55 protein-coding genes (2 of these 55 only partly in view) are annotated in these 56533 nt (G+C 58.0%); 30 read left to right on the top strand and 25 right to left on the bottom strand.

Going from position 1 to position 56533, the window contains the following annotated elements:
• Positions 1–1203 carry the 3' portion of a calcium-binding protein gene (locus tag ACTYEO_RS05790; protein ID WP_449322769.1) on the top strand. The gene continues 309 nt to the left of window position 1, outside the view, so 1203 of the gene's 1512 nt are visible here — the last part of the coding sequence; its start codon lies off the left edge, out of view; it ends in the stop codon at positions 1201–1203.
• 76 nt (positions 1204–1279) lie between these two features.
• Here the strand turns inward: ACTYEO_RS05790 and ACTYEO_RS05785 are convergent, their stop codons facing one another.
• The 4 genes from ACTYEO_RS05785 to ACTYEO_RS05770 form a co-directional block, all read right to left on the bottom strand.
• Complete coding sequence (locus ACTYEO_RS05785; RefSeq protein ID WP_449322768.1) at positions 1280–2140, bottom strand: D-amino-acid transaminase; 861 nt, start codon at positions 2138–2140, stop codon at positions 1280–1282.
• Between the two features lie 4 nt (positions 2141–2144).
• Positions 2145–3107: an N-acetyl-D-Glu racemase DgcA gene (gene dgcA / locus ACTYEO_RS05780; RefSeq protein WP_449322767.1), complete on the bottom strand. Its 963-nt coding sequence runs from the start codon at positions 3105–3107 to the stop codon at positions 2145–2147.
• Positions 3104–4105 carry an N-acetyltransferase DgcN gene (gene dgcN, locus ACTYEO_RS05775; protein WP_449322766.1) on the bottom strand — a complete coding sequence of 334 codons (1002 nt, stop codon included), beginning with the start codon at positions 4103–4105 and terminating at the stop codon, positions 3104–3106. The genes dgcA and dgcN overlap by 4 nt, the downstream gene beginning before the upstream one ends.
• 176 nt (positions 4106–4281) lie before the next feature.
• Positions 4282–4632 carry a hypothetical protein gene (locus ACTYEO_RS05770; protein ID WP_449322765.1) on the bottom strand — a complete coding sequence of 117 codons (351 nt, stop codon included), beginning with the start codon at positions 4630–4632 and terminating at the stop codon, positions 4282–4284.
• Positions 4633–4829: 197 nt separating this feature from the next.
• Between ACTYEO_RS05770 and ACTYEO_RS05765 the strand changes: the two genes are divergently transcribed.
• The 4 genes from ACTYEO_RS05765 (at position 4830) to ACTYEO_RS05750 (ending at position 8979) form a co-directional block, all read left to right on the top strand.
• Complete coding sequence (locus ACTYEO_RS05765) at positions 4830–5819, top strand: glutathione S-transferase family protein (protein WP_449322764.1); 990 nt, start codon at positions 4830–4832, stop codon at positions 5817–5819.
• Between the two features lie 40 nt (positions 5820–5859).
• Positions 5860–6819, top strand: a complete 960-nt coding sequence (locus tag ACTYEO_RS05760; protein ID WP_449322763.1) for a threonine-phosphate decarboxylase — start codon at positions 5860–5862, stop codon at positions 6817–6819.
• A complete protein-coding gene (gene cbiB / locus ACTYEO_RS05755) occupies positions 6816–7736 on the top strand; it encodes an adenosylcobinamide-phosphate synthase CbiB (protein WP_449322762.1) in 921 nt (306 codons plus the stop codon). The genes ACTYEO_RS05760 and cbiB overlap by 4 nt, the downstream gene beginning before the upstream one ends.
• Positions 7737–7806: 70 nt before the next feature.
• Positions 7807–8979, top strand: a complete 1173-nt coding sequence (locus tag ACTYEO_RS05750; RefSeq protein ID WP_449322761.1) for a lytic murein transglycosylase — start codon at positions 7807–7809, stop codon at positions 8977–8979.
• 5 nt (positions 8980–8984) lie between these two features.
• Here ACTYEO_RS05750 and smc read toward each other — a convergent pair whose 3' ends face one another.
• Positions 8985–12440, bottom strand: coding sequence for a chromosome segregation protein SMC (gene smc, locus ACTYEO_RS05745; RefSeq protein ID WP_449322760.1), 3456 nt, complete (start codon positions 12438–12440; stop codon positions 8985–8987).
• A gap of 324 nt (positions 12441–12764) precedes the next feature.
• Between smc and rsfS the strand changes: the two genes are divergently transcribed.
• The 3 genes from rsfS (at position 12765) to ACTYEO_RS05730 (ending at position 14810) form a co-directional block, all read left to right on the top strand.
• Positions 12765–13196, top strand: coding sequence for a ribosome silencing factor (gene rsfS, locus ACTYEO_RS05740; protein ID WP_449322759.1), 432 nt, complete (start codon positions 12765–12767; stop codon positions 13194–13196).
• Positions 13197–13206: 10 nt separating this feature from the next.
• Positions 13207–13677: a 23S rRNA (pseudouridine(1915)-N(3))-methyltransferase RlmH gene (rlmH, locus tag ACTYEO_RS05735; protein ID WP_449322758.1), complete on the top strand. Its 471-nt coding sequence runs from the start codon at positions 13207–13209 to the stop codon at positions 13675–13677.
• A gap of 77 nt (positions 13678–13754) precedes the next feature.
• Complete coding sequence (locus tag ACTYEO_RS05730; RefSeq protein ID WP_449322757.1) at positions 13755–14810, top strand: glycosyltransferase; 1056 nt, start codon at positions 13755–13757, stop codon at positions 14808–14810.
• On the opposite strand, the gene ACTYEO_RS05725 is transcribed toward ACTYEO_RS05730, so the two are convergent.
• Positions 14786–15595 (bottom strand): ABC transporter permease, encoded by an 810-nt coding sequence (locus ACTYEO_RS05725; protein WP_449322756.1) that lies wholly within the window; start codon positions 15593–15595, stop codon positions 14786–14788. The genes ACTYEO_RS05730 and ACTYEO_RS05725 overlap by 25 nt on opposite strands.
• 43 nt (positions 15596–15638) lie before the next feature.
• Between ACTYEO_RS05725 and ACTYEO_RS05720 the strand changes: the two genes are divergently transcribed.
• From ACTYEO_RS05720 to ACTYEO_RS05685, 8 genes are all read left to right on the top strand, one after another.
• Positions 15639–16844: a sugar transporter gene (locus ACTYEO_RS05720; RefSeq protein ID WP_449322755.1), complete on the top strand. Its 1206-nt coding sequence runs from the start codon at positions 15639–15641 to the stop codon at positions 16842–16844.
• Positions 16841–17494, top strand: a complete 654-nt coding sequence (locus tag ACTYEO_RS05715) for an ABC transporter ATP-binding protein (RefSeq protein WP_449322754.1) — start codon at positions 16841–16843, stop codon at positions 17492–17494. The genes ACTYEO_RS05720 and ACTYEO_RS05715 overlap by 4 nt, the downstream gene beginning before the upstream one ends.
• Positions 17495–17551: 57 nt before the next feature.
• Complete coding sequence (gene glf / locus ACTYEO_RS05710; protein WP_449322753.1) at positions 17552–18766, top strand: UDP-galactopyranose mutase; 1215 nt, start codon at positions 17552–17554, stop codon at positions 18764–18766.
• 5 nt (positions 18767–18771) lie between these two features.
• A complete protein-coding gene (gene gpmI / locus ACTYEO_RS05705; protein WP_449323002.1) occupies positions 18772–20316 on the top strand; it encodes a 2,3-bisphosphoglycerate-independent phosphoglycerate mutase in 1545 nt (514 codons plus the stop codon).
• A complete protein-coding gene (locus ACTYEO_RS05700) occupies positions 20313–21449 on the top strand; it encodes a murein hydrolase activator EnvC family protein (RefSeq protein WP_449322752.1) in 1137 nt (378 codons plus the stop codon). The genes gpmI and ACTYEO_RS05700 overlap by 4 nt, the downstream gene beginning before the upstream one ends.
• A 20-nt stretch (positions 21450–21469) precedes the next feature.
• Positions 21470–22801 carry a S41 family peptidase gene (locus ACTYEO_RS05695; RefSeq protein WP_449322751.1) on the top strand — a complete coding sequence of 444 codons (1332 nt, stop codon included), beginning with the start codon at positions 21470–21472 and terminating at the stop codon, positions 22799–22801.
• Positions 22798–23289, top strand: a complete 492-nt coding sequence (locus tag ACTYEO_RS05690; protein ID WP_449322750.1) for an RNA pyrophosphohydrolase — start codon at positions 22798–22800, stop codon at positions 23287–23289. The genes ACTYEO_RS05695 and ACTYEO_RS05690 overlap by 4 nt, the downstream gene beginning before the upstream one ends.
• A gap of 99 nt (positions 23290–23388) precedes the next feature.
• A complete protein-coding gene (locus ACTYEO_RS05685; RefSeq protein ID WP_449322749.1) occupies positions 23389–26313 on the top strand; it encodes an error-prone DNA polymerase in 2925 nt (974 codons plus the stop codon).
• Positions 26314–26320: 7 nt separating this feature from the next.
• Here ACTYEO_RS05685 and pip read toward each other — a convergent pair whose 3' ends face one another.
• Complete coding sequence (gene pip / locus ACTYEO_RS05680; protein ID WP_449322748.1) at positions 26321–27310, bottom strand: prolyl aminopeptidase; 990 nt, start codon at positions 27308–27310, stop codon at positions 26321–26323.
• 72 nt (positions 27311–27382) lie between these two features.
• Between pip and ubiG the strand changes: the two genes are divergently transcribed.
• A complete protein-coding gene (gene ubiG / locus ACTYEO_RS05675) occupies positions 27383–28129 on the top strand; it encodes a bifunctional 2-polyprenyl-6-hydroxyphenol methylase/3-demethylubiquinol 3-O-methyltransferase UbiG (RefSeq protein ID WP_449323001.1) in 747 nt (248 codons plus the stop codon).
• Between the two features lie 6 nt (positions 28130–28135).
• On the opposite strand, the gene ACTYEO_RS05670 is transcribed toward ubiG, so the two are convergent.
• From ACTYEO_RS05670 to ACTYEO_RS05660, 3 genes are all read right to left on the bottom strand, one after another.
• Complete coding sequence (locus tag ACTYEO_RS05670; RefSeq protein ID WP_449322747.1) at positions 28136–28579, bottom strand: MarR family winged helix-turn-helix transcriptional regulator; 444 nt, start codon at positions 28577–28579, stop codon at positions 28136–28138.
• Between the two features lie 107 nt (positions 28580–28686).
• The gene (gene grxC / locus ACTYEO_RS05665; RefSeq protein ID WP_449322746.1) at positions 28687–28944 is read right to left on the bottom strand and encodes a glutaredoxin 3; all 258 of its coding nucleotides are present in this window, start codon (positions 28942–28944) and stop codon (positions 28687–28689) included.
• A gap of 35 nt (positions 28945–28979) precedes the next feature.
• Positions 28980–29702 (bottom strand): double zinc ribbon domain-containing protein, encoded by a 723-nt coding sequence (locus ACTYEO_RS05660; protein ID WP_449322745.1) that lies wholly within the window; start codon positions 29700–29702, stop codon positions 28980–28982.
• A 42-nt stretch (positions 29703–29744) separates the two neighbouring features.
• Between ACTYEO_RS05660 and ACTYEO_RS05655 the strand changes: the two genes are divergently transcribed.
• Both ACTYEO_RS05655 and hemH read left to right on the top strand, forming a co-directional pair.
• Positions 29745–30596, top strand: coding sequence for a methyltransferase domain-containing protein (locus ACTYEO_RS05655; protein ID WP_449322744.1), 852 nt, complete (start codon positions 29745–29747; stop codon positions 30594–30596).
• A 22-nt stretch (positions 30597–30618) separates the two neighbouring features.
• Entirely contained in the window at positions 30619–31674 is a 1056-nt protein-coding gene (hemH, locus tag ACTYEO_RS05650; RefSeq protein ID WP_449322743.1) for a ferrochelatase, read from the top strand.
• 104 nt (positions 31675–31778) lie between these two features.
• On the opposite strand, the gene ACTYEO_RS05645 is transcribed toward hemH, so the two are convergent.
• From ACTYEO_RS05645 to ACTYEO_RS05630, 4 genes are all read right to left on the bottom strand, one after another.
• Entirely contained in the window at positions 31779–31913 is a 135-nt protein-coding gene (locus ACTYEO_RS05645) for a hypothetical protein (RefSeq protein WP_449322742.1), read from the bottom strand.
• A gap of 135 nt (positions 31914–32048) precedes the next feature.
• Positions 32049–32447 carry a (deoxy)nucleoside triphosphate pyrophosphohydrolase gene (locus tag ACTYEO_RS05640; RefSeq protein ID WP_449322741.1) on the bottom strand — a complete coding sequence of 133 codons (399 nt, stop codon included), beginning with the start codon at positions 32445–32447 and terminating at the stop codon, positions 32049–32051.
• Positions 32444–33706 carry a bifunctional glutamate N-acetyltransferase/amino-acid acetyltransferase ArgJ gene (gene argJ, locus ACTYEO_RS05635; protein ID WP_449322740.1) on the bottom strand — a complete coding sequence of 421 codons (1263 nt, stop codon included), beginning with the start codon at positions 33704–33706 and terminating at the stop codon, positions 32444–32446. Before argJ ends, ACTYEO_RS05640 begins: the two co-directional genes overlap by 4 nt.
• 21 nt (positions 33707–33727) lie before the next feature.
• The gene (locus tag ACTYEO_RS05630; protein WP_449322739.1) at positions 33728–34561 is read right to left on the bottom strand and encodes a peptidylprolyl isomerase; all 834 of its coding nucleotides are present in this window, start codon (positions 34559–34561) and stop codon (positions 33728–33730) included.
• Between the two features lie 212 nt (positions 34562–34773).
• Between ACTYEO_RS05630 and secA the strand changes: the two genes are divergently transcribed.
• From secA to ACTYEO_RS05615, 3 genes are all read left to right on the top strand, one after another.
• Complete coding sequence (gene secA, locus ACTYEO_RS05625; protein ID WP_449322738.1) at positions 34774–37482, top strand: preprotein translocase subunit SecA; 2709 nt, start codon at positions 34774–34776, stop codon at positions 37480–37482.
• Positions 37483–37628: 146 nt separating this feature from the next.
• Positions 37629–38654 (top strand): hypothetical protein, encoded by a 1026-nt coding sequence (locus ACTYEO_RS05620; protein WP_449322737.1) that lies wholly within the window; start codon positions 37629–37631, stop codon positions 38652–38654.
• A gap of 27 nt (positions 38655–38681) precedes the next feature.
• Positions 38682–40238, top strand: coding sequence for a substrate-binding domain-containing protein (locus ACTYEO_RS05615; RefSeq protein WP_449322736.1), 1557 nt, complete (start codon positions 38682–38684; stop codon positions 40236–40238).
• Here the strand turns inward: ACTYEO_RS05615 and radC are convergent.
• Both radC and map read right to left on the bottom strand, forming a co-directional pair.
• Entirely contained in the window at positions 40230–41000 is a 771-nt protein-coding gene (gene radC, locus ACTYEO_RS05610; protein ID WP_449322735.1) for a RadC family protein, read from the bottom strand. The genes ACTYEO_RS05615 and radC overlap by 9 nt on opposite strands.
• 54 nt (positions 41001–41054) lie before the next feature.
• A complete protein-coding gene (gene map, locus ACTYEO_RS05605) occupies positions 41055–41867 on the bottom strand; it encodes a type I methionyl aminopeptidase (protein WP_449322734.1) in 813 nt (270 codons plus the stop codon).
• A gap of 272 nt (positions 41868–42139) precedes the next feature.
• Here map and ACTYEO_RS05600 point away from each other — a divergent pair, with 272 nt between their 5' ends.
• From ACTYEO_RS05600 to ACTYEO_RS05585, 4 genes are read left to right on the top strand one after another with little or no spacing between them, the layout of a single operon-like run.
• The gene (locus tag ACTYEO_RS05600; protein WP_449322733.1) at positions 42140–42871 is read left to right on the top strand and encodes a competence/damage-inducible protein A; all 732 of its coding nucleotides are present in this window, start codon (positions 42140–42142) and stop codon (positions 42869–42871) included.
• A gap of 2 nt (positions 42872–42873) precedes the next feature.
• On the top strand, positions 42874–43605 hold the full coding sequence (locus tag ACTYEO_RS05595) for a GNAT family N-acetyltransferase (RefSeq protein WP_449322732.1): 732 nt from the start codon (positions 42874–42876) through the stop codon (positions 43603–43605).
• A complete protein-coding gene (locus tag ACTYEO_RS05590) occupies positions 43602–44165 on the top strand; it encodes a peroxidase-related enzyme (RefSeq protein ID WP_449322731.1) in 564 nt (187 codons plus the stop codon). The genes ACTYEO_RS05595 and ACTYEO_RS05590 overlap by 4 nt, the downstream gene beginning before the upstream one ends.
• A complete protein-coding gene (locus tag ACTYEO_RS05585; RefSeq protein ID WP_449322730.1) occupies positions 44162–45097 on the top strand; it encodes an OmpA family protein in 936 nt (311 codons plus the stop codon). The genes ACTYEO_RS05590 and ACTYEO_RS05585 overlap by 4 nt, the downstream gene beginning before the upstream one ends.
• A 102-nt stretch (positions 45098–45199) precedes the next feature.
• Here ACTYEO_RS05585 and ACTYEO_RS05580 read toward each other — a convergent pair whose 3' ends face one another.
• The 8 genes from ACTYEO_RS05580 to paaZ form a co-directional block, all read right to left on the bottom strand.
• Positions 45200–46105 carry a LysR family transcriptional regulator gene (locus tag ACTYEO_RS05580; RefSeq protein WP_449322729.1) on the bottom strand — a complete coding sequence of 302 codons (906 nt, stop codon included), beginning with the start codon at positions 46103–46105 and terminating at the stop codon, positions 45200–45202.
• A 209-nt stretch (positions 46106–46314) separates the two neighbouring features.
• Positions 46315–47355: a 2Fe-2S iron-sulfur cluster-binding protein gene (locus ACTYEO_RS05575; protein ID WP_449322728.1), complete on the bottom strand. Its 1041-nt coding sequence runs from the start codon at positions 47353–47355 to the stop codon at positions 46315–46317.
• A 9-nt stretch (positions 47356–47364) separates the two neighbouring features.
• On the bottom strand, positions 47365–47850 hold the full coding sequence (gene paaD / locus ACTYEO_RS05570) for a 1,2-phenylacetyl-CoA epoxidase subunit PaaD (protein ID WP_449322727.1): 486 nt from the start codon (positions 47848–47850) through the stop codon (positions 47365–47367).
• A complete protein-coding gene (gene paaC / locus ACTYEO_RS05565) occupies positions 47844–48590 on the bottom strand; it encodes a 1,2-phenylacetyl-CoA epoxidase subunit PaaC (RefSeq protein WP_449322726.1) in 747 nt (248 codons plus the stop codon). Before paaC ends, paaD begins: the two co-directional genes overlap by 7 nt.
• The gene (gene paaB, locus ACTYEO_RS05560; protein WP_449322725.1) at positions 48590–48874 is read right to left on the bottom strand and encodes a 1,2-phenylacetyl-CoA epoxidase subunit PaaB; all 285 of its coding nucleotides are present in this window, start codon (positions 48872–48874) and stop codon (positions 48590–48592) included. Before paaB ends, paaC begins: the two co-directional genes overlap by 1 nt.
• Positions 48875–48936: 62 nt before the next feature.
• Complete coding sequence (gene paaA / locus ACTYEO_RS05555) at positions 48937–49926, bottom strand: 1,2-phenylacetyl-CoA epoxidase subunit PaaA (protein ID WP_449322724.1); 990 nt, start codon at positions 49924–49926, stop codon at positions 48937–48939.
• Positions 49927–50005: 79 nt separating this feature from the next.
• The gene (locus ACTYEO_RS05550) at positions 50006–50794 is read right to left on the bottom strand and encodes a PaaX family transcriptional regulator C-terminal domain-containing protein (RefSeq protein WP_449322723.1); all 789 of its coding nucleotides are present in this window, start codon (positions 50792–50794) and stop codon (positions 50006–50008) included.
• 9 nt (positions 50795–50803) lie between these two features.
• Positions 50804–52828 carry a phenylacetic acid degradation bifunctional protein PaaZ gene (gene paaZ / locus ACTYEO_RS05545; protein ID WP_449322722.1) on the bottom strand — a complete coding sequence of 675 codons (2025 nt, stop codon included), beginning with the start codon at positions 52826–52828 and terminating at the stop codon, positions 50804–50806.
• Between the two features lie 77 nt (positions 52829–52905).
• Here paaZ and paaI point away from each other — a divergent pair, with 77 nt between their 5' ends.
• From paaI to ACTYEO_RS05530, 3 genes are read left to right on the top strand one after another with little or no spacing between them, the layout of a single operon-like run.
• A complete protein-coding gene (gene paaI, locus ACTYEO_RS05540; RefSeq protein ID WP_449322721.1) occupies positions 52906–53340 on the top strand; it encodes a hydroxyphenylacetyl-CoA thioesterase PaaI in 435 nt (144 codons plus the stop codon).
• 1 nt (position 53341) lies between these two features.
• Entirely contained in the window at positions 53342–54634 is a 1293-nt protein-coding gene (paaK, locus tag ACTYEO_RS05535) for a phenylacetate--CoA ligase PaaK (RefSeq protein WP_449322720.1), read from the top strand.
• A 4-nt stretch (positions 54635–54638) separates the two neighbouring features.
• A complete protein-coding gene (locus ACTYEO_RS05530; RefSeq protein WP_449322719.1) occupies positions 54639–55226 on the top strand; it encodes a TetR/AcrR family transcriptional regulator in 588 nt (195 codons plus the stop codon).
• A 37-nt stretch (positions 55227–55263) separates the two neighbouring features.
• Here the strand turns inward: ACTYEO_RS05530 and dapD are convergent, their stop codons facing one another.
• Positions 55264–56091, bottom strand: a complete 828-nt coding sequence (dapD, locus tag ACTYEO_RS05525) for a 2,3,4,5-tetrahydropyridine-2,6-dicarboxylate N-succinyltransferase (protein WP_449323000.1) — start codon at positions 56089–56091, stop codon at positions 55264–55266.
• A gap of 72 nt (positions 56092–56163) precedes the next feature.
• Between dapD and ACTYEO_RS05520 the strand changes: the two genes are divergently transcribed.
• Positions 56164–56533 carry the 5' portion of an LOG family protein gene (locus ACTYEO_RS05520; RefSeq protein ID WP_449322718.1) on the top strand. Its footprint extends 473 nt past the window's final position, so the window shows 370 of its 843 coding nt (coding positions 1–370); the start codon lies at positions 56164–56166; its stop codon lies beyond the right edge, outside the window.

The raw sequence follows: 56533 nt of genomic DNA, 5'->3' as shown, positions 1-56533 counted from the left end.
GTCTCGGGTGGTGTTGGAAATGACCTGCTTCGCGGTGGCTGGGGCATTGACAGCCTGTTTGGCGATGGTGGCGATGATACGCTTTTCGGCGGTCAGTTCTCTGACCTTCTGGAGGGCGGTTTTGGCAATGACCAACTCAATGGTGAAGACGGCCTAGATACGCTGGTCGGTGGCGCGGGCAATGATGTTTTGCGCGGCGGCACTGGGGGTGACACCCTGATGGGCGGCGAAGGCAATGACAGCATCTTTGGCAATGAAGACCGCGACAGCCTGATGGGCGGTGATGGTGTCGATACGATGGATGGTGGTTCTGGCAATGACACCATGTTTGGTGGCAATGACAATGACATCATGTTCGGTGGCACCGATAATGACAGCATCGATGGCGGGCTCGGAAACGACTCGATCTCTGGTGGGGCTGGTGCTGATACCGTTTCTGCGGGTTTTGGTGCTGACACAATCTTGGGTGATGCGGGCAACGACTCGATCGATGCGGGCGATGGGGATGATACCATCGACGGCGGAGACGGTTCTGACACCATCAACGGTCAGGCGGGTAATGATACGATTGACGGTGATAACGGCCTTGACGTGATCCTTGGCGGCGCTGGAAACGATGTAATTTCCGGAGATGCTGGCAATGACACCATTGATGGCGAAGACGGCAATGACACCTTGCGCGGCGGCATCGGCAACGACTCTGTCTCTGGCGGCGTTGGCAATGACTCGATCCTTGGCAATGATGGCGCGGATACGCTGATCGGCGGTGACGGGCTTGATACGATCAGGGGTGGCGAAGGCCTCGACAGTATTGATGGCGGTGCGGGCAATGACTTCCTTGCAGGTGATGCAGGCAATGACACCCTGACGGGTGGTGATGGTGCCGACACGCTTGTTGGTGGCGACGGAGAAGACCTGCTGAACGGCGATCAGAGCGATACACTCACTGGTGGCGCAGGCAATGATGACTTTGTGGTCACCGTCGCAGCCGGTAGTGCGACAACGATCACCGATCTGGACCCAGCAGCCGAGACTATAAACCTTGTGATCAGCCCTGCCCCTGCAGCGGGTACGGTGACGCTGACCCAAGCGGGCAGCAATGTCGAGGTTCAGGTATCCGGCACGGTTGTAACCGTCCTACAGGGCACAACTGTTGCGGCGGCAACCCCTGCTGTTCAAGTGAACGGAGCAGCGATCCCGTAAATGAATTGGCCGGAGATGGGGAACCACCTCCGGTTAGATCAATTTTCGCTTTGGAAATTCGGGAAAGCCGTGATCTTCAGATCGCGGCTTTTCTGCTTTCATCAAGGTAGATTTCGCGCAAGCGGCTGGCCACAGGGCCGGGCGTGCCGCTGCCAATCTCATCGCCATCGATCTCGACCACGGGCATCACAAAGGTCGAGGCCGAGGTGATAAAGGCCTCATCGGCGGCTTTGACTTCTTCAATGGTAAAGGCGCGCTCCTCCACGACCATCTGCGCCTCACGCGCAAAGCGCAGGACAGCGGCGCGGGTGATGCCATGCAGGATCTCGTTGCCAAGATGGCGGGTGATGATTTTACCATTCTTGATGATATAGGCGTTGTTCGATGTGCCTTCCGTGACAAAGCCGTCCTCGACCATCCAAGCATCATCCTTGCCCTCGGCCTTGGCCATCATCTTGCCCATGGAGGGGTAGAGAAGCTGAACCGTTTTGATATCGCGGCGGCCCCAACGTTGATCCTCGATCGAGATCACCTTGATGCCCGCTTTGGCGGCAGGGCTATCGGCCAATCCGGGTTTGGACTGGGTGAATAGCACGAGTGTTGGTTTGGTATCGGCAGGGGGATAGGCGAAATCGCGGTCAGCGGCTGCGCCACGTGTGATCTGCAGATAGATCATCCCCTCATCAATCTCGTTCAGGGTGACCAATTCACGGTGGATCTCGAGCAGCTCATCCATCGTGCAGGGGGCGGCCATATCCAATTCGTTCAACGACCGCTCAAGCCGCGCTGCATGGCCCGCAAAATCAAGCAGCTTGCCGCCCAAAACACTTGTCACCTCATAGACGCCATCAGCGAAGAGAAAGCCGCGATCAAAGATCGAAACCGTGGCTTCGGTTTCAGGAAGATACTCGCCGTTGACATAAACGGTGCGGGTCATGGATTTATCCCCAAAGTTCGGGACGGGCCGGATGCACTCCGCTGCCGTCGAATTGCAATGCGTTTTCACGGTCTTCGGCCAGAAGAAGCGGCCCGTCAAGATCAGTGATTGCCACGCCTTGCGCAACCAGAAGCGCAGGTGCCATGGCAAGCGATGACCCGACCATGCAGCCGACCATCACCTGATAGCCCTGGTCAAGGGCTGCTTGCCGCAATGCCAAGGCCTCGGACAGGCCGCCTGTTTTATCGAGTTTGATGTTCACCATGTCATATTTGCCTTTGAGGTCAGGCAGGCTGGCGCGGTCATGGCAGCTTTCATCGGCGCAGACGGGTAGGGGGCGGTCAATCTCGGCCAGCATTCCATCCTGCCCCGCAGGCAAGGGTTGTTCGACCATCTCGACCCCAAGGCGCAAAAGATGCGGGGCCAGATCAGCATAGACCTCGGCCGTCCATCCTTCATTGGCATCAACGATGATGCGCGCTTGTGGTGCGCCTGCGCGCACGGCTTCAAGGCGGGGCATGTCATCTGCGGTGCCGAGCTTGATTTTCAGCAAGGGTCGAAAGGCGTGCTTTGCGGCTGAGGCCCGCATCTTCTCGGGCGTGTCCAGCGAAAGGGTGAAAGCCGTGATCTCGGGGCTTGGCGCGGGGAGGCCCGCAAGCCGCCAAACGGGCATGCCTGTCGATTTGGCCTGCCAATCCCAAAGGGCGCAATCAACGGCATTTCGGGCGGCACCAGCGGGCAAAGCATCTTGCAGATCCTGCCTAGAAATTGTGGCAGGCAGCGCTTCGATCTCGGCGGTGACGCTTTCAAGGGTTTCGCCATATCTGGCATAGGGCACACATTCCCCCCAGCCCGTCACGCCATCACGGATAACCCGCACCGTGAGCACCTTGGCCTCAATCCGCGAGCCACGTGAAATGGTGAAGGCTTCGGCAAGGCGGAACGTGTCAGGGGTGACAGAAATCATAGGGCATCCAAGGCATCACACAGGCGTCCTGCACCCTGACGGAAAGGATCGGCGGTGGGAAGACCCATGCGCTTTTCAATCGCTTCGAGATAGGAGAGCGCCTCATCCTCGCCCATGGCAGCAGTGTTGATGGAGATACCGGCCACCTCGCATTTTGGGTTAGCAACCCGCGCCAGCGGCAGGGCGGTATCGCGCAGCGCCTCGAGTGTGGGCAAGGCATAGCCAGGCAGGCCACGCATATGGGTGCGGGTGGGCTCATGGCTGAGGATCAGCGCATCGGGTTGGCCACCATGGACCAGCGCCATTGTCACGCCCGAGTAAGACACGTGGAACAGGCTGCCCTGACCTTCGATCATATCCCAATGATCTGCGTCATTATCGGGGGTCAGCCATTCAACGGCCCCTGCCATGAAATCTGCGATCACCGCATCCAGCGGCACGCCGCTGCCCGTGATCAAAATACCTGTCTGCCCAGTGGCGCGGAAGCTGGATTTCAGGCCGCGCTTCTTCATCTCGGCATCCATCGCGAGGGCGGTATACATTTTCCCAGCCGAGCAATCGGTGCCCACGGCCAGACAGCGCTTGCCGCTACGCTTGATGCCATTGGCGATCGGGTATTGAACACTGGGCACCCGCACATCATGCAGCTGGCGCCCGCAGGCTTTTGCAACGGCAGCAAGGTCTTCTTCATCGCGGAGCAGGTTGTGCAGGCCCGAGGCGATGTCGAACCCATCCTCCAGCGCGGCGATCAGCACCTTCTTCCAAGCCGCCGAGATAACACCCCCGCGGTTGGCCACGCCGATCACAAGTGTTTTGGCACCAGCGGCCTTGGCAGCGGCCAAATCCATATCGGCAAGGTTAACATCGGCCTTACAGCCTTCCATCCGAAATTGGCCAACGGCGTTATCAGGGCGCCAGTCACGGATGCCTTGCGCCACTTTCGCGGCCAATTGGTCAGGCGCGTCACCAAGAAACAGCAAATATGGCGTTTCAATCATCGGGGCTCTCCATGGGAAAAATGAGTCGCGCGCAGCTTAGCGCCATGTCTCAGGGAGAGTTTCGCGGAGTTGTGTTGTTTGTCGCTACTATGCCCAAGAATTTCCCAGACATCCGATCCACCACGCAAGAATTTTGCGCGATTCGCCAAAGGGCTGGGATAAGTCCGTCAGTGAGCCTATCCGCGCGGGAGATATGCCATGGCAAGGGGATCAGCCGTTTCGAAATCGACGGGCGCCGTGTTGGAGGCGGCCGTGTTGCGCTTGTACTCATAGCGTATCAGGTCCCCTTCTTCCGAGGAGGCGACGATCAAAGCACGGTAAAGATGCCGTGGCCCTTCATAGATATCGACATGGCCGCGCATATGGGGCGTTTGCTCTGTGTCTACGGCAAAGCCATTCTCGGAAAACTCGAGAATCGGGAAAACACTGTCATCAATATGCACACGCAGCTTCGACTTGCGGCGCCGATCAAGTTTCTGGGCGGCGCGCAGGCCATCCATCACTTCTTTTGGTAAAAAATCCGTCATGATGTCTCTGTACTCCCTAGGCCTTAAAATGGTGTTAGTTCCGGCGGCGTCAACCGAAGCTTTCGCCGCAGTGCAGTAAAAATCCGCTCCTGCGACGGCGGTTGTGCAGTGATGAACAGCTCCTCCCTGATCATGCGCATTTGCTGCAAGCGCCATGCCGACTACATCACTGGGCAAGCAGAAAAGGAGAGACCCCGATGGGTTTGTTGATCGACGGCAAATGGGAAGACCAGTGGTATGACACCAAATCGACTGGCGGCGCTTTCAAACGCAGTGAAGCCCAGTTTCGCAATTGGGTGACCAGTGATGGCAGCGCGGGCCCCAGTGGTGATGCGGGTTTCAAGGCCGAATCGGGGCGCTATCACCTCTATGTGTCGCATGCCTGCCCTTGGGCCAATCGCACGATGATTTTTCGCGCTTTGAAAGGGCTGGAAGAACATATCTCGGTTTCCGTCGTTCACCCCGACATGCTTGGCGAGGGCTGGACCTTTGCCAGTGATTTTGAAGGGGCCACGGGCGATACCTTGTTCGGAACCGATTTCGCGCGCGATATCTACATAAAGGCGCAGCCCGATGTGACGACGCGGGTGACCGTGCCGATCCTATGGGACAAAAAGCGCGCGACCATTGTCTCGAACGAAAGCTCCGAGATCATCCGCATGTTCAACTCGGCGTTCAATGAGGTGACGGGCGACCAGCAGGATTTCTACCCTGAAGCGTTGCGCAGCCAGATCGATGAGATCAACAAACGCGTCTATGACGAGATTAATAACGGCGTCTATAAATCGGGCTTTGCGACCACGCAAAAGGCCTATGACAGTGCCGTTCATACCCTGTTCGAGGCCTTGGATTGGGTTGAGGATATTCTTTCCAAAAGCCGTTACCTGACGGGTGATCAAGTGACCGAAGCCGATTGGCGTTTGCTGACCACCTTGGTGCGGTTTGACCCCGTCTATCACCTGCATTTCAAATGCAATCGCAAGCGTATTATCGATTACCCCAATATCTGGGCCTATACGCGCGAATTGTATCAATGGCCTGGCGTGGCAGGGACGATCGATTTCGATCATATCGTGCGGCATTACCATTACAGCCATGACACGATTAACCCCTATCGCATTCTGCCGATCAATCCTGAGATTGACTGGCAGGCTCCGCATGGCCGTGAGGCATTGCAGGCGGGCTGAAAATCCGATTGAACATCGGGCCTGAGGAGATGATGGCCCGATGTCCCATCCAGTGAATACGCGCGACCATGGCGGCGGCATTGATGCGGCATGTCTGCGCTATGGCGGGACGCGTGGTGATTGGGTTGATCTTTCAACAGGCATAAACCCCAATCCCTATCCCATAACAGACCTCGTGCCAGATGCATGGACGGCCTTGCCAGACCAAGCGGCGATGGATCGGTTGATGCGCGCTGCGCGGCAGTTCTGGAATGTGCCTGATGAGGCAATGATTGTCTCGGCTTCAGGTGCCTCGGCGCTGATTGCGCTGATGCCGTTTCTGACAGAGCAGTCCAGTGTCTATATCCCCCAGCCCACTTATAACGAGCATGAAGCGGCCTTTCGCGCGCAAAATCGGCCAAGGGTTGATGCCGCGCGGGATGCGCCTGTGCATGTTCATGTCCATCCCAATAACCCTGACGGGCGCATGATCACGCCTGAGATGGTCACCGCGCCTGCATTGAGCATTATTGATGAGAGCTTTTGCGATACCTGCCCGCAAAACAGCCTCATCGCGCTGGCCGCCCGACCTGATGTCGTGGTTCTCAAAAGCTTTGGTAAATTCTGGGGCCTTGCGGGGATGCGCTTAGGGTTTGCGATCGCGCGGCCTGAAATTGCAACTCGCCTTGCCGATATGCTGGGGCCTTGGGCTGTTTCAGGGCCTGCTTTGCAGATCGGGGCCGAGGCTTTGGAAGATCACGATTGGGCCAATCAAACACGCCTCCAGCTTGAAGCAGCCGCGCAGCGGCTAGACCTGCTGATGGCGGGGCATGCCAAGCGGTTGATTGGTGGCACCAGCCTGTTTCGCAGCTATGAGGTTGAGGATGCCGCCGGCCTGCAAGCGCGCCTTGCATCGGCCCATATCTGGACGCGCATCTTTCCTTATTCAACGACATGGATCCGCTTTGGTCTTCCCGCGTCGGAGGATCACTGGGCGCGTCTGGAAGAGGCGCTGTCATGATCGGCTGCACGGCTTTCCTTTTGGTGCTGGCGATGCTGCTGGATGCCGCCTTGGGCGAGCCGCGTTGCCTGTGGTCGAAACTCCCTCATCCAGCGGTTTTGATGGGCCGCGCGGTGCAGCATTTCGATGATGTCCTCAATATCCCAGAAAAGGCACGACTTGGCGGAATAGTGACTGTTTTCGGCCTCAGTTTGGGGGCTGTTCTGCTTGGGCTTTTAATCGCATCTCTGCCCTTTGGCTGGCTTTGGTCGATTTTGGGTGCGGCCATTTTGATCGCGCAGCGCAGCTTGGTCGATCACGTGCAAGCCGTTGCAGACGGGTTGCGCTATGGGTTGGGGGATGGGCGCCGCGCGGTCGCCATGATCGTCGGGCGCGACACCCGCGATATGGATAAAACCGATATCGCCCGCGCCGCCATTGAAAGCGCGGCCGAGAATTTTTCTGATGGTGTTATCGCTCCTGCCTTTTGGTTTCTGATCGCCGGTTTGCCGGGGATATTGCTTTATAAAGTGATCAACACTGCCGATAGCATGATTGGCCATCGCACCCCGCGCTATCACGCGTTTGGTTGGGCGGCAGCGCGGCTGGATGATCTGCTCAATTGGGTGCCAGCGCGGCTGACTGCTGGCATGATTGCGCTGGCCTTCTGGTCTTCACATGCGTGGAAAGTGGTTCGTAAAGATGCGCGCTTGCACCGTTCGCCCAATGCGGGCTGGCCCGAGGCGGCCATGGCGGGTGTGCTGGATATCGCGCTTTCGGGGCCGCGCAGTTATCACGGCGAGATGCAGGATTATCCTTTCGTGAATGCCACTGGGCAGCATGCGCTGGATGAAGGCGATATCGAAGCTGCCATCGGCGTTTTATGGCGGGTCTGGCTGCTGGCGCTTGCGTTGGTTTTGCTCGTCGCGGTGTTTTGAAGCATTCCCTGTTTGCCTCTGGCCTTGTGATTGCTACTGTCCTCAAAAATTTGCCGACAGGACATTACCCATGCGTATTTTGACCGCCGCCGCCTTTTCTCTTGCCATGACTGGAAGTGCTTTTGCGCAACAATGTGGGGGTGATTTCTCAGGCTTTGTTGATGGCTTGCGGCAGGAAGCCATAAGCCGCGGCCATAGCGCGGAGAGTGTGAACAGCTTTTTCCGCTCGGCCAGACAGGATGGGGCCGTGATCAGGGCAGATCGTGCGCAGGGCGTGTTTCAATTGCCCTTCACCGATTTTTCGCGCCGTGTGATCAGCCAGAACCGCATTGATAACGGCGCGCGCAATGGTCAGCGCTATGATGCGGTGTTCGATGCAGCCGAGAGCCAGTTTGGTGTCTCGCGCGGCGTTCTTCTCGCCTTTTGGGCGCTGGAGACGGATTACGGGCAAGTTCAGGGTGATTTCAACACGCTCAACGCGCTTGTCACCTTGGCGCATGATTGCCGCCGGCCTGAATTGTTCCGTCCTCAGGTTTTTGCGGCACTTGAGTTGTACGAGAATGGCGATTTTGACCCTGCAGATACCACGGGTGCTTGGGCGGGCGAGATCGGGCAGGTGCAGATGCTGCCCGAGGATATCCTGACCAGAGGCGTGGATGGCGATGGAGACGGGCATGTCACGCTCAAGACATCCGCGCCTGATGCTTTGCTGTCTGGGGCCAATATGCTGCGTGGCCTTGGCTGGCGCGCGAACGAGCCTTGGCTGGTCGAAATTCAGGTACCGTCCAATCTTGATTGGGCGATGACAGGGCTGGATCATACCCGCAGCGTGTCTGAATGGGAGCAATTGGGCGTGCAAGCGCGCAGCGGATCTTTGAGTGGCGGTAATCTGCATGCCTCGGTGATCCTGCCGCAGGGGCGCAATGGACCAGCCTTTCTGGCCTATCCGAATTTCTCGGTGCTGTTCGAGTGGAACCAGAGCTTTGTCTATGTGGCCACCGCTGCTTATTTCGCCACCCGCCTTGAGGGCGCGCCCGTGTTTAATGCAGGCAACCCCGAGGCCGGTTTAAGCGGTGCCGAGATCGAGCAGCTTCAGCAGCGCCTTGTGGCGCGTGGCTATGATGTTGGCGGGGTTGATGGCATATTGGGACGTATGACGCGGGCCGCTGTTCAGGCCGAGCAACAACGGCTTGGAATGCCTGCTGATGCATGGCCGACACGGGCATTGCTCAACGCGCTCTGACTGTATTAGGCAACCAGCTGTTCTGCTTTCTTGAGATCGACGCTGACCAGCTGGCTGACGCCTTGTTCCTGCATCGTAACACCAAAGAGGCGATCCATGCGGGCCATGGTCACGGCGTGGTGCGTGATAATCAGGAAGCGCGTATCGGTCCGGCGAGTCATCTCGTCCAGAAGGTCACAAAAGCGCGTGACATTGGCGTCATCCAAAGGTGCATCGACCTCGTCCAGCACGCAAATCGGGGCGGGGTTGGCAAGGAACACGCCAAAGATCAGGGCAAGCGCTGTCAGCGTCTGCTCACCGCCCGACAAGAGGGACAGGGTGGAAAGCTTCTTGCCAGGGGGTTGGCACAAAATCTCGAGGCCGGCTTCCAAAGGATCGTCACTTTCGACCAGAACCAAACGGGCCTCGCCCCCGCCAAAGAGATGGGTGAAGAGCGTCGAGAAATTCTTGTTCACTTCCTCAAAAGCGGCCAGCAGGCGTTCGCGCCCTTCGCGGTTGAGTGAGAAAATACCGCTCCGCAGCTTTTTGATCGCCTCTTCAAGATCGATCTTTTCCGCTTCCAGACTGTCATGTTCTTCCTGCACTTCGCGGGCATCTTCCTCGGCGCGCAGATTGACGGCACCAAGCGCATCACGTTGGCGGCGCAGGCGCAGAACGTCATTCTCGATATGCTCGGCAGGGGCCATCTTGTCGGGGTCAAGCTCGAGGTTTTCGAGAAGGGCGGCAGGTTCGACCCCCATCTCTTCCATGATCCGCTCGGCGGCATGGGCTACACCCTCAGCCGCGCCATCACGACGGGCTTCGGCAGCGGCGCGCGCCTCGCGGGCCTCAGAAGCTGTGCGCTCGGCATCCCGTTCGCTTGCAATGGCAGTACGCAACATGCCCTCGGCCACCGAGAGCGCATCACTTGCCGCCGCTTTACGCTTTTCCGCCTCGGAAATATGGCCCGACAATTCAGCGCGCTTGGCGGCGATTTCTTCGGGCTTGTTATGCGCCTCGGTTAGTTCCTTTTCGGATTGGCCTTTGCGGGTTTGCAATTCGGCCATCCGTGCGGCGGCGGTATCGAGACGTTTGCGCCATGTCTCGACATCATTGGCGATCTGATCAATGCGGCGTTCGCGGGCTTCGCCTTCGCGCTTCAGCTCATCATAGGCGGTGCGCTTGGCCAGCATGGTGATCCGTGCGGCTTCGACGGTGGTTTTGGTATCTGCAACGCGGCTGCGCATCACATCAAGGTTTTCCAATTCGCCTTGCGCCGTTTCCGCTTGGGCCAATTGCGCCAGAGCGGCCTCGGCCTCTTCTTCATGGCGCGTGACGGCTTGGGTTAATGTCTCCAGACGGCCTGCAAGGATGTTCCGCTCGGCCTCAGCGCGCGAGAGGTTGCGGCTGGCCTCGGCCATCTGAGTATCGGCATCGCGGCGCGCTTGGCGGGCTTGTTTGTCAGCCTCGGTCAGGGCGGCAAGCCGTGCTGCGATTTGGGTATGGGCTGTGCGGGTACGCTCGGTTGCGGTTAGGGCGCGTTCCAACTCGGCCGATAGATCGTTGAGCTTGTTGACCTGCTGAAGGCGACGCGCGGCTGTCGAGGACCCATCAGCCGCTGCCAAAGCATACCCATCCCAACGCCATAGATCGCCCTCGCGGCTGACCAGACGTTGGCCGGGTTTTAGCGCATCCTGCAGGCGCGCCCCGTCCTTGGCATCGACGATGCCCACTTGCGACAGGCGGCGGGCAAGTACATCAGGCGCGTCCGTGTAATCCGCAAGCGATGCGACCCCAGATGGCAGCGGGAACATATCACCATAGGGTGACAGCTTGGTCCATCCCGTGCTGCCTGCATCCTGCGCAACAGGGGCTTTAAGATCATCGGCCAAAGCCGCGCCAACGGCGGCCTCAAACCCTGGTGCAACGCGCACAAGATCCAGCAATTGCTCGCCTTGGCCGCGTTCGCGTTCCAGCAATTTGGTCAGGGCGCGCACCTCGGAATCGAGGGTGTTTGCCGTGCCTTCGGTTTCCGCCAAGGCCGCGCGGGCCTCCCCTTCGGAGACCTGCGCCTGCGCGCGGGCGGCTTCGGTTTCCACCAAAGTGGCTTCGGCGCGCGCGGTCAGATCGGTGGCGGCTTCCATCGCGGCTTGCGCCGTGTCGAGATCACGGGTCAGCATCGACAGGCGGTCTTGCGCCTCGGTTGCGGCGCTGCGGGCCTTATCAGCCTCGGCTGTGTTGCGCTCGGCGGCCTTGCGCGCATCCGAAACAACCCGTTCAGCCGATTGATGGCGGGCGGCAAGGCGGGCTGCATCCTCGGTCAACTGGCTCAGGGCGGCTTCCCGCTCGGACATGATCCGCGCTGCGTCAGAGGCCTCGAAGGATGATTTTGCCACCGCTTCATCATGGCCGTCGCCCGCCGCGATCAGCTCGTCGCGTTCCGCTTCCAGCCGTGAGATCGTCTCGCCTGCATCCGTGTTCAGGCTGGCCTCGCGGCTAATATCGCGGCCAAGCTGTTCGATCCGGTTTTGCAGGGATTCGATGTTTTGCCGCGCGCGGGCCTCTTCTGTTTCCAGCGCATCCCGTTCGACTGTGACACGCTGCAAAATGGCGGCGGCGATTGTCTCTTCCTCGCGCCGCGCAGGCAGCTTTTCCTCGGCCTCTTCGCGGGCTTTGGTTGTGTTGAGCGCCGCGCTCTCGGCGCTGGCGGCAGCCGTTACGGCGGCGCGCAGGGTTTCCTCGGCCCGCAGGCGGGCTTCTTCGGCTTCCTTCCAGCGCAGATAGAGCAACAGCCCCTCGGCTTGGCGCAGTTCTGCTCCGATTTCGCGGTAGCGTGACGCTTGGCGGGCCTGCCGCGCGAGCGATGCCAATTGCTGTGCCAGTTGCTCCAACACGTCATCCACACGCGCGAGGTTGGTTTCCGCGCCTTTCAGCTTCAACTCAGCCTCGTGGCGGCGTTGATAGAGCCCCGAAATACCCGCGGCTTCCTCAAGCACGCGGCGGCGCGCACGCGGCTTTGCATTGATCAGTTCCGAGATTTGCCCCTGCCGCACCAGCGCGGGCGAATGCGCCCCCGTCGATGCATCCGCAAACAACATCTGCACGTCGCGCGCGCGCACGTCTTTCCCGTTGGTTTTATAAGCGCTGCCGGCATCACGGGTGATCCGCCGAATGATTTCCAACTGGTCCGTGTCATTGAAGGAGGCGGGGGCAAGACGTTCGGAATTGTCCAGAATCAGCCCGACTTCGGCAAAATTCCGCGCTGAACGTGTGGCGGCGCCTGCAAAGATCACATCTTCCATGCCGCCGCCGCGCATCGCGGTCGGACGATTCTCACCCATCACCCAACGCAGGGCTTCAAGCAGGTTCGACTTTCCACAGCCATTCGGACCCACAACACCTGTCAAACCATCCGCAATGATAAGATCGGTGGGGTCTACGAAACTTTTGAAGCCGTTCAGTCTAAGTTTGGAAAAGCGCAAAAGCCTTCCCCCGGTTGATTCTGATAGAAATGACTGTCTTGCTTGAAAGCCGCTTGAGTCAATAACGAACCCCTGTATGTGGATAAGTATAGGCAGTTTTCCACAACATATAGACGTTATATAAGCATATAGTGGTCAGCCACGGCCCCTCTGCGCCTTTGAGTGGGTCAGGATGCAGATGCCGCATTGTCCTAAGGGGGCTATGTGCAATCGTTGCAGGTGGGCCACGCAATTTCGGCTCTCTTTCGAAAGATTGAGATCAAGCGCCCGAGATGCTATGTTTGATGCATGGCCCGCGCTGAGGCTCTTTGTCAGCGCTTAATCATGGAGGACCGAGTCCTGACTGGACCGACCATTGCCGTTGCTGAGACAACAGCTGAAACAGCCCAAATCGCGGGCAAAACGCAGACCCTGACGAGCGAAGGCTTGCTCGAGAAGGTGCTCGCATCCCTTGAAAATGACAAAGCGGAAGAGATCGTCGAGATCAACCTTCGGGGCAAATCCTCGATGGCGGATTACATGGTGATCGCCTCTGGCCGTTCGTCGCGTCAAGTCGGTGCCATCGCCGAGAAACTTGCCGATTCCCTCAAGCAGGATCATGGCATCCTGTGCAAGATGGAAGGCAAGCAGACAGGCGATTGGGTGCTGATCGATACGGGCGATGTTATCGTCCATGTTTTCCGCCCTGAAGTGCGTGAATTCTATCAGATCGAAAAGATGTGGATGCCTGAAGCAGCAGCGCAGACCAGCCAGTAAGGGCAGGCTTGTGCGCATCCATCTGTGTGTCGTGGGCCGGTTGCGATCAGGCCCCGAACGTATTCTTCTTGATGACTATCTGACCCGCTTTGAAAAATCAGGCCGTGCCTTGGGGCTCGGGCCTGTGCAGGTGCATGAGGTCGAGGATAAAAAAGGCGGCGGCATGTCGGCAGAGGCGGATTTGCTGCGCCGTGCGATCCCGTCAGGTGCTGCGATCTGGGCGATGGACGAGCGCGGGAAAGTGATGTCTTCGCCAGCCTTTGCCCAAGATATCGCCAAGCTCAGGGATCAGGGGCGCGGCGATCTGGCTTTTGTCATTGGCGGCGCTGACGGGATTGACCCATCCCTGAGGTCTCAGGCGGATCGTACGATCTCATTCGGGGCGATGGTCTGGCCGCATATGCTGGTGCGCGTGATGCTGTCCGAGCAGATTTACCGCGCGGCCTCCATTCTTGCAGGTGCGCCTTATCATCGGGTGTGACCGCCCGCTTCCTAAGCATTTTTTAATCTAAAACCGTCATGGATTTGGGGAAGCCCGAAGCCAGCGGAATGAGATTTATGAGCCTCCTGCATCCCTTAAGCCCTGATCCGGATAATGCAGCCCCGATTGTCGGGTTGGATCCGAGCTTGGCAAAGGCGGGGAAGGTGGTGGCAGTGGTCGTCACGCATAACCGTTTTGCACAGCTCAAACAGACGATCAGCGCGCTGCTGGCCGTTCCGCCGCCGTTCTTGCAAGGAATTCTAGTGGTGGATAACGGCTCGGATGATGGCAGTTGGGGATGGCTTGCCAGCGTACAAGACCCACGCATTCTTCCACTGCGTCATTCCAAAAACCTTGGCGGTGCGGGCGGGTTTCATGCGGGCCTGCGCGCGGCGGTCTCGCTGATGGATCCTGATTGGGTGGTCGTTATGGATGATGACGGGCGCCCTGATGACGGGGCGATTGCCGCGTTTCATCAAACTGATTTGAGCGGTTGGGATATGGTGGCGGCGGCCGTGCGCTATCCCGATGGAGCGATTTGCGAAATGAACCGCCCCTCGCGCAATCCGTTCTGGTCGGTTGGGGCCTTCTGGGCGACGGCGCGTCATGGCCGATCTGGGTTTCATATTGACCCTGCGCATTATGCCGATGGCATGGCGCCTGTGCAGGTGGATGTATCCTCATTTGTCGGGTTGTTTATTTCGCGCAAAACCGTTGACCTCATCGGCTATCCCGATCCGTCCCTTTTTGTTTATGGCGAGGATGGTCTTTATACGCTTGCGGCCTCGAAGGCGGGCCTCAGGATCGGGTTTTTTCCGCAAATTCGCTTCACGCATGATTGTACCACCTTTGTGGCGCGGGACCGTGCCTTTTCCGAGATTTGGAAGGCGTATTACTACCACCGCAATTTGCTTCATCTCTATCGCGCGGCGGCGGGGTTTTGGTTCTGGCCCGCGCTTGGGGCTGTTTTGCCGAAATGGCTTTGGCGGATCACTCGGCAAAAGCATCGGCGCGGTCGGTTTGCCCTGATTTTGGCCTTGGCCATATGGGACGGGTTATGGGGCGTAAAGCACCGGTCCCATGATCAGGTTTTGCGTCTGTCCGGCGCTCACCGTGAAAGGATATCGCGATGAGTTTTGCGCAAGACCAACAGCCCCAAAGCCAAGGGGAACAGCCCTGCAAACAGCGTATAGCTGATGGTGACATAGGGCGGCTGATACATCGGGTAGAACCCTTCCCGCATCAGGGCGGTGACATGGATCAGCGGGTTGAACCACAAAATATCCTGCGCCCAAGCGGGCAAATCCTCGGGCAAGACGAGAATGCCCGATGCCAGAAACAAGGGCCGAGTGATGATCGACCATATCTGCGCCCAAACAGGCAGCACACCCATCAGGAAACAGTTCAAAACGCCGATGCCCAATCCCAAAATTCCCGCCAATGCCAAAGCCCCGAGGATCGGGCCTGGAACCAAGGGAGAGGTTGTTTTGGTCACAGCCAGAATACCCACCAAAAGAATGTAAGTGACCAACAGACTGGTCAGAAAGTTCAGGATGAAGCGGGCCAGTATCGCATCAATCCAGCGCAAGGCTGGATAGGCGAGCAAGGGTTTGGAAAAGATCAGGGCGCGGCTGACTGTCAGTTGCACGTTTTGGAACAACAAAAAGGGCAGAAACCCCGTGGCGTAGAACAGGATGAAGGATGTGCCCAATGGCGGGTTATGGATGATCAGCGAGAACCCGATCGCCAGAATGGCAATTGTGCCCAAAGGCTCCAACACCGCCCAGATATATCCGCCAACGCTCTGCCCATAGCGCGAGGACATCTCGCGCAGCATCAGCGCTGCAATGCTCCGCAGGCTTGCAATCAGCGGGTTGGAGGGCGGCAGGCCCGAGCGGTTTGGCAAACTGTAACTCACGGCACTCTCCTGTCTCGATCCTTGGTCGGGGCGGTTCTAACGGATGAGGGGTGAAGGAATGGTGGATGCGGTGCTTCAAGCTGTTCCAAAACCGCCCGAGCGCATCATTCAGGTGCGCACCATGGCCAAACCCGCCAGAATGCGCCGGCGCCATCTTGGGTTGATCATGGGCTTTATGATGATGGTCCTTGCCCCGCTTTGCGCGATTGCATGGTATCTCGGCGCGCGAGCTGAGGCGCAATATGCCTCGCTTACGGGGTTTACTGTGCGGCAGGAGGAAAGCGGCGCGGCCTCCAGCATGCTGGGTGGCTTTGCGCAATTCGCGGCCATCTCCAGCGCAACAGGTGACACCGACATCTTGCATGAATTCATCCAAAGTCAGGAGTTGGTGGCCCGTATCGCCACCCATTTCGATCTGGTTGCGCATTACACTGGCCCTTGGGAGCGCGATCCGATTTTTGCCCTCGCACCTGATCCCAGTATCGAGGATTTGCTGGATTACTGGCAGCGGGTCGTGCGCGTCTCCTATGATCAGGGGACAGGTTTGGTGGAGTTGCAAGTGCTCGCCTTTGAACCTGAAATGGCGCAGCGGATTGCACAGGAAATCGTGGCGCAAAGCCATGTTTTGATCAATGAATTGAACGCAGCCGCGCGTGCCGATCTGATGCGCTTTGCCGAAGCCGATCTGGTGGATGCCAGCACCCGATTGCGCCTTGCCCGCGAGGCGCTGACCGAGTTTCGCATTCGCACCCAGATCGTTGATCCTGAACCGGATATTCAGGGCCGCATGGGGGTTTTGAACAATCTCCAACAACAGCTTGCGCAAGCCTTGATCGAATTCGATGTCTTGGCCGAAAATACCAACCAGAGTGATACTCGCGTGGTTCAGGCCAATCGCAGGATCGAGGTGATCCGCGCGCGTATCGCCGAGGAGCGTCAAACCTTCACCCTTCAAGGCGCGACCTTCTCAGGGCAGGATTACCCGACCTTGATGGCCGAATATGAAAGCCTGACGGTTGAGCGTGAATTTGCCGAGCGTGACTACGGGATTGCCTTGGCCGCATTGGAAGTGGCACGTGACAATGCCGCCCGCGAGACGCGCTATCTGGCGGTCTATATTCGCCCCACTTTGGCACAAAGCGCGGAATATCCGCGCGCGGGCATGATCCTTGGGCTCGCCTTCGTATTCCTGATCCTGTCTTGGTCCATCCTGACCTTGATCCTGTATAGCATTCGGGATCGTCGATGATCCGCTTGGAGGGGGTATCCAAGGCCTTCCGCTTGCGCGCGGAGTGGAAGGTGATCCTTGATGATGTGTCCCTGACCCTGCCAAGCGGACGTGCGCTTGCGCTGTTGGGGCGGAACGGTGCGGGCAAGACGACGCTTTTACAAATGATCTCGGGGACAACCCAGCCTGATCGGGGGCGGGTTGTGACCATGGGCGCGGTCTCGTGGCCTGTTGGGTTTGGCGGGTCGCTGCATGGAGATTTGACTGGCGCGCAAAACACGCGATTTATCGCGCGCATCTATGGCGTCGAGACAGCAGAGCTGTTGGAATTTGTCGAGGATTTCGCCGAGCTTGGTGGCCATTTTCACATGCCAATTCGCAGCTATTCGGCAGGCATGAAATCACGGCTTGGCTTTGCAATGTCGATGGGAATTCCTTTTGATACCTATCTGGTCGATGAGGTCACCGCCGTTGGCGATGCTGCATTCCGGCGCAAAAGCAAAGCCGTCTTTCGCGAAAGGATCAGAAGCGCCAGCGCGATCATGGTCAGCCATAACCTTGCCGAGCTGCGCGATTATTGTGATGCGGCATTGCTGCTGGAAGCTGGTGAGTTGCGCTATTTCCCCGACCTGAATGAGGCGATTGCCATCCATAAAGCCATGCTCGCCTAACCGAGCCTTAACCATCACCCGCTACTTCAAGAGGGTGAGGTTACAGGAGGTTGCGAGATGACAATCCTATGCGTTGGGGCTGGGTTTTCAGGCGCTGTCATCGCGCGCGAATTGGCCGAGGCGGGGTTGCGCGTGGATGTGGTCGAGGCGCGTGATCATGTCGCTGGAAATTGTCATAGCAGCCGTGACCCTGCGACAGATGTTCTGGTCCACCGCTATGGCCCACATATTTTCCACACCGATGACGCGCAGGTTTGGGCTTATGTGAACCGCTTTGCCAAATTTCACCTCTATCGCCATCAAGTCAAAACGCTGTCAGGCGGCGCGGTCTATTCCATGCCGATCAATCTGCACACGATTAACCAGTTCTTCGGGCGAAGCATGACGCCTGATGAGGCAAAGACCTTTATCGCAGGACGCACGGTTTTTATCCCTCAGCCTGAAAGTTTTGAGGAACAGGCGCTCAGCATGGTTGGCCCCGAGATTTATGAGGCCTTCCTGAAAGGATATACCGAAAAGCAATGGGGCCGCGCGCCCTCAGATTTGCCGGCCAGTATTCTCAAACGGCTGCCCCTGCGATTTTCCTATGATGACAATTACTTTTTCCACAGGTTTCAGGGCATGCCCGAGCAGGGCTACACCCCCTTGGTCACGGGCATTCTAGATCACCCCCTGATTGATCTGCATCTGAACAGCCCGTTCGATCCCGCCATGGCATCGCGCTATGACCATATATTCTGGTCGGGCCCGCTTGATGCATGGTTCGGGCATGATTTTGGGCATCTGGGGTACCGGACGCTCGATTTTTCGCATGGTCAGGCGCGGGGCAGCCACCAAGGTGCGCCGATCATGAATTACGCTGACACCAAAACACCTTATACCCGTGTGACTGAGCACAAGTATTTTGCGCCTTGGGAAAGCCATGAGGAAACGGTTTTCACCTTCGAGACCCCGCGCGAATTTAAGGCGGGTGATATCCCCTATTATCCGATCCGCCTGCTCTCGGATAAATCGATGCTCACCGATTATGTCGCGCGCGCTGCCCTGACCGAAGGGGTGACGTTTTGCGGGCGGCTAGGCACCTATCGCTATCTTGATATGGATGTCACGATCCGTGAGGCGCTGGAGACGGCGCAAGCCTTCCTCAAGCTGCGCCGCAATGACGGTATTATGCTAGCCTTTATTCACCCCCCTATCCCTCAACCCACGGCTTGCCTCTCTGCCTTGCGCTCCGTAGAACCGGAGCGAATGAGCAGAAAGGCCGTCGCATGAGCGAAATGCCCACAAAGAAACCCGTTGTGCTTTGTATTCTGGATGGTTGGGGCTTGAACCCGAATGAAGAAGGCAATGCAGTTGCCCTCGCTCAGACCCCGAATTTTGATCGCTTGATGGCTGAATGCCCCAATGCCACGCTGACCACTTTTGGCAATGATGTTGGACTGCCGACAGGACAGATGGGCAATTCCGAGGTGGGCCATACCAATATCGGTGCAGGCCGTGTCGTGGCGATGGATTTGGGGATGATCGACCTCGCCATCGAGGATGGGTCCTTTTTCGACAATGCTGCCTTGAAGGATTTCGCCGCGAAGGTGAAAGCCAGTGGCGGGGTCGCCCATATCGCAGGGCTTGCCTCACCTGGCGGGGTGCATTCGCATCAGAGCCATATCGCCGCTGCCGCCAAAGCCCTTTGCGATGCGGGCCTTGCGGTAAATATCCATGCCATCACAGACGGGCGCGATGTTGCGCCAAAATCCGCGCTCGACCAGATTGCCGCGCTTGAAGCTGCCCTGCCTGATGGCGCGCAAGTGGTGTCGGTGATCGGACGATATTACGCGCTTGATCGTGATACACGTTGGGAACGTGTTGAAACCGCCTATCGCAGAATTGTGGATGGCGAGGCACTGAACGGGTTTGATGGCCTGAATGGCGGTGTCTATGATCGCGCATCTGACGCAATCGAGGCTGCCTATGCGCGGGGCGAGACGGATGAGTTTATCCAGCCCTCGGCGATCAAGGGCTACCAAGGGCTGAAGACGGGGGATGGCCTGTTCTTCGCCAATTTCCGCGCTGACCGTGCGCGTGAAATTCTCTCGGCCATCGGTGATCCGGATTTTGATGGTTTCGATATCACGGGCCGCCCCGCATTGGCCGCCCTTTTGGGCATGGTCGATTATTCCAAAACCCATGACAGCTTCATGACCACGGTCTTTCCCAAGCAGGAAATCGTCAATTCTTTGGGCGCTTGGGTCGCCTCCAAAGGGTTGTGGCAGTTCCGTTTGGCCGAGACCGAGAAATACCCCCATGTCACTTTCTTCCTCAATGGCGGGCGCGAAACCCCCGAGATTGGCGAAGACCGTGCGATGCCAAAATCGCCGAAAGTGGCGACCTATGATCTCCAGCCTGAGATGAGCGCGCCTGAGGTGACCGAGAAATTGGTTGATGCGATCGGAGCAGGCTATGACATGATCGTCGTGAATTTCGCCAACCCCGATATGGTGGGCCATACAGGTGATGTCGCCGCCGCGATGAAAGCCTGTGAAGCCGTTGATGCAGGCCTTGGCGCGGCACTTGCCGCTTTGGACAAGGCAGGCGGTGCAATGATCGTGACAGCAGATCACGGCAATTGCGAGATTATGATCGACCCTGAAACAGGGGGCAGGCACACGGCTCATACGTTAAGCCCTGTTCCCGTCATCCTTTATGGTGGGCCAAAGGGTGCCACGCTGGCCAAGGGCCGTCTGGCGGATCTTGCGCCAACGGTTCTGACCCTGATGGGGCTGGATCAACCGCCCGAGATGACAGGGCGGTCACTGATCCGATGACGCGTATTGGCTGCGTCATCAGCCTTTTGGCTTGGAGTGTTCTGAGCGGCCCTGCGCGGGCCGATCTGGACCCTGCCGAGGCGGCTGAAACTGCGGCCCTTATGTTGGAAACAGCGGCCCTGTCCCTGTCTGAGGCAGATGGCGCGCGCGACCGTGTCGAGGCGTTGACAGAAACCGTTCGGGCCTATGAAGAAGGCCTCTTGGCCTTGCGCGAAGGCATTCGCCGCGCGGCCTTGCGGGAGCAAACCATTGAAACTGTCTTTGAGGCCGAGCGTTCGCGGCTGGCCAGTCTGCTGGGTGTCTTGCAATCTATTGAGCGTGCGCCCGTGCCGCTCTTGATGATCCACCCCTCTGGCCCAGTTGGCACTGCGCGCTCAGGGATGATCCTGTCGGATGTCACGCCCGCCGTTGCTTCCGAGGCCGAAGAGCTGCGCCGCCAACTTCAGGAGCTGCAATCCATGCGCGCCCTACAATCGCGCGCCCTCGACCAGATGGCGATTGCCTTGCAGGATGTTCAATCGGCCCGTTCCGAATTGTCTCAGGCCATCGCGGATCGGCGCCAATTGCCAACGCGGTTTTCGCTGAATGCAGACGCTTTGCGCCAGATCGTTGAAAGCGTCGATTCCCTTTCAAGCTTTGCCGAGATGCTGCGCGACAGTTCTGCCCCAAACCTTACCGATCCCGATTTACCTCGTTTTGAGACGGCGCGCGGCACACTTGCTTTGCCTGTCCTTGGCCGCCTTTTGCGCGGCTTTAATGAGGAAGATGCCGCTGGTATCGCACGGCCAGGCTTGGTTCTGGCGACAGGGCCGCGCGCTTTGGTCACAAATCCGTGGCCTGCAACAGTGCGCTATGCTGGCCCTCTGCTGGATTATGGCAATGTCGTAATCCTTGAGCCTGATGGAGATTTCCTGTTGATTATTGCGGGGTTAGACGAAGTATTTGTGCAGTCGGGCGATGTGGTTGGCATGTCCGCGCCACTGGCCTTGATGGGCGGTTCCGCACCAGACAGCGAAGAATTGATCGTTACGTCATCGCAAGGAGGTGGCGCAGAGCTCTCGGAAACGCTTTATATAGAACTCAGACAACTCGGTGAGCCGACCGACCCTTCGGAATGGTTTGCGGCCCAGTGATATAGAAAGAAGGTGTTGAGATGAAAAAGCTGGTCATGGCCGCGATTGGTGGCACGACTGCAGGGGTTCTGTTGAGCACGCAGCTTGCCGCCCCGCTCATCGCGCAAGAGAATGAGCGCAGTGTTTCGGTGTATGAGCAGCTCGATTTGTTCGGCGACATCTTTGATCGCATCCGCTCCGACTATGTCGAAGAGGTAGATGAAGGTGCCCTGATCGAGGCCGCGATCAACGGAATGCTCACCTCGCTTGATCCGCATTCCAGTTATTTGCCGCCAAGCGATTTCGATTCGATGCAGGTTCAGACCCGTGGTGAATTTGGCGGCCTCGGCATTGAGGTAACGCAAGAAGACGGATTTGTGCGCGTCATCACTCCAATGGATGACACCCCTGCCATGGAAGCGGGCGTTGAAGCGGGTGATTTCATCACGCATGTGGATGGCGAAGCGCTGCTGGGGCTGACCTTGGAAGACGCGGTTGATTTGATGCGCGGCCCTGTCGGCTCCGAGATCGTGATCACCGTTGTGCGCGAAGATGTGGCCGAGCCCTTCGATATCACCATCATCCGCGATCGCATCCGCCTGACTGCGGCCCGCGCGCGTTTGGAGGGCAACACAGCCGTTCTGCGTGTCTCGACATTCAATGATCAGACCTATCCCAATCTCAGCGATGGCTTGGCCGAGATGATCGCCGAGGTCGGTGGTCTTGAGAACCTCAATGGTGTGGTGCTGGATCTGCGCAATAATCCGGGCGGTCTGCTCAGCCAAGCGATCCGCGTCTCGGATGCCTTTCTTGATCAGGGTGAAATCGTCTCCACCCGCGGCCGCAACCCCGAAGATGGGGAGCGGTATAACTCCACCCCTGGTGATCTGATCGAAGGTCTGCCGCTGGTGGTTCTGGTCAATGGGGGCTCTGCCTCCGCCTCCGAAATTGTGGCAGGTGCCTTGCAGGATCATCGCCGCGCAGTGGTTGTGGGCACCAATACTTTCGGCAAAGGCTCTGTCCAGTCGGTGATGCCCGTGCAAGGGGATGGCGCGATGCGCCTGACGACATCGCTCTATTACACGCCCTCTGGCCGCTCCATTCAGGCCCTTGGTGTGGCGCCCGATATTCTGGTTGAACAGCGCGACCCGATTGAAGTGGATGAGGATGAAGAAGAGCGCGCCACAAGATCCGAGGCTGATCTGCGCGGGGCGCTTGGCAACACAACCCTGACCGAAGACCAGCAACGCCAGTTGGAAATCGAGCGGGAAGCAGCAGAAGCCACAGCCCGCATGCGCAATGAGGATTATCAACTGGCCTATGCCATTGATATTCTCACGGGCCTGAACGCTCTGGGACCAGAGGCGCAGTGAGCGCCAAACTGACGCCAGAGCAGGCGGCCAAACTTCCCTACCGTCCTTGCGTCGGCATTGTCTTGATCAATGCTGACGGCAAGGTCTTCGCGGGCCAACGTGCCGATATGGACAGCCCCGCATGGCAAATGCCGCAAGGGGGCGTCGATACAGACGAGGATGTGCTGGCCGCTGCCAAACGCGAATTGCTGGAAGAGACAGGGGTGCATGAGGGCGATGTGATCTTGTTGCGCCAAACGGCAGATTGGGTGCGCTATGATCTCCCCCTCGTGGTGATCCCAACCCGTTGGGGCGGAAAATACCGTGGCCAGAAACAGCATTGGTTTCTGATGCGGCTCGAGCGCCCTGATAGCTGCATCAACCTCACCTATCAGGATGTAGAATTCTCGGATTGGCGCTGGATGCAGGCCTCGGAGCTTCTTGATCATATCGTCGGGTTCAAGCGCCCGATCTATGAGGCCGTTTTCACCGAATTTGCCCTGATCTAAGCCTTTCATCTTTCCAAAAATACGAAAAACCCGACCTGTCCAAAGGCGCGGCAATGGTCAGACTCGAAAATAGAACAAAACGTGAATATCATAGGGTCTATGGGATTCGCAGAGCTTGCCATAACTTCCAATTTCACCTTCCTCACGGGTGGCTCCCACCCTGAGGAATACGCCGCGCGTGCGGCGCTTCTTGGCATTGATGCCATCGCGATTGCCGATGAAAATTCGGTCTCGGGCATTGTGCGGGCCTATTCCGAGTTGAAAGAGATCGCCCGCCAGATCCGCCTTCTCGCTACACAAGATCCGATAGGCCCACCCAAGCCCGCGCATCTTCCCGACGCGCCGCGCGCGCCCATTGATCACCTCCCCCGCCTATTGCCTGCAGCCCGCCTCGTTCTGCGCGACGGGCTTGAGCTGGTGGCGCTGCCGCGAAACAGGACAGGCTGGGGCAATCTGTGCAAAATGCTCTCTAACGGGCGGCTTAGAGCCGAAAAAGGATCCTGCGATCTTGGGCTTGAAGATGTGCTGGAGCTTGGTGACGGGCTTGAACTGCTTCTCTTCCCCCCGCCTGATCTGTCTTGTGATACGGGGGCGTGGCAACAGATGGCGCGGCGTCTGTCGCACCGCTTTGAGGGCGCGTTGCATCTGCTGATGGCGCCTGCCTATGACGGGCAGGATAGCACGCGGTTTGCAACGCTTGCCCGTTTGGCTGATGCGCTTGAGCTGCCCACCATCGCCTCGGCCTGTCCGATCATGCATCATGGATCACGGCGCAGGCTGACCGATATCCTGACCTGTATTCGGCAAGGTCTGCGGGTGGAGGATCTGGGCACCGAAGCGCAGGCCAATTCCGAACAGCGCTTGCGCTCGGAGCAGGAGATGCGCCGCATTTTCGCGGGCCATCAATCTGCGGTGGACCGCACGCTTGATCTGACCCGCCGCCTGAATTTCCGCATTGACGAGCTGCGCTATGAATACCCGTCCGAGATTGCCGAGGGTGAAACCGCCAGCCAACGTCTGGCGCGGCTGGCTTGGGCGGGGCTGGCTTGGCGTTATCCGCAAGGCATCCCTGATCGCGCCAAAAAGCTTATGGAGCATGAGCTGACCCTGATCGCCAAGCTTGGCTATGAACCCTATTTCCTGACCGTACATGACATTGTCGATTTCGCCCGCTCGCGCGGTATCTTGTGCCAAGGGCGTGGCTCGGCGGCCAATTCGATCACCTGTTATGCGCTCGGGGTGACATCCGTTTCGCCCGAAATCGGCACCATGGTCTTCGAGCGTTTCGTCTCAGAGGCGCGGGATGAGCCGCCCGATATCGATGTGGATTTCGAACATGAACGCCGCGAAGAGGTGATCCAATGGATCTACCAACGCTATGGTCGGCACCGCGCGGGGCTATGTGCCACGGTGATCCATTATCGCGGCAAAAGGGCAGTGCGGGAAGTGGGCCGCGCTATGGGGCTCAGCGAAGATACCCTATCGGCGCTGTCCAGCCAGATTTGGGGCCATTGGTCGGCCAAAGGTCTGGAGGAGACCCGCATGCGCGAGCTTGGCCTTGACCCAACCAGCCCGCGCCTGCGCCAGACCATTGCACTGATCCGCGAGATCATCGGCTTCCCCCGTCATCTCAGCCAGCATGTGGGTGGGTTCGTGATCACTGAGGGGCGGCTTGATGAATTGGTGCCGATCGAGAATGCCTCGATGGAGGGGCGTACGGTCATCTGTTGGGATAAGGATGATATCGACGTGCTTGGTATCCTGAAGGTCGATATTCTTGCGCTTGGCATGCTCAGTTGCATCCGCAAGGCCTTCGATCTTTTGCAAAAGCATCATCAGGTTGATTACAGCCTCGCGACCCTGCCGCCCGAAGACCCCAGCGTTTACGACATGCTGTGTAAATCCGACAGCCTTGGGGTGTTTCAGGTCGAAAGTCGCGCGCAGATGAATTTCCTGCCCCGCATGCGGCCGCGCAGCTTTTATGATCTGGTGATTCAGGTCGCGATCATCCGCCCCGGTCCCATTCAGGGCGATATGGTCCACCCCTTCATCCGCCGCCGCAATGGAGAGGAAGCCGTCAGTTTTCCCTCGGATGCTTTGGGCGAGGTCTTGGGCAAAACCTTGGGCGTGCCCCTGTTTCAAGAACAAGCCATGCAGATCGCCATTGTGGGGGCAAATTTCACCCCCGATGAGGCCGACCGCCTGCGCCGGTCCCTTGCGACCTTTAAAAAGCATGGCAAAGTCTCGGAATTCCGCACGCGGTTTCTCAAAGGCATGCGGGATAACGGCTATGATGCCGAATTTGCGGATCGGTGTTTTTCGCAGATCGAAGGCTTTGGCAGCTATGGATTTCCCGAAAGCCACGCGGCCAGTTTCGCGCTTTTGGTTTATGCCTCCTCGTGGCTCAAATGCCATCATCCCGGCATTTTTGCCTGCGCGCTTCTCAATAGCCAGCCGATGGGGTTTTACGCGCCCGCACAGATCGTACGCGATGCGCGTGAACATGGTGTCGAGGTGCGGCCCGTCTGCATCAACCAGTCGCATTGGGATAATGTGATGGAGCGGAGCGAGACGGGCACACTGGCCTTACGCCTCGGGTTTCGGCAGATCAAATCCATCCGCGAGGAAGACGCCCATTGGATCGTGGCCGCGCGGGGCAATGGCTATCACCATGTCGAAGATGTCTGGCGTCGTGCCTCGATCGATGCGCGGATGCTGACCATTCTGGCCGAGGCTGACACGTTCCAAGTGCTCGGCCTGTCGCGCCGCGAGGCGCTATGGGCAGCCAAAGCGCTTGGCCCGTCCGAGCCTTTGCCGCTTTTCTCGGGCGATCTGGATGGGGAGGGGATTATCGAGCCTGCCGTCCATCTTCCCAAGATGACCGAAGGAGAAGAGGTGGTGGAGGATTATGTCTCGATGCGGCTGAGCTTGCGGCGCCATCCTGTGGCGCTGATCAGGCATCTCCTGAGCCCCGGATTGGTGCCAATGCCGCGCCCTGCCATCTCGGGCTCAAGCCATCAATAGGCCGGTCTTAAAGCCCGAATTTGCTGCGCCTTTGACCAACCGCGCGCATCACACGGATCAACTCATGGCTGATACCTGGCTCGGACAAAGCATGGCCTGCGGCTTTGACCATTTGCAATTTACCACTCGGCCAGCGCTCGGCCAGCATATGGGCGGATTTTGGCGGGCAGATCATATCATACCGGCCCTGAACAATCGTGCCGGGGATATGCGCGATTTTGGGCATATCGCGCAGCAACTGGCCGTCTTGTTCCAGAAAACCGCGATTGACGAAATAATGGTTTTCAAGCCGTGCAAAGGCGCGCGCGTAATCGGCAGGGCTTTCGCCGCCATGGCCGTCACTTTCCATAGAGGCCAGTGCGTTTTCCCATGCAGCCCATGCGCGGGCATAGCGGGTTTCGATCATCAGATCGCCCGAAAACAGACGGCGGTTATAGGCGGCAATCATATCGCCGCGTTCTTCTTCGGGAATGAGGCCTGCAAAACGGGCCCATTGCTCGGGCCAGAACTGCCCCGCGCCGCCGCCATAGAACCAGTCAAGCTCGCGCTGCATCGAGAGGAAGACGCCGCGCAAGGCCAGATAGGCCACGGATGTCGGGTAGGTCTGGGCATAGATCAGCGCAAGCGTTGCGCCCCAACTGCCGCCAAAGACCGCCCATTTTTCAATGCCGAGGGTTTCGCGAATTTTTTCAATATCGGCGGCCAGATGCCACGAGGTATTGGCCGTGACCGAGGCATGCGGGCGCGAGCGGCCACAGCCGCGTTGATCAAATAGGATGATCCGCCATTGCTCGGGGTCAAAATAGCGCCGCATCGCGGGGCTACAGCCGCCGCCAGGTCCACCATGCAGCACCACAACAGGCGCACCATCGGGGTTGCCGCATTGCTCGACATAAAGATGGTGCCCATCACCCACATCCAGACTACGCTGGTCGTAAGGGTCGACCGGCGGGAACAGATGCGCGGCTGCGCGCTTTTGGCCCGAGAACTTGTCCATTACTGTCCTATATAGAACAAAATATCCGGTCTAACACCCGCGCAAGTTTGACAAGAAGAATTGGGGATGTCCATGAACACCGCCACAGGAACTGTTGATGCAGGCGAAATCGCCAAATTCGAGGCTATGGCCGCCGAATGGTGGGACCCAACAGGCAAGTTCAAGCCGCTCCATATGATGAACCCTGTGCGGTTGGATTATATCACCTCGCAGATTGCTGCCGAGTTCGGGCGCGACCTGAAGGCTGATAAACCGTTTGAGGGGCTGCGCATCCTCGATATCGGTTGCGGCGGCGGCTTGTTATCCGAGCCTATGGCGCGGCTTGGTGCGGATGTGGTTGGGGCGGATGCGGCCCCGCGCAATATTCCTGTGGCGCAAATTCATGCTGAGCAATCAGGCCTCGAGATTGATTACCGCCACACCACCGCCGAAGCGATGGCCGAGGCGGGCGAGCAGTTTGATATCGTTCTCAATATGGAAGTCGTGGAACATGTCGCGGACCCGCTGGCCTATCTGACGGCCTGCCACGCGCTTTTGAAGCCGAATGGTCTGATGTTGTGCTCCACGATCAACCGCAACCCGAAAAGCTTTGCCATGGCCATTGTGGGGGCTGAATATATCATGCGCTGGTTGCCCAAAGGAACGCATGAATGGTCAAAATTCATCACGCCGGACGAGCTGTTCGATTTGATCTCCAAGGCAGGGCTGACGCCTGTTGATCGTAAGGGATATGTCTTCAACCCGATCACTTGGGGCTGGTCCATCTCGGATCGGGATTTGAGCGTGAATTACGTCACAGCCTCGACCAAACCTGCCTGAGGCGATCTAGTCTTCGCTTTCAAGGCGCTGGCGCATCTCGCGGATGACGGGCAAGGCCTGACGCACGCGATCCGCGCCAATGGCGTTCACCGTCTCGGACAGGATCGGGGCAATCGCATCAAGCGCTGCTTCGCGCGCCTTGCGGCCCGAGGGGCTGATCGACACGAATTTGCGGCGCGCATCGTCCCAATCGGGGCGGATATGCACATGGCCTGCCCATTCCAGCTTGTTCAAAGTATTGGTCATCGCCCCGCGTGTGACGTGAAACAAGCGCGCCAATTGTGCGGGTGTTTTCTCGTCATTTGCGCGGGCGAGGTGGTTCAACACCGAGAAATGGCTGAGTTCCATGCCTTTGGGCAGCACTTTCGACAGGCGACCGCGTGCAAGCTGGTCTGCCATGAAAACTTCGCTGAATAGGGCAATTGCCAAAGGATCGTCATTCGCGCTCATGCGCGGACTAAAACCCTAGCTGGTGGGTTGGGGCAAGTGGAACTTCCGCAGATCAGGGCGTTTTGCGTTGAACCATAGGCTATTCGCTCAGGTCAACTCCGCGCGTTTTAGCCCTTGAGCAGCGGATCAAGCTTTCCGTTGCGATCCAGATCGGCCAAGTCGTCATATCCGCCGACATGGGTTTTCCCGATGAAAATTTGGGGCACGGTGTGCCGCCCATTGGCGCGGCCAAGCATTTCCTGACGCTTGGCTGGATCGCGCGCGACATCAATCTCGGTGAAACTGACGCCTTTCTCACTCAGAAGCCGTTTGGCCGCATGGCAAAAGCCGCAAAGTGGGGAGGTGTATAATTCGACGTTTTGCATCTGTCTGTCCGCTCATATCGTGGTTTGAATGCAATCTAGGCATCCTTGAGCACGCGCGCCAGAGCGATCACGGAAATGGGACCAGCGCCAGCCGATTGCGCGGCCTGCGTTGCAGCGGAAAACGTGGCGCCTGAGGTCATCACATCATCAATAATCAAAAGCCTGCGCCCCTTCAGGTCGGCCGCGCGTTTGGGGTTTGCGGTGATGCTGCCCGAAAGGTTGTCGAACCGTTGATCACGGTTCAGCCCGTCTTGTGACCGTGTGATCTTGCGGCGCAGCAGCGCGTCAGGCAGGCAAGTCAGCCCCGTTGCTTGCGCCATGGAATGGGCCAAAAGGGCAGATTGGTTATATTTGCGCCGCAGGAGCCGCGTGTGATGTAGTGGCACGGGCAGCAAAAGTGGTGCACCCTCCAGCAGATCAGCGGCGGCGCGCGCCAGCCAAGGCCCCGCCGCGCGCGCGATATCGGCCCGATCACCATGTTTAAGGCCCAAAACCAGCTTTCGCCCGATGGAGGAATAGAGCAGCGCCGCGCGCCTTTTATTCCACGGCCGCGCGATGCTGAGGCAGTCATCGCAGCGCAAGCGCTCATCTTCATCGTCACCAGGCAATGGGCAGCCGCAAGTGTCGCAGATTGCACCATGGATGAAGGGTGTTTCGCCCCAGCATTCACCACATAGCGCAAAATCGGTTCCAACGCGGGTTGCGCAGTGGAGGCATTCGGGCGGAAACACCGCATGCAGGATGCTTTGCATTCTCATCTCTGGCCCCTAAATTGCAACTGACCCTCGAACAGGATTGCCATGACAGTGCCAACACCTTCCTTGGTGGATCGATCCGCCCTTTCGCTTCGGCGTGCGCGTGCACGGCTGGATAGGGCAGGATTCCTCCATGACGAGGCGATCTTCGAAATTCAGGAGAGACTGGTAGACGTTAACAGAAGGTTTACGTCACCCGCGATTGTGACAGGCTTTCGCGAGTATTGGCGCTCTCTTTTCCCGCAGGCGCGCATTGTCGAGGATGCAGAAACGCTCGATCTTGCGCCGCAAGCCCATGATCTGGTTATCCATGCGATGTGTCTGCATTGGTCCGATGATCCGGTAGGCCAGCTTGTGCAGGCGCGTCGGGCGCTCAAGCCTGATGGCCTGTTTCTGGCGGTGTCACTGGGCGGCGAGACCTTGCAGGAGTTGCGCGCCGCGCTTGGGCAGGCTGAGGTCGAGATATCGGGTGGCCTGTCGCCGCGCGTGGCCCCGATGGGGGAATTGCGTGATATGGGCGGGTTGATCCAGCGGGCTGGCCTATCTTTGCCTGTCGCCGATGCTGTTAAGAAAACGGTGACCTATCGCAGCATGTTCCACCTGATGCATGACCTGCGGGATATGGGCGAAACCAATGTTTTGAACACGCGCCACCGTGCTATTCCGCCCCGCAGCCTCTTTGCGCGTGCGGCCGAGCTTTATGCCGAAAATTTTCCTGCTGAAGAAAAACGCATCCAATCGAGCTTTGAGCTCGTATTCCTTTCAGGATGGGCTCCGCATGAGAGCCAACAGAAACCCCTCAGGCCTGGCAGTGCGGGAACGCGGCTTGCCGACGCATTGAACACCACCGAGTTTGACGAGAGCGCTGCTCCCGTCCTAGACCGAGATAAGAAATGAGATTTAGGCCAAGATGAACATTATGCAAAAAACGCCAAAGGCATCCCTCGCACATGCGCCAAGCGATCACCCGAAGGTGAAATTCGGCAAGGTTGGCGTTTTGCTGGCTAATCTGGGCACACCTGACAATTACGATTACTGGTCCATGCGCCGCTATCTGAACGAGTTCCTCTCGGATCGGCGTGTGATTGATTACAGCCCATGGCTCTGGCAGCCGCTGTTGCAATTGATCATTCTGACCAAGCGCCCTTTCAGCTCGGGCGCGGCCTATAAGTCGATCTGGAACCATGAGCAGGGCGAAAGCCCCCTGATGACGATCACCAAAGACCAGACCGCCAAAATGGCCGCCCAAATGCAGGAGCGTTATGGCGAGGATGTCGTTGTTGATTTCTGCATGCGCTACGGCAACCCCTCGACCAAATCCAAGGTTGATGCGCTGGTGGCCCAAGGCTGCACGAAGATTTTGTTCTTCCCGCTTTATCCGCAATATGCGGGCGCGACCTCGGCTACGGCTTGCGATGAATTCTTCCGCTCTTTGCAGGATATCAAATGGCAGCCGCTGGTGCGCACGGTTGAGCCCTATTACGAGAACCCGCTTTATATCGACGCTTTGGCCAGATCGGTCGAAGAGGCCTATTCCAAAATGGACGAGCGCCCTGACGTACTGGTCGCCTCCTATCACGGGGTGCCCAAGCGATATCTGATGGAGGGTGACCCCTATCACTGCCAATGCCAGAAAACGACGCGTCTGCTAAAGGAACGTCTGGGTTGGGAAGACACCGATATTGTCACCACCTTCCAGAGCCGTTTTGGCCCTGAGGAATGGTTGCAGCCCTACACTGTCGAAGAAGTTGCGCGTTTGGCGGAAGCGGGCAAAAAGAAGATCGCTGTGATTGCGCCCGCGTTCTCGGCGGATTGCATCGAGACCCTCGAAGAGATCAATGAAGAGATCGCCGAGAGCTTCGAGCATGCTGGCGGCGAAAGCTTCACCTATATTCCCTGCCTCAACGACAATGACGCGCATATTCATGCGCTGGCCGAGGTCGCTTCGGATAATCTGAAAGGTTGGTTGGGCTGACCTGCTCAGCCAATCGGCACTAAGGGGTCAAATTCCCGAGGTGGGATGCTTCTTAAACAGAAAAAGCCGCGTTTGACGCGGCTTTTTTCGTAGTGTGATTTTGCTTAGGCCGCAGCGCCTACGGGCGTGCCGACATAGGTCTTATCCGCAACGCGAACAACGATCCTGCCATTTGCGGCTTTTCTCACAAAAATACCCTGAATGGATACGCATGTGCCAAGTGTAATTGTTTTAACCATAATACTCCCCCCGAGTTCAGGTATAACAATCATATGGTCAAAGGCGCAAGAAACGAACGTATCTTTCGTATAGGGTTTGATCTTTTGATGTGCTGGGGGCGCTTGATGCTTCGCATTCAACGTGAAGCGATTGGGTCAGAGCCAATCCCGCAGGATCGGGATCAGCGGGACATCTGCCGCAGGCATGGGGTAGGATCTCAAATCTGCAGGCTTTACCCATTTCAACGCCTGCCCTTCGCGCGAGGAGGGGATACCATCCCATTTCCTGCAGGCAAAAAGCGGCATCAGAAGATGGAAATCTTCATAGGAATGACTGGCGAAGGTCAGGGGGGCAAGGCAACTGGACCATGTGTCGATCCCAAGTTCTTCTTGCAACTCGCGGATCAATGCGGCTTCGGGTGTTTCACCTGCCTCGACCTTGCCGCCCGGGAATTCCCAAAGGCCCGCCATGCTTTTGCCCTCGGGGCGCTGTGCCAGCAGCACGCGGCCATCGGGGTCAATCAGGGCGACAGCGGAGACAAGAACCACCTTCATGAGCGGTAATCCGCATTTATGGTGATATAGCCATGCGTCAGGTCACAGGTCCAAACAGTGCCCGAGCCTGCGCCAAGCCCAAGATCAACATCGATCAGAAGCTCTTGGTTTTTCATATAGGCGGCGCCGATCTCTTCGCGGTAGCTATCGGCAACCCAGCCGTTTTCGGCCACAAGAATATCGCCAAAGCGGATCGATAGAAGGTCACGATCAGCCTGAGCGCCCGATTTGCCCACGGCCATCACCACGCGCCCCCAATTCGGGTCTTCACCAGCAAGGGCGGTTTTGACGAGCGGGGAATCCGCGATGGCGCGCGCGACTTTCATCGCATCCGCTTCGGTTTTTGCACCACTGACCCTGACCTCGACAAATTTCGTGGCCCCTTCGCCGTCGCGCACAAGCTGCAAGGCGAGGTCTTTGAGCACGGCCTCAAAGGCTTTGGCGAAGGCCAAAGCGTCGGGGCTTGTCCGATCGCTGATCAAAGCGTGACCTGCTTTGCCCGTGGCCACTGCCATCAGGCTATCCGAGGTGGAGGTATCGCTATCGACCGTTACCGCATTGAAGGTGCGTTTCGTCATATCCGACAGCATGTCTTGCAAGACAGGCTGCGCGATCGCGGCATCTGTAAAGACATAGGCCAGCATCGTCGCCATATCAGGCGCGATCATCCCCGAGCCTTTGGCAAAGCCCGCGATCTTTACAGGTTTGCCGCCAAGGCTCAGCTCGGCTTTGGCGCCTTTGGGGAAGGTATCGGTTGTCATGATGGCGCGGGCAGCACCTTCGGCACCATTTGGGTCAAGCTCATCCGAGAGGTGTTGCAGGATATTGGTGATCCGCTCAGGGGGGAACGGCTCACCGATAACGCCCGTGGAGGCCGAAAAGACATGGGCCTGAGGGATGTTCAGAGCGGTAGCAACGGCTTTGGTCACGGCTTCCACGGTCTGGTCGCCCGCTTTGCCTGTAAAGGCATTGGAATTGCCTGAATTCACCACAATCGCAAACCCGCCATCTGCCTGATCGGACAGGCTGGCAAGCTTGGCCTGACAATCCAGAACAGGGGCGGAACGTGTTGCGGAGCTTGTGAAAACACCTGCAACAGACGCGCCAGCAGAAATTTCTGCCAGCATGACATCGGTGCGGTTTTTATACCGCACACCTGCCGCGCCAGATGCGAAACGCACGCCGTCAATGGCGGGAAGATCGGGAAAACCGCCCGAAGGCGCCAAGGGCGATACGGGCGGGGCAGTTTTTGCAGCCATGATGGGCAGTCCTGTCGTGGATCAGTTATTCAACAGATCGGTATTGCTGATCACGGAAGGGTCAATGTCAAGCTCGGGGCGGATGATATCGGCCTCGGCCATCAGGCCTTCGAGATGCGCATCCATGCGCGCGCGGCGCAGGCCTTCTTCCAACTCGGGGCGCACATCATCAAGCGAGGGCGCTTCGGCCTGTCGTGTGTCGTTCAGGATCAGCACATGCCAACCGAATTGCGTTTCAACCGGATCCGAGATTTCGCCAACTTCCATGTCTGCGGCAGCGGCCTCGAAGGATGGCACCATCATGCCTGCCGAGAACCAACCAAGCTGGCCACCATTCGGGCCAGAGGGGCCAGTCGAATGCTCGCGCGCCAGCTCGGCGAAATCAGCGCCGCCCGCCAGTTCCTCAATCAAGGCCAGCGCTTCTTCCTCGGTTTCAACAAGAATATGGCTGGCATTCCATTCGGTGGTTGGCTCAACCGCGCCGAATTGTGCGTCATATTCGGCCTGCAGTTCTTCGTCCGAGAAAGGCTGCATCGCAATCTCATCCATGACGGAGCCCGCGATAAAGGCGCGGCGTTCGTTTTCGAGGCCAAGCTGGCTGCGCAATCCAATTTCGCCATCAACCGACGACGCGATCGCCTCTTGCTGGATCAATTGTTCAAGCATGCCTTGGAACAACACGTCATCAGGCAATTGCTGATACTGCTCGGGCAAATAGGCGCGCATGACGATGAGGTGACCAACCGTGATTTCATTGCCATTTACCGATGCGACAACGGTATCTGCCTCTTGTGCTGCAACCGGAAAGGCAAGCAGAGCAGAGAGGGCTACACCGGAAAGAAAACGCTTCATCATCAAAAGTCCTTTATTTATTGGCACCCCATCTGGTGGGTTCCGTTGACAGGCCACGGGCTGGCCCTTATGTCCCAATTCGGTTTGGGCGTTAGGGGGCAGGCCGTTTTGCCCATGTCTAGACCGCCGCGCAGGGGCAAACAACCCGAGCGGCCTCACGATTGGATGACCATGGCGGCTTTACGCCACGAAAAAAATTAAAAAGGCGATAGCGGATGCTCGGGCTAGGAAATATTGCGAAAAAGGTCTTTGGGTCGCCAAATGACCGCAAGGTAAAAACAGCCTATCCACTTGTGCAGCGGATCAATGCGCTCGAGCCTGAGTTCGAGGCCCTCACGGATGAGGGGATCATCGCCAAAACCAATGACCTTCGCGAAAAAGTAGCGGGTGGTGCATCGCTGGATGACCTGCTGCCCGAAGCTTTCGCCAATTGCCGCGAAGCTGCGAAACGGGCCTTGGGTCTGCGGGCCTTTGATGTGCAGTTGATGGGTGGCATCTTCCTGCATCAGGGCAATATTTCGGAAATGAAAACGGGTGAGGGTAAAACCCTTGTCGCGACCTTTCCTGCCTATTTGAACGCGCTGTCTGGCGAAGGCGTGCATGTCGTCACGGTCAACGACTATCTCGCCAAACGCGACGCCGAATGGATGAGCAAGGTGTTTGCCGCGCTTGGGATGACGACAGGGGTTGTTTATCCGCGCCAGCCTGATGGTGAAAAGCGCGAGGCCTATGCCGCCGATATCACCTATGCCACGAATAACGAGCTGGGGTTTGATTACCTGCGGGACAATATGCGCGGCTCGCTCGCGGAAATGGCGCAGCGCGGCCATAATTTCGCAATTGTCGATGAGGTCGACTCGATCCTTGTGGATGAGGCGCGCACGCCGCTGATCATCTCGGGCCCCTCGCAGGACCGCTCTGATTTGTATAACGCGATTGATGCCGCGATCCCCTTCATTGAGGAAGAGCATTACACGCTGGATGAAAAGACACGTGGTGTCAGCCTGACCGACGAGGGCAATGATTTCCTTGAGGTGAAACTGGCCGAATTGGGCATCCTGCCCGAGGGTCAGAGCCTTTATGATCCTGAATCAACCACAATCGTGCATCACACCACCAATGCTCTGCGGGCCCATAAGGTCTATCACAAGGACAAGGATTACATTGTTCGCAATGACGAAGTGGTGCTGGTTGATGAGTTTACGGGCCGCATGATGCCCGGGCGGCGGATGTCGGATGGTTTGCACCAAGCGATTGAAGCCAAGGAAGGCTGCAAGATCCAGCCCGAGAATGTGACAATGGCTTCGGTCACCTTCCAGAACTATTTCCGCCTGTATAACAAGCTTGGCGGCATGACGGGCACGGCCGCGACTGAGGCCGAAGAATTCATGTCGATCTATGGGCTTGGCGTTGTGGAAGTGCCAACAAACCGCCCGATCGCGCGGATTGACGATGACGATCATGTTTATCGCACGGCGGAAGAAAAATACACGGCCATCGTTGAATCGATCCGTGAGGCGGCGGCCAAGGGCCAGCCCGTTCTGGTCGGCACCACTTCGATCGAAAAATCCGAAATGCTCAGCCAATTGCTGACCAAGGAGAGTATCGAGCACAACGTTCTGAACGCGCGCCAGCACGAGCAGGAAGCGCAGATCGTTGCCGATGCAGGCAAACTGGGTGCTGTGACAATCGCGACCAATATGGCGGGCCGTGGTACCGACATCAAACTGGGTGGCAATGTCGATTTCAAAATCATGGAAGCCATCGCCGCCGATCCCGAGGCTGACCCCGAGGAAATCCGCGCGCGGATCGAGGCTGAGCATTCCATCGATGAAGAGGCCGTGAAAGCGGCGGGTGGCCTTTATGTTCTAGCCACAGAGCGCCATGAATCGCGCCGCATCGATAACCAGTTGCGCGGCCGCTCGGGCCGTCAGGGTGACCCGGGCCGGTCCTCGTTCTTCCTGTCGCTGGAAGATGATCTGATGCGGATTTTCGGATCGGAGCGTTTGGATAAAATGCTCACCACGCTTGGCCTTCAGGAAGGCGAGGCGATTGTTCATCCTTGGATCAACAAATCGCTTGAACGGGCACAGGCCAAGGTGGAAGGCCGCAATTTCGACATGCGTAAGCAATTGTTGAAATTCGATGATGTGATGAATGACCAGCGTAAGGTTATCTTTGGTCAGCGTCTCGATATCATGGGCGCCGAGGACATCAACGAAGTGGCGCGCGATATGCGCCATCAGGTGATCGAGGATTTGGTCGATCAATATCTCCCTCCCAAGACCTATGCCGATCAATGGGATGTTGACGGGCTGCATGAAGCCGCGCGCGAAATTTTGGCCGTCGATGTGCCCGTGCCCGCTTGGGCTGAAGAAGATGGCGTGGACCAAGAGGTTGTCATCGAACGCCTTGAGGAAACCTCGGATGAGTTGATGGATGGCAAGGCCGCGTCTTTCGGGCCTGAGCAGATGCTGGCCATCGAAAAACAGGTTTTGCTGCAAACCATCGACCAGAAATGGCGCGAGCATTTGCTCAAGCTGGAACATCTGCGTTCGGTCGTGGCCTTCCGTGGCTATGCGCAGCGCGATCCGCTGAACGAATACAAGACCGAGTCCTTCCAGTTGTTTGAAGGCATGCTCGATTCCCTGCGGACAGATGTGACCCAGAAACTTTCGCGTATTCAGCCGATGACGCCTGAACAGCAGGAACAGATGATCCGCCAATTGCAGGAAAAGCAAAAAGAGCAGCAACAAGCAGCTCTTGCCGCGGCTGACGCGGCGCAAACAGGGCCTGCGACAACCCCCCTGATTGAAGGATTTGACGAAAGCAATCCAGATACTTGGGGCAATCCTGGCCGAAACGATGCCTGCCCCTGTGGTTCGGGCAAGAAGTTCAAACATTGCCACGGACGCCTCGCCTGAGGTCTTTTCTCGCTGAGTGGGTCGTGGACTGGCCTCATCCCTCGCAGGGGTGAGCCACCTCACCCTGCCGCGATTCCAGCGAGATTTCGGCACATTAACGCCCGATTTCCTGTGTAGATTCGTTAAATCTATTCATGGAGCGTGGTATGGCCCGCAAGACAACAATGATCAGGATTGCATCTGTCGGCCTATGTTTGGGCGGCGGCGGTTTGGCTGCGGCATATGCCACATCGGACCGTTCGACCCCCGTGGAAGCGGCTGCGATTGCTGCTCCTGCGCAAGACATGGCCAATACAACGGAACAAACGCGCCCCCTCGCGCCGATCACGCCTGTCAGCTTCAATGCGGCGAATACAGAGACAGCTTTGCCAACGCTTCCAAACACGGATGCAGATGCGCTTGGCATTGTGGCGCAGCCTTCAATGCTGCAACCCGTCGAGTTGCCGTCTACCCCTCCGAAAGGGAGCGCGCGCCAATTGGACGGCGCAATTGGCCTTTCTTGCGGTCTTGAGATCAATGCCGTGGCGATGCCCGCAGCAATGGTCGCACTTGATGTAGTGAACCCCTGCCAAGCTGATGCGCGCATCGAGATTGTGCATTCTGGCCTGAGCATTACCGCGCAAGCGGATCAGATGGGCCATTTGAGCGTTGATCTTCCAGCCTTTGAAAACCCCGCTTTCATCACCGTGAATATGCCCGATGGAACGGGCGAAGATGTCTTGGTGACAGTGCCTGATTTCGAGAATTTCGGCCGCGTGGCTATCCAATGGGCCGAGGATCGCGGGTTGGAGTTGCATGCCTATGAATTTGCCGCGGAATTTGGTGGTGAAGGGCATATTTGGTCGGAAAACCCACAGCTGCCCGAGCGCGCAGTTATCGGCGAGGGCGGGTTCCTCACGCAATTGGGCGCGGCAGATGTCGAAGACCCATCGCTGGCGATGGTCTATACCTTTCCCCGCACAGCCATTCAGGGCGAGCTTGAACTGGCCGCCGATGCGCCCATCACCGCGCAATCCTGTGGTCAGACAACCCAAGCCCGCACTTTGGAAACCCGCGCTGACGGGTCGGTTGCAGTGGTCGAGGTCAGCTTTGTTCTGCCCGAATGTGAGGCTATTGGTGATTTCGTGCTGTTGCAAAATCTCTTCCAAGACCTGAGAGTTGCGTCGAACTAAGACGAAACGAACAGATGCAGGAATTCGATGCGTGATGTGATCTGGGCGGCTCTTTTTGCCGCCCTGTTTTTTTCGCCCCCAGCGGCCCAAGCACAGGATGTGATGCTGCGCTCGCTCGACGGCTCTGTCGAGCTTGAAGGCGATTTGCTTGGCTTTGACGGTGAATTCTACCGCGTCGATTCGGTCTATGGGCCGCTTACAATCGCTTCGGAAGGCGTGGCCTGCCTCGGGCCGGGATGCCCCGATCTAGAAGCCTTCGTTGCCGAGGCCCGCTTGGCAGGTGCCCCCGCAATGGCGGAACGCTTGATGCCTGCCTTGTTGGAGGCCTTCGCCCTTGAGCGTGAAATGGAATTCCAGCGCGAAGACGGGGCCGATGGCACCGCCATTTACACCCTGATCCGCAGCACTGATGGCACAACAGCCGCGCGGTTCACTGTGTCCTCGACATCGTCTGATGGCGGGTTTGAGGCGCTTTTGAATGACGAAACTGATCTCGCACTTTCCCTGCGAGAGCCGAGTGTTGTCGAGCAACGTGCCGCCGAGATGACCGAGGATGCCGAGATTTCGCTGTCGCGCCGATCACGGGTTGTGGCGCTGGATGCTTTGGTGCCTGTCGTGTCGCCTGCCAATCCGGTTGTGCAACTCAGCCTGCCGGAGTTGATTTCCATTTACTCGGGCGAGATTACCAATTGGTCCGACCTTGGCGGGCCCGATGCGCCGATCGAGCTGCATTTCCCTGCCGATGGTTCTGGCTTGGCCGAGATTTTCTATGAACAGGTCATGCGCCCCGCAGAGGCAGAATTCACCCAAGCCGTTCAGCGCCATGATGACCTGCGCGAAATCTCGGAGGCTGTTTATAATGATGCCTATGCGCTTGGGGTCACGGGGTATTCTGCCATCCGAAATGCGCGGCAATTGGCCATTTCGGGCGCTTGCGGCTTTGCGCAGCTTGCAACGCCTGGCAGCCTGAAGGCCGAGGATTACCCGCTGACCGCGCCCCTGTTCCTTTACACGCCCGCGCGGCGCCTGCCGCAGCTTGTGCGTGAGTTTATGGCCTTCTTCGAATCGCAAGCCGCTGAGCGTGTGGTGCGGCGTGCAGGGTTTGTGAACCAATCGATCACGCGCACGGGCGTGCATGTTCAAGGTCTGCGTCTTACCAATGCAATCCGTGCGGCGGGGGATGAGGTTGGTTTGACCGATCTCCAATCCCTTGCTGACCGACTGGCGCGGGCCGAGCGGCTCTCGCCGACCTTCCGCTTTGCAGGTGGCGAGGTTGAGTTGGACGCACAGTCGCGCAGTTCGGTGTCACGGCTGGCACGTTCCATTGAGAGGGGCATGTTTGACGGGCGGCGCTTGGTCTTTGTGGGGTTCTCGGATGCGGAAGGATCGGCGGAAGTAAATGAACGCCTTTCCCGTCGCCGTGCCGAGGCCGCGCGCGCTGCGGTCCAAGAGGCTGCCGCTGCGGCCAATCTCTCGCGCGTGACAATGGTGATTGAAGCCTATGGCGAGGCCATGCCTATGGCATGTGATGACACGCTTTGGGGCCGTGCGGTGAACAGGCGTGTCGAGGTCTGGCTAGAGTAGACCTTCGGCACGAAAACTGACTTCCCGCGCTTTGCCGATGACCAAATGGTCATGGATGGTTATCCCCAGAATATCGGCAGCATCCCTGATGGCATTGGTCATCTCAATATCGGCCATGCTGGGTGTTGGATCACCCGAGGGGTGATTATGCACCAAAATGAGGGCCGAGGCGTTCAGTTCCAGCGCGCGTTTCACGACTTCTCTTGGGTAGACAGGCACATGATCAACCGTGCCCGTTTGCTGTGCTTCATCGGCGATAAGCACATTTTTTCGATCCAGAAACAGGATGCGGAATTGTTCAACATCGCGATGCGCCATCGCGGTCTGGCAATAGTCCAGCAGGGCCTCCCATGAGGATAGCAGCGGCTTTTTCAAAACGCGCGCCCGCGCCATGCGGTGGCCAACGGCTTCGATCAGTTTCAATTCGAACACGACCCGTTCGCCCACCCCTTTTACGTCCTTCAACCGCGCAGACGGGGCTGCAAGGACATGGTTAAGATCGCCAAACTTCTTGAGCAAGGCCTTGGCAAGCGGCTTGGTGTCACCGCGGGGCAGCGCGCGGTAGAGGATCATTTCAAGCAATTCATAATCAGGAACAGCATCGGCTCCGCCATCGGTAAAACGCTGGCGCAACCGCCTGCGATGCGCCAAGCGGTGTTCCTCGGCCCCAAGCTGTGGCTTGCGCTTGGGTGGGCCAAGCGGGCGTGCCAGCGCGAAGTCTGGCATGGGTGCTTCGGAAAAGAGATCAGGGTGCCGCGTCATGGGGCAAGACTGCCCCAAAGCGGTTAACACAAGGTTAGTGTTCCGGACCCTAGCCTAGGCTTCATAGGTGGGATGGAACTTGCCTGAGGGAGACAGGGTGAAAATCTCAAACCCGTCTGCTGTCACTCCGATGGAATGTTCAAATTGGGCAGACAAGCTTTTGTCACGGGTGACGGCTGTCCAGTCATCGGCCAAAACCTTTGTTTCGGGACGGCCAAGGTTCACCATCGGCTCGATGGTGAAGAACATGCCTTCCTCAAGAACGGGGCCTGTGCCTTGGCGGCCGTAATGCAGAACATTGGGCGGCGCATGAAAGACCTGCCCCAATCCATGCCCGCAAAAGTCTCGCACAACGCTCATGCGGTTTGCCTCGACATAGGTCTGGATCGCGTTGCCGATATCGCCAAAGGTCGCGCCAGGGCGCACGGCTTCGATGCCTTTGAACAGGGCGTGATGGGTGACTTGGATCAAACGCTCGGCTTTGCGGCCTAGCCTGCCTGCCACATACATGCGGCTGGTATCGCCGAACCATCCATCCACGATCACGGTGACATCAATATTCAGGATATCGCCATCCTTCAGCGTCTTCGCACCAGGAATGCCATGGCAAACCACGTGATTGACGCTGATGCAGCTGGCATGTTGATAGCCGCGATATCCGATGGTCGCAGAGGTCGCGCCAGAGGCATCCACCATCTTCGTGATGGCATCATCAATCGCCTCCGTGCTGACGCCGGGGGCGATCATCGGTGCAATATCGTCAAGGATACGCGCAGCGAGGGCCCCTGCCTTCTGCATGCCCGCGAAATCCTGTGGTCCATGAATGCGGATGCCGTCTTTGGTCAAACGGCCATCGAAATCGTCCAAGTCTCGTCGCTCCGATCATCATGCTTCCTGGTTTTCCAGGTAAGCGTTCGTTCTGGCTTACGCGTCGCGTTCACGCTGCCGCCTGTTTTGTCTGTCCTATGCTCCGGTCTGAAGGAGCCACCTTTGCATTTAACGCTATACGAAGGGTTATCCAAGTCACCTCAGATAGGTGGAAAGAACGCATTTTCCAGCCTTTTCGGTCAAACTTCGATTTGTAAGCCTGTCCGAGCGGACTTATACCCGAGCATGTATCGACACAAGGAGTGGCGCAGATGACAGATAACCCTACTGCAGCAATGTTGGTGATAGGGGATGAAATCCTGTCAGGGCGCACGCGGGATGCGAATATGCATCACCTTGCGGGCGAGCTTACCAAGCATGGCATCACCTTGGCTGAGGTGCGCATTGTCTCGGATGATCACGCGGCAATCGTAGCGGCTGTTCAGGCTCTAAGCAGCGGGTTCGACACTGTTTTCACATCGGGCGGGATCGGCCCCACCCATGATGACATCACCGCCGAGGCGATTGCGGATGCCTTTGGCGTGCCATGTGGCATTCGCGATGATGCCCGCGCTTTGTTGCAGGCCCATTATGACCGCCAAGGCCAAGAATTGAACGAGGCCCGTTTGCGCATGGCGCGCATTCCAGATGGTGCAAGCCTGATCGATAATCCGGTTTCCACCGCGCCGGGCTTCACGCTGAACAATGTGCATGTGATGGCGGGGGTGCCATCGGTGTTTCAGGCCATGGTGGCCTCGGTGCTGCCAAGCCTGACGGGCGGCCAGCCGCTTTTGTCGCAAAGTTTGAACGTGCCGCGCGGTGAGGGCGATATCGCGGGGCCATTGGGGGAATTGGCCGAAGCGCATCCAGAGGTCTCCATCGGCTCCTACCCTTACCAACGCAATGGCGCCTATGGGGCGAATATTGTTGTGCGCTCCTCGGATGGCGCGGCGATTGATCAGGTCATTTCGGCTTTGGCGGCGATCTTCCCAGAGGCTGGCTAAGGATGCAGCCTACGGCGCAGACGCTCTATGAGGTGATCGAGGCGACTTGGCCAGCCGCCCGAACGTTGCGGGTTGGGAAATGGACGATCCGTGACGGCCAAGGCGGGGGAAGCCGTGTGTCTTCGGCGACTTTGGCCGAGGGTCAGGCCAGCGCCTCCGATATCGCCGAGGTGGAATCTGCGATGGCGGCGTTAGGCCAGCCCAAATTGTTCATGATCCGTGATGGTGATGATGCATTGGATGTGGCTCTTGAAGGGCTTGGCTATGTCATCAAAGACCCAGTGACGCTTTATGCCGCGCGGCTTTCCGACATTGTGAAGCCTGACGTCCAATCAGCCAAAGCCTATGACATCTGGCCACCCTTGGCCGTGCAGTTGGAGATATGGGAGGAGGGCGGCATTGGTCCCGCGCGCATCCAAGTGATGGAGCGTTCCGAAAGCGTAAAAACGTCTCTATTTGGCAGAATAGAGGATCATCCTGCCGCCACAGGCTATGTCGCGATCCATCAAGATGTGGCGATGCTTCATGCTTTGGAGACTAAGCCCGAGCATCGCCGCAAAGGGCTTGCGCGATACATGGTTTATGCGATGGCGCAATGGGCGCAGACCCAAGGCGCGGCCTTCCTGTCGCTTGTGACCACACGCGAGAATCTGCCGGCCAATGCGCTCTATGCTTCCATGGGGTTCCAACCTGTGGGACAGTATCACTACAGAATTCACCCCGAGGCATCATGACCCAACCAACCGCATTGAACCTGCCGCCTGTCGATCCGCTGCCCGAGGCGACGCAGAAATATTTCGATATCTGTCAGGACAAATTGGGGATGATCCCCAATGTTTTGCTGTCCTATGCGTTTGACGTGGACAAGCTGAACAGCTTCACGGCGCTTTATAATGACCTGATGTTGGGCGCGAGCAACCTGAGCAAGCTGGAGCGCGAGATGATCGCGGTGGCGGTGTCTTCGGTGAATAAATGCTTCTATTGCCTGACGGCCCATGGTGCGGCTGTGCGCGAGTTATCGGGCAATCCTGAATTGGGCGAGGCCTTGGTGATGAATTACCGCGTGGCTGATATCTCGCCGCGCCAGCGGGCGATGCTGGATTTTGCCGTGATGATGACCGAGGAAAGCCACCGCATCGAAGAGAGCCATCGCGAGGCGCTTCGCGAACATGATTTTTCGGATCGTGATATCTGGGATATCGCCGCTGTTGCGTCTTTCTTCAACATGACAAACCGCATGGCATCGGCTGTAGATATGCGCCCCAATGCAGACTACCACGGCGCGCATCGGTGATCCGCGCAAGCCTATATATCGCCCTTGCGATTGGGCTGGCGGCCCCCGCTGTCGCGCTGGATCTGCCCTTGCCGCCTGTGGCGCAAACGGTGCTGAATGATGTTCAGGAGAGGGGCGAATACGATATCGCAACCGGAGCTTGGCGTGAGGACGCAGGCATCGAGACCTTGGCAGTTGCGGGCATCCTGAACAAAACCGTCTGGCGCATCGCCCCCTACACGGGAACGGTGTCGCAATTGCTTGCCCCGATCGAGGAGATGTTGACCACTGAGGGCTATCAAACGCGGTTGCGCTGTCAGGCGGATGTTTGCGGCGGGTTTGATTTTCGTTTTGCTCGCGATGTGCCGCGTGAACCTGTCATGCATGTGGATCTTGGCAACTACATCTACCTGTCCGCCGAACGCGCAGGGGATGAAGGGGTGGATTACATCGAAATTCTTGCATCGCGCGGGGGGCAGGGGGCCTATCTCTATGTGGCGCAAGTGGGCCCTGCCGCTGGTGAGGGCAGCACAGTAACCTTTTCCACGCGCAGCCCTGATCTGTCGAATGCCGCCTTGCCCGTTGCAGAGCAGTTGCTGACCCAAGGACGGGCCAGCCTTGATGATCTGGTTTTTGATACGGGCCTGTCCTCGCTTTCTGGTGCTGACTACCCCGTTTTGACCGAGATCGCCGAGATCCTCCAACAAGACCCGACCCGCAGGGTCACCTTTGTTGGTCATACCGATGCGCAAGGCTCGCTTGATGCGAATATCGCTCTGTCACGTGCGCGCGCGGATGCGGTGCGCCTTCATCTGATTGATCGTTTGGGGGTCGCACCTGAACAGGTGGCGGCGGAAGGGGTTGGCTATCTTGCGCCACGTGCAGTGAATGCAACCGAAGAGGGGCGCCAAGCCAACCGCCGCGTCGAGGCGATTTTGCTCAACACAGAATAAAAGGGACCCGGCTTGCAATGTGCAAACCGGGTCAAGTCGCGCCTGCCAAGAAGCAGGACGAGCGGCATAAAGCTGTTCCCGTTTGACGGGCGGATACCTGTCCTACCAGTTGATAGGACCCTTATCCTTGAATTGATCTACGAGGAAATCGATGAAAGCGCGGACCTTGGGCTGGGTATAACGGCCCGGAGGATAGACGGCATAGACACCCTGAATATCGATCGGCAATTCAGGGATTGCCTCTTCCAGAAGGCCGTCGCGCACCGCATCGGCATAGAGATAGCTTGGGAGGTAAGCGATCCCGAGACCACCGACCGCAGCGTTCAAGAGCGACTGCCCATCATTTACCGTCAAGGAGCCGGCTGTGCGGACTTGGCGTTTTTCACCCGAGGGGGCCGTGACCTTCCAGACATTGCCGCTGGCTTGGTTGGAATAGTGCAGCAGCTTGTGCTCGTTCAGGTCATCAATCTTTTCGGGCCTGCCATGGGTTTCAAAATATTTCGGCGAGGCAATCATGCGATGCGTGGTTTCGCAAATCTTCCTTGCGCGCAGCGAACTGTCTTCCAGTTCTCCGACACGGATCGCCATATCGAACCCTTCAGAGATCAGTTCTACAAAGCGGTTATTGAGAACCATATTGACCGTAATTTCGGGGTATTCATGCAGGAATTGACCCAGAACCGGCGAAAGATGGTTCACACCAAAATCGGTCGCAATCGAACAACGCAACAGGCCGGAGGGCGCGGTTTGCATCGAGGTGACAAGCGCATCAGCCTCGCCTGCATCATTCAGAACACGGCGCGCGCGGTCATAATAGGCAAGCCCGATTTCGGTTGGATTGACGCGGCGCGTCGTGCGGTTCAACAAGCGTGCACCCAATCGGCTCTCAAGGCTCGAAACATGCTTCGAGACGGCGGATTTCGAAATCCCCATCTTGCGGGCTGCGTCAGTGAAACCACCTTGGTCTACCACTGTCGCGAAGGCCTCCATTTCCGTTAACCGGTCCATTGATCTTCCTTGCATTCAGTTATGCTTCGAGATGCAGCATCGTTTCCAAATACGGCACGATTGCGGAAAGTCTTAGGTCAAAGGCAGGAAATACTAGGGATCGTTAATGACACGGAAACAGAGAAACGCGAGTAATTGGGACCAATGATGGCGAAACCGACAAGATTGTCCCGCTTCGCCAAACAATAGATGCAATTATTAAGCTTTCGTTAAACGTCGTCGAAATCCAGAACCAGTTTCTCACTTGTTGGGCGCGTTTGACAGGCAAGGACAAACCCAGCCTCCGCCTCCCATGATTCGAGGGAGTAATTCACCGCCATCTCGGCGCTGCCCTCTGCAACACGACAGCGGCAAGTGCAGCACATCCCCGCGCGGCAGGAATAGGGAAGCTCCACCCCCTGTCGCTCGGCGGCGTCCAGAACCGTTGCATCGCTTTCCTCAACCCGAAGCTGTTTGCGCACCCCGTCAAGGATGATGTCCAACTCAACGCCATTGGCCACCCCTCCCTCGGCGGGCAGGGACGGCCTTATAGGCACAGGCGCACCCTCAACGAAGAACCGCTCATGATGGATATGGTCTTGATCCACCCCAAGCTTGAGGAGCGTTTTCTGAACCCCGTCAATCATCTGGCTCGGGCCACACAGAAACACACCATCAGCCCCTGCCAGATCAATCGCACCCGCTTGCGCCAGACGCGCGAGCTTGTCGCCATCGATATGCCCATGCAGCAAAGGCACGTCTTGGGCTTCGCGGCTGAGGATATGGATCAAGGTGAATTTGTTGAGATAGCGATCCTTGAGGGTCTCCAAGGTCGCGCGGAACATGATCGTGTCGCTGCGGCGGTTCCCATAGACAAGCGTCACTTCGGCCCCCCGCGCCAAGGCAGCACCCGCAATCGAGACCATCGGCGTGATGCCCGAGCCTGCCGCGATCAGGATCAATCGCTCATATCCAGGATCAACAAAGCGCCCCTCGGGCGGCATGACCTGAATTTGCGCGCCAACCTCCAGCGCCTGCGCAAAGCTTGAGAAGGCCCCACCCTCAACCCGTTTGACCCCGACACAAAGCGGCTCATCAGGCAGCGAGGCGATGGAATAGGAACGCCGGATATCTTGGCCACCAACCTCGGCCCTCAGGGTCAGGTATTGACCAGGCTTCCATTTGAAAGCGGGCTCGGATGCGTCAAACACAAGCACCACGGCATCTTCAATCTCGTGCCGAACATCTTGCAAGGTCAGGTCATGAAACATCGGCGGCCCTCAGATACATTTGAAATAGTCGAAAGGTTCGAGGCAGGCAGTGCAGCGATATTGTGCCTTACAGGCGGTTGAGCCGAATTCGCTCAAACGCTCGGTCTCGCGGCTCCCACAGGCGGGGCAGGTCACTTGGGCTTCCCCGAACAGAGCGCCTTTTCCAACGGGTCCCACGGGGGGGGCGATGCCATAGGCGCGCAGCTTATCGCGGCCTTCTGGCGTGATCCAGTCCGTGGTCCATGGGGGGGACATGACGCGCTCGGTCTTTGCGTCGAACCCCGCATCGCGCAATGCGGCCTCGACCGCCATCTCAATTGCCAGAACTGCGGGACAGCCCGAATAGGTCGGTGAAAGCCGCGCAATCGCAACCCCGTCAACCAAGGCGACCGAGCGCAAAATGCCGAGGTCTTCAACAGTGACGCAGGGCACCTCGGGGTCAGGCACCGCCGCTGCCGCCGCCCAAGCGCGGGCCTGATCCAACACCTCTACCATTGCGCGCCCGGATAGGCGCGTTGCAGATATTGCATCTCCGCCAAGAGATGCCCGAGGCATTCACCATGGAGCCCGCCCCGCCCGCCTGTCTGTGGAAAACCGATTTCGGGCTGCTCCAAAAGGGCCTCCCTGAACACCATATCGATAACGCGCTGCCACTCGCCGCGCATATCAGTGCGCGCGGGAAGGATGCCTTTTTCAACCGCCTCAGCGGAAGCAGGGCTTTCCTCGAATAATTCCTCTGTATAGCGGTGCAATTCCTGCACAGCGGCCTGCATCTTCGCGGCACTCTCGCTTGTGCCATCGCCAAGCCGGATCACCCATTCACCCGCATGCCTGATGTGATAGGCCATTTCCTTGACGGCCTTGCCGGCAATACCTCGGATCACGTTGTCGCTGCTCTCCAATGACGCCTTCCAAAAAGGTTCCATGAAAGCCGCAAAATAGAGTTGCCGCAGCATGGTCTGCGCAAAATCCCCATTGGGACGCTCACATAGCAAGAGATTGCGATACTCTCGCTCGACCCTCAAATAGGCAAGGTCATCTTCGCTGCGACCCTTCCCCTCCAAACACGCGGCATGCTCATAAAGCGTGCGCGCAGTGCCGATCATATCCAGCGCCATATTGGGCATGGCCAGATCTTCTTCCAACATCGGCGCATGCCCGCACCATTCCGAAACCCGATGCCCAAGGATCAGGTGATCATCCGCCAATTCCAGAACAGCATCAAAAAGGGCCATTACATATGCCCCACATCATCTGGGATATCGTAGAATGTTGGGTGGCGATAAATCTTCTCGGCTGTGGGGTCAAAATTCTCACCGGCCTGATCGGGGTCGCTGGCGGTGATTGCAACCGATGGCACCACCCAGATCGATACACCCTCGCCGCGCCTCGTATAGACATCGCGCGCGGCTTGAAGGGCCAAAACCTCATCGGCGGCATGTAGACTGCCCACATGCTTATGGCTCAACCCGTTGCGCGGGCGAATGAACACTTCCCACAGGGATGTTGCCTCAACCATATCCTTGACCTCTTTGCTTCAAAAATACTTCGGGGAGCGCGAGGGGCTGGCCCCTCGCCCCCTCATTCTGCCGCCAGCGCGGTTTTGCGTGCTTTGCGCTTCTCGGCATGGGCGCGCGCGGCTTCCCGAACCCAAGCGCCCTCCTCCCAAGCGTTTTTCCTGTCACGCACGCGGTCGATATTCATCTGCCCGCCGCCTTTGACGACACGCCAGAATTCGTCCCAATCCAGCGGCCCGTGATCATAGCCGCCTTTGGCCTCGTTCCATTTCAGATCAGGATCAGGCACGCTCAAACCCAGATATTCGGCTTGCGGGATGGTGGCGTCGATGAATTTCTGGCGCAGCTCGTCATTGGTGAACCGCTTGATCTTCCACGCCATGGATTGGTCCGAATGCTGGCTGTCGGAATCATGTGGCCCAAACATCATCAGCGATGGCCACCACCAGCGGTTCAATGCATCCTGCGCCATGGCTTTCTGCTCGGCGCTGCCTTGGGCAAGCGTCATGACGATCTCGTAGCCTTGCCTTTGGTGAAAGCTCTCTTCCTTGCAAACGCGGATCATGGCGCGCGAATAGGGGCCATAGGAACAGCGGCAAAGCGGGATCTGGTTCATGATCGCTGCACCATCGACCAACCAGCCAATCGTGCCGATATCGGCCCAAGACAGGGTCGGGTAGTTGAAGATTGAGGAATATTTTGCACGTCCGTCATGCAATTCTTCGGTCATCTCCTCGCGGCTCACCCCAAGGGTTTCCGCGGCAGAATAGATATAGAGACCATGCCCGCCTTCATCCTGCACCTTGGCGAGCAAGGCGGCCTTACGCTTGAGCGAGGGCGCGCGCGTGATCCAGTTGCCTTCGGGCAGCATTCCCACAATTTCCGAATGCGCATGCTGGCCCATCATCCGGACCAGCGTTTTGCGATAGCCCGAGGGCATCGGATCATTGGGTTCGATCTTTTCATCGGCGTCAATGCGGGCCTGAAACCGCGCCAGAAATTCTGGCGTTTCTTCCGAGCGGCTATCCGCGCCGAGCAATCCTTGGGAATACATTGCATCTTCTCCGAGTGAGGGATGCGTTATATTGGGTTACGAAAAAACAAAAATCAATTAATTTTTGTAACCCTTTTGATCAAAGCCCAAAGCGGGTCTGTGCGGTGGCGGGTTTTGGGGGCATCGGGCCGTAACCCTCGCCTGCCTCGCCAAGCCACACATCCGAGCCGTCACTTAACGCGCGATAAATGCGTGCCACCTTCGCAGGCAACTCAGTTCCCGCAAAGTCTTGCTCGGCCAACATTTGGGGCACTTTGGGAAAGCGCAGCACATAGCGCCGCCAGCGATGGATCAGAACAACACGCGCAACAGCATGCTCCAGCGATGTGCCTTCAAAACCCTCTAACCCATGGCAGAGCTGTGTCAGGGCCAAAGCCTCGGTCTGATGATCCTGCGCGATCACGGCGGGTGGCAGATCGCCTGTGATAATCTCACCTTTGAGCGCAAAGCCAAGATCTTGCGGCGCCTGATCGGCTGGCCAAAGACCAAACCCGCCCGTCAGGCGCAGCCCGCGGGGGGCGTCAGATTGGGCGATCACCCAGTCTTGCGGATCGGCGGTATCAGGATCGGCATAGATCAAAGGCTCGACCTTGATGGTTTCGCCCCAAGTCGCCTCGGAGAAACGATAGGCGCTGGTGCGGCCCGTTTTCTCCCTCAGGGCCAGCCCGTCTTTGACCAAGCGTGACAATGCGGTTTTCTGGGCGGGTCGCCCCACCCCCATCGCGTCCAGCAATACCCCGAGACGTGCCGTCGGCATCGCGGCCTTGCGAGGTGCGGCCATATCGCCAAGCACGGTCACAATCAGCGACCAGACGCGCAACCGCCCCTGATCGTGCAAATATGTCTCGATGATGCGGTTCAATTCCATCCCGCAGCTTTAGCGGGTGAAAGCCACCATCGTCAAAAGCTCATATTCGGCGACCTGTTCTTCATCCTGATTATAAAGGGTCGCGTTCCAAGCCACCTCGCCATAATCCGCTGTGCGCCGCGTTTTACGTTTGGCTGTCAGGCGCACATATAGGTGGTCATCGGGGCTGACAGGTTTTTGAAAGCTCAGGGCATTGAGGCCAGTATTGGCCAGAACAGGGCCGGGATCGGGTTGCACGAACAGCCCTGCCGCAAAGGATAGAAGCAGATAGCCATGCGCCACCCGTCCGGGGAAGAAGGGGTTCGCGCGGGCGGCCTCTTCATCCATATGCGCATAGAAGGTATCGCCCGTGAAATGGGCAAAATGCTCGATATCCTCAAGGCTGATCTTGCGGCTCTCGGTTCTCAGCGTCTCGCCAATCGTGATCTCGTCAAAGACACGCTGGAACGGGTGGGTTTCGGTTGTGATCTCTTGTGCGCCAGACACCCATTGATCGGTGATGGCTTGGATCATATCGGGGCTGCCCTGCACGGCCACGCGCTGCATGTAATGCAGAACACCACGGATGCCGCCCATTTCCTCGCCGCCACCAGCCCGTCCCGGCCCGCCATGGATCAGATGCGGCATGGGCGAGCCATGCCCCGTGCTTTCAGCCATGCTGTCACGATCATTGAAATAAAGCCGCCCATGCCACGCGCCCGAGGCCAGCACCATCTGCCGTGCCACGCTTGGGTCATGGGTGATGACCGAGGCGACAAGGCTGCCACCCCCTTGATTGGCCAGTTTGGTGGCATGGGGCAGGTCACGGTAAGGCATCAAGGTCGAGACGGGGCCAAAGGCCTCTACCTCATGGATGACTCTTGCGGCATCAGGATCAGTGCTGCGCAAAAGCATGGGCTTCACAAAGGCCCCTTTATCGGGGTCAGCGGCATCAATCTGTAGGTGCTGCCCGTCAAAGATCACTTCGGCCTCGCTGCGAAGTTGTGCGACACGCTCCAGAACATCCGCTTTCTGGTTGGCCCCCGCCAAAGCCCCCATTCGCGTTGTCTCAAGCGCGGGGTCACCGATGCGGGTTTTGGCCAGCCGCGCGCTCAGCGCATCCGAGACCTGATCCATCATAGTATCTGGCACGATGATCCGTCGGATTGCCGTACATTTCTGGCCTGCCTTGGTCGTCATCTCGCGGGTGACTTCCTTGATGAACAGCTCAAATTCAGGGGCATCAGGCGTGATATCGGGCCCGAGGATAGATGCGTTGAGGCTGTCTTGCTCGGCGATAAAGCGGGTGCCTTGGCGCAGGATATTCTGGTTGGAGCGAAGCAATAACGCCGTATCAGCCGAGCCTGTGAAGCTGACCACATCCTGCGGGCCAAGCCTGTCCAGCAGATCACCTGTTTGGCCGACCACAAGCTGCACGGCCCCTTCAGGCAAAAGACCTGACGCAATGATCATTTTGAAACAGGCCTCGGTCAGCCATGCGGTGGCCGTGGCGGGTTTCACGATGGCGGGCACGCCTGCCAGCAGACAGGGGGCCAGTTTCTCCAGCATGCCCCAAACGGGGAAGTTGAACGCATTGATATGCACGGCCACGCCTTGCAGGGGGACCGCCACATGCTGCCCCAGAAAGCGGCCGGTCTTGCCAAGCTGCTCCAAGCCGCCATCGACATAGATATGCCCCTCGGGCATTTCGCGCCGCCCCTTTGAGGCGAAGACAAACAGCGTGCCGATGCCACCTTCAATATCGATCCAGCCATCGGCGCGGGTCGCGCCTGTCATGGCGTTCAAGGCGTAAAGCTCTTCCTTACGGTCATTGAGATAGCTGGCCAGCGCCTTTATCATCTTGGCGCGTTGATGAAAATCCATCTCGCGCAGGGCGGGGCCGCCGCGGCGGGTTGTGTGATCCAGCATGGCCTGCATGTCCAGCGCGGCACCGCCACGTGCCACGGCCTCGCCTGTGACGGCTGAATACATTTGCCTTGCGCTTTGGTCAGGCTGGATCCAGTGCCCTGCCGCATAGGATTGAAGATCGAGCATTTTTTGAGTCTCCCTTTGCAACAGTCTTGACCGATCGGTCGGGTTTGCGTCAAGGTTGAACATAAGGGAGAGACGACATGACACCACAAATCCGCGCTGAACGCTCGGCCCAAGCAATGTGGGCAACAGATGCAGCCTCGAAATGGTTTGGCCTTTCTCTGGACGGGGTCGGGCCCGGTTGGGCGAAGATGAGCATCACGCTGAGCGATGACCAGTTGAACGGGCATGGCATGGCGCATGGCGGGGTTATCTTCAGCTTGGCGGATTCGGCCTTTGCCTTCGCCTGCAATAGCCATAACCGCCTTGCTGTCGCACAGCATAATTCCATCACCTATCTCAGCCCGGGAAAACAGGGTGAAACCTTGGTTGCCGAGGCTCGGGAGGTCTCGCTCAGCGGGCGCTCGGGGATTACCGATGTGACGGTGACAGGCGAAGACGGGCGCAAGGTGGCCCTGTTTCGTGGAGCCTCACGCATCATTGATGGCACCCATTTTGAGGAAGAGAAGGCCTGACATGGAAGACCTGACACCAAAGACATCCGATCTAGACCCGATCGAGATTGCCAGCCGCGACGAGATTGAGGCGCTCCAGCTTGAGCGGATGAAATGGAGCCTGAGCCATGCCTATCAAAACGTGGCCCATTACAAGGCGCGGTTTGATGCGGCGGGTGTGCATCCCGATGATTTGAAAAGCCTCTCTGATCTGTCCAAATTCCCCTTCACGGTAAAGCAGGATCTGCGCGAGAATTACCCTTTCGGGATGTTCGCGGTTCCGCAAAACCAGATCGCGCGGGTGCATGCCTCCTCGGGGACAACGGGCAAGCCTACGGTTGTGGGCTATACGGCGGGTGATATCGATACATGGGCCAGCGTGGTCGCGCGCTCGCTGCGCGCTGCGGGCACGCGGGCGGGGGATATGGTGCATGTCGCCTATGGCTATGGCTTGTTCACGGGCGGTTTGGGCGCGCATTACGGAGCCGAGAAACTGGGCTGCACGGTTGTGCCTGTTTCAGGCGGGATGACGGCGCGGCAGGTGCAATTGATTGAGGATTTTCGCCCCTCGACCATCATGGTGACCCCCTCCTATGCGCTGTCGATCTTGGATGAATATCGCGCCCAAGGCCTCGACCCGCGCAAAAGCCCTCTCAAGGTTGGTGTCTTCGGAGCAGAGCCTTGGACGAACGCCATGCGCGAGGAGATCGAACAGGCCTTTGATATGCATGCCGTGGATATTTATGGCCTGTCCGAAATCATCGGACCCGGCGTTGCCAATGAATGTGTCGAGAGCAAAGACGGCCTGCATATCTGGGAGGATCACTTCTACCCCGAAGTGATTGACCCTGTGACAGGTGAGGTTCTGCCCGAGGGTGAAAAGGGTGAACTGGTTTTCACCTCGCTGACCAAACAGGCCTGCCCGATCATCCGCTACCGCACCCGCGATCTGACGCGGCTTTTGCCAGGAACGGCGCGGTCCATGCGGCGGATGGAAAAGGTCACGGGCCGCTCGGATGATATGATTATCCTGCGCGGCGTGAATGTGTTTCCCACGCAAATCGAAGAACAGATCATGGCCGTCGAGGGCCTCGCGCCGCATTTCCAGATCGAGCTAAGACGCGAGGGGCGGATGGATGAGATGCTGGTGCATGTCGAGGCCTCGGGCGATGCGCAGAAAGCCAGCCTTGATCTCAAGACGCGTATCAAGGACCGCGTTGGGGTTACCGTGACCGTCATGCCCCATGGCACAGGCGGGGTGGAGCGGAGCCAAGGAAAGGCCGTGCGCATTATCGACAAACGGCCAAAGGGCTAAGCCGATGCCGCGAGGACTTGCGCGCAACCATGAAGAAAAGCGCGATGCAATCCGCAAATCCGCCGCGCTGCATTTCGCGGCGCTTGGCTATGGTCACGCCTCAATGGCTTCGGCCGCAAAGGCCTGTGGCGTGTCGAAGGCGCTGATCTATCATTACTATGACAGCAAGGAAGCGCTGCTTTTTGATATCCTGTCGGTCTATCTAGGCGCTTTGGTTGAGGTTGTAGAAACTGTCTCGGGAAAGGGGACGCCTGAGGAGGTTCTGCGCCGTCTGATCCATGCTATTTTGATGCAATATCAGGATGCAGATGCCGAACATAAGCTGCAACTGGACGCCTTGGAGACGCTGCCCGATGATCTCAAACGCCCCTTGATCGAGGCACAACGCAAGATCGTTCGCCGTATGGGCGCGGCCCTTGACGCGCTGGAGCCTTCGCATTTGGACGGGCGCCTGCGCGAGGTGACGATGACCGTCTTTGGAATGTTGAACTGGTTTTATATGTGGCACCGACCCGAGCGCGGGATCAGCCGCGCGGATTATGCCGATCTGGTCACCGATATGGTGCTGGGTGGCGTGCGCGGCCTAAGGTAAGGCCGCGCCGCAAAGTGTTTATTCGAAACGCGTTCGATCAGTCGCGCAGCAGCTCGTTGATGCCCGTCTTGGAGCGTGTCCGCTCGTCCACGCGCTTGACGATCACCGCGCAATAGAGGTTCACGCCGTTCTTTGATGGCATGGAGCCCGCGACAACCACGGAATATGGTGGCACCTCGCCATACATGACTTCGCCTGTCTCGCGGTCCACGATCTTGGTGGATTGGCCGATGAACACGCCCATGCCCAGAACCGACCCTTCGCGGATGATGCAGCCTTCAACCACTTCCGAGCGTGCGCCGATAAAGCAATTGTCTTCGATGATGGTGGGGCCTGCCTGCATAGGCTCGAGCACGCCGCCAATGCCTACACCGCCTGACAGGTGCACATTCTTGCCGATCTGCGCGCAGGAGCCGACCGTGGCCCATGTATCGACCATGGTGCCGCTATCGACATAGGCCCCGAGGTTCACAAAGGAGGGCATCAAAACCACGCCAGGCGCGATATAGGCCGAGCGACGCACAACGCAGTTCGGCACAGCACGGAAGCCTGCCTCTTGCCATTCAGACGCGCCCCAGCCTTTCCATTTGCTATCGACCTTATCCCACCAATTGCCACCTTGGGGGCTGCCGGATTGCAACTCCATGTCCTTCAGGCGGAAGCCCAGAAGAACGGCCTTTTTGGCCCATTGGTTCACATGCCAAGTGCCATCATCGCCACGCTCGGCCACGCGCAAGGCGCCGCTATCAAGGGCGTTCAAAGTTTGCTCGATAGCATCGCGTGTTTCGCCTGTGGTGGCGGGGGTGATCCCGTCACGGGCCTCCCATGCGGCTTCGATTGCGGTTTCAAGTGCAGCGTTCGACATGCTTTCCCCCGAGGATATGGTGTGATCTACATTTGGCATGCCCTATATCCTCGCAGGGCCTTGGAGGAAAGAATGAAAGAAGATCACGGCAAACGTCTGTTTCGCGGAGCACATCAGGATATGGAAGCGGTTGGTGGTATTCCACTGACTGAGCAGACCGCAGCGCCTGCCTATCGTCTGGCTTTTGCCGATGATGATTTTCTGTGCCGTGACGAATTACGCCCCGTGCGTCTTCAGTTGGAATTGCTCAAGCCCGAAATGGGGTTGAACGAGGCGGGTGTGGACAGCACCGTGGTTCTGTTTGGTGGTGCGCGCATCCCTCAGCCCGGAATTGAGGGGCGCAGCAAGACCTTGTCGGATATGTCGATTTATTATGAGCAAGCCCGCGCTTTCGCCAAAGCTGTCACCGAGCGCAGCATTGCCGCAGGTGGCCGCGATTGGA

This window comes from Rhodophyticola sp. SM2404, assembly GCF_053570515.1.
Note: the sequence above shows the minus strand (reverse complement) of the source record. Positions and strands in the feature narration are given on the sequence as shown.

Excerpts from the sequence above, each read along its gene's own strand:
- ACTYEO_RS05600 (WP_449322733.1), top strand. The coding sequence starts at position 42,140 with ATGACAGATAACCCTACTGCAGCAATGTTGGTGATAGGGGATGAAATC.
- ACTYEO_RS05550 (WP_449322723.1), bottom strand. The coding sequence starts at position 50,794 with ATGGAATTGAACCGCATCATCGAGACATATTTGCACGATCAGGGGCGG.
- argJ (WP_449322740.1), bottom strand. The coding sequence starts at position 33,706 with ATGGCTGCAAAAACTGCCCCGCCCGTATCGCCCTTGGCGCCTTCGGGC.
- ACTYEO_RS05760 (WP_449322763.1), top strand. The coding sequence starts at position 5,860 with ATGTCCCATCCAGTGAATACGCGCGACCATGGCGGCGGCATTGATGCG.
- ACTYEO_RS05660 (WP_449322745.1), bottom strand. The coding sequence starts at position 29,702 with ATGAGAATGCAAAGCATCCTGCATGCGGTGTTTCCGCCCGAATGCCTC.
- ACTYEO_RS05575 (WP_449322728.1), bottom strand. The coding sequence starts at position 47,355 with ATGTTTCATGACCTGACCTTGCAAGATGTTCGGCACGAGATTGAAGAT.
- paaB (WP_449322725.1), bottom strand. The coding sequence starts at position 48,874 with ATGGTTGAGGCAACATCCCTGTGGGAAGTGTTCATTCGCCCGCGCAAC.
- ACTYEO_RS05685 (WP_449322749.1), top strand. The coding sequence starts at position 23,389 with ATGGGATTCGCAGAGCTTGCCATAACTTCCAATTTCACCTTCCTCACG.
- paaA (WP_449322724.1), bottom strand. The coding sequence starts at position 49,926 with ATGTATTCCCAAGGATTGCTCGGCGCGGATAGCCGCTCGGAAGAAACG.
- ACTYEO_RS05770 (WP_449322765.1), bottom strand. The coding sequence starts at position 4,632 with ATGACGGATTTTTTACCAAAAGAAGTGATGGATGGCCTGCGCGCCGCC.
- ACTYEO_RS05765 (WP_449322764.1), top strand. The coding sequence starts at position 4,830 with ATGGGTTTGTTGATCGACGGCAAATGGGAAGACCAGTGGTATGACACC.
- ACTYEO_RS05730 (WP_449322757.1), top strand. The coding sequence starts at position 13,755 with ATGAGCCTCCTGCATCCCTTAAGCCCTGATCCGGATAATGCAGCCCCG.
- ACTYEO_RS05750 (WP_449322761.1), top strand. The coding sequence starts at position 7,807 with ATGCGTATTTTGACCGCCGCCGCCTTTTCTCTTGCCATGACTGGAAGT.
- dgcA (WP_449322767.1), bottom strand. The coding sequence starts at position 3,107 with ATGATTTCTGTCACCCCTGACACGTTCCGCCTTGCCGAAGCCTTCACC.
- rsfS (WP_449322759.1), top strand. The coding sequence starts at position 12,765 with ATGGAGGACCGAGTCCTGACTGGACCGACCATTGCCGTTGCTGAGACA.
- ACTYEO_RS05670 (WP_449322747.1), bottom strand. The coding sequence starts at position 28,579 with ATGAGCGCGAATGACGATCCTTTGGCAATTGCCCTATTCAGCGAAGTT.
- ACTYEO_RS05620 (WP_449322737.1), top strand. The coding sequence starts at position 37,629 with ATGGCCCGCAAGACAACAATGATCAGGATTGCATCTGTCGGCCTATGT.
- dapD (WP_449323000.1), bottom strand. The coding sequence starts at position 56,091 with ATGTCGAACGCTGCACTTGAAACCGCAATCGAAGCCGCATGGGAGGCC.
- grxC (WP_449322746.1), bottom strand. The coding sequence starts at position 28,944 with ATGCAAAACGTCGAATTATACACCTCCCCACTTTGCGGCTTTTGCCAT.
- ACTYEO_RS05700 (WP_449322752.1), top strand. The coding sequence starts at position 20,313 with ATGACGCGTATTGGCTGCGTCATCAGCCTTTTGGCTTGGAGTGTTCTG.
- ACTYEO_RS05715 (WP_449322754.1), top strand. The coding sequence starts at position 16,841 with ATGATCCGCTTGGAGGGGGTATCCAAGGCCTTCCGCTTGCGCGCGGAG.
- hemH (WP_449322743.1), top strand. The coding sequence starts at position 30,619 with ATGCAAAAAACGCCAAAGGCATCCCTCGCACATGCGCCAAGCGATCAC.
- ACTYEO_RS05645 (WP_449322742.1), bottom strand. The coding sequence starts at position 31,913 with ATGGTTAAAACAATTACACTTGGCACATGCGTATCCATTCAGGGTATT.
- ACTYEO_RS05590 (WP_449322731.1), top strand. The coding sequence starts at position 43,602 with ATGACCCAACCAACCGCATTGAACCTGCCGCCTGTCGATCCGCTGCCC.
- paaC (WP_449322726.1), bottom strand. The coding sequence starts at position 48,590 with ATGGCCCTTTTTGATGCTGTTCTGGAATTGGCGGATGATCACCTGATC.
- ACTYEO_RS05655 (WP_449322744.1), top strand. The coding sequence starts at position 29,745 with ATGACAGTGCCAACACCTTCCTTGGTGGATCGATCCGCCCTTTCGCTT.
- paaD (WP_449322727.1), bottom strand. The coding sequence starts at position 47,850 with ATGGTAGAGGTGTTGGATCAGGCCCGCGCTTGGGCGGCGGCAGCGGCG.
- gpmI (WP_449323002.1), top strand. The coding sequence starts at position 18,772 with ATGCCCACAAAGAAACCCGTTGTGCTTTGTATTCTGGATGGTTGGGGC.
- ACTYEO_RS05615 (WP_449322736.1), top strand. The coding sequence starts at position 38,682 with ATGCGTGATGTGATCTGGGCGGCTCTTTTTGCCGCCCTGTTTTTTTCG.
- paaZ (WP_449322722.1), bottom strand. The coding sequence starts at position 52,828 with ATGCTCGATCTTCAATCCTATGCGGCAGGGCACTGGATCCAGCCTGAC.
- ACTYEO_RS05530 (WP_449322719.1), top strand. The coding sequence starts at position 54,639 with ATGCCGCGAGGACTTGCGCGCAACCATGAAGAAAAGCGCGATGCAATC.
- dgcN (WP_449322766.1), bottom strand. The coding sequence starts at position 4,105 with ATGATTGAAACGCCATATTTGCTGTTTCTTGGTGACGCGCCTGACCAA.
- ACTYEO_RS05785 (WP_449322768.1), bottom strand. The coding sequence starts at position 2,140 with ATGACCCGCACCGTTTATGTCAACGGCGAGTATCTTCCTGAAACCGAA.
- paaI (WP_449322721.1), top strand. The coding sequence starts at position 52,906 with ATGACACCACAAATCCGCGCTGAACGCTCGGCCCAAGCAATGTGGGCA.
- ACTYEO_RS05640 (WP_449322741.1), bottom strand. The coding sequence starts at position 32,447 with ATGAAGGTGGTTCTTGTCTCCGCTGTCGCCCTGATTGACCCCGATGGC.
- ubiG (WP_449323001.1), top strand. The coding sequence starts at position 27,383 with ATGAACACCGCCACAGGAACTGTTGATGCAGGCGAAATCGCCAAATTC.
- ACTYEO_RS05720 (WP_449322755.1), top strand. The coding sequence starts at position 15,639 with ATGAGGGGTGAAGGAATGGTGGATGCGGTGCTTCAAGCTGTTCCAAAA.
- cbiB (WP_449322762.1), top strand. The coding sequence starts at position 6,816 with ATGATCGGCTGCACGGCTTTCCTTTTGGTGCTGGCGATGCTGCTGGAT.
- glf (WP_449322753.1), top strand. The coding sequence starts at position 17,552 with ATGACAATCCTATGCGTTGGGGCTGGGTTTTCAGGCGCTGTCATCGCG.
- ACTYEO_RS05630 (WP_449322739.1), bottom strand. The coding sequence starts at position 34,561 with ATGATGAAGCGTTTTCTTTCCGGTGTAGCCCTCTCTGCTCTGCTTGCC.
- radC (WP_449322735.1), bottom strand. The coding sequence starts at position 41,000 with ATGACGCGGCACCCTGATCTCTTTTCCGAAGCACCCATGCCAGACTTC.
- pip (WP_449322748.1), bottom strand. The coding sequence starts at position 27,310 with ATGGACAAGTTCTCGGGCCAAAAGCGCGCAGCCGCGCATCTGTTCCCG.
- ACTYEO_RS05595 (WP_449322732.1), top strand. The coding sequence starts at position 42,874 with ATGCAGCCTACGGCGCAGACGCTCTATGAGGTGATCGAGGCGACTTGG.
- ACTYEO_RS05695 (WP_449322751.1), top strand. The coding sequence starts at position 21,470 with ATGAAAAAGCTGGTCATGGCCGCGATTGGTGGCACGACTGCAGGGGTT.
- secA (WP_449322738.1), top strand. The coding sequence starts at position 34,774 with ATGCTCGGGCTAGGAAATATTGCGAAAAAGGTCTTTGGGTCGCCAAAT.
- paaK (WP_449322720.1), top strand. The coding sequence starts at position 53,342 with ATGGAAGACCTGACACCAAAGACATCCGATCTAGACCCGATCGAGATT.
- ACTYEO_RS05580 (WP_449322729.1), bottom strand. The coding sequence starts at position 46,105 with ATGGACCGGTTAACGGAAATGGAGGCCTTCGCGACAGTGGTAGACCAA.